This window comes from Thermaerobacter nagasakiensis, from assembly GCF_055396825.1.
The window spans coordinates 57672-115342 of sequence record NZ_AP043740.1 but is presented as its reverse complement, the minus strand read 5'-3'; the positions used below and the strand labels follow the sequence as shown (position 1 = coordinate 115342).

The following is a 57671-nucleotide window of genomic DNA, read 5'->3' as shown; positions in this document are numbered from 1 at the left end:
GCGGCCACCAGGCCCACGAAGCCGATGGGACCCGCTGCGGCCACGGAGGTTCCGGCCAGCACCACCACCGCCGCCCCCGCGGCCAGACGGACGGCACCGGCCGGGACGCCCAGTCCCCGGGCCACGTCGTCGCCCAGGGTCAGGGTGTGGAGGGCGGGGGCCACCGCCAGGGCCACCAGCCAGCCTAAAGCCATCCAGGGCAGCAGGGGGGCGAACAGGGGCAACTCGCGCCCGGCCACCGAGCCCTTGAGCCAGAAGAGCACCTCGTCCAGGGCCCGCTCGTGGGCGGTCAAGAGGCCGCTGGTCAGGGATTCGCCCAGGGCCCAGACGGCGGCGCCGGCCAGGGTCAGCTTCAGCGGCGTCGGGCCGTCACGCCCCAGGGCGGCCAGCGCGTAGACCAGAAGGCCACCGGCGGCGGCACCGGCCAGGGATGTGGCGGTCAGCATGCCCAGGGAAACCGGCCCTCCCAGCACGGCCAGCAGGACGACGGCCGTCGCCGCCCCCGCGTTGATGCCCGCCACCTCCACGTCGGCCAGGGGGTTGCGGGTCAGCATCTGCAGGAGCAAGCCGGCGATGCCCAGGCTGGCGCCCACCGCAACGGCCAGCAGGGTGCGGGGCATGCGGACGGTAGTGACCACCAGGTGGGCGTCTGTGCCGTCGAAACGGGTATACGCGCCGATGACCTCGCTCAGCGGGATCGCCATGGCGCCGTAGGCCATGCTGGCCGCCGCCAGCGCGGCCACCAGCAGGACGCCGGCCAGAAGGCCGGCGCCGGGACGGGCCAGGGGCAGGATGAACCCGCGCCGGGCCGCCGGTGCAGCGGGTTGGGCGTGCGGAACTGAGGCCACGGCTGATGCCACCTTCGAACCGGAATCAAGACGAAATGCTATTGAGAATCTTTTTCCTTACGATCCCGTGTCCCTGCTTTCGATCCTGCCCGCCCCGCCCTTTCGGGTCAAGGGCAGGGGGCAGCAGTGGCAGGGCGCGCCGCCCGGTAGCCGCAGGCGCAGGCAGCAGGTCCGGCGGATCCGCCGGGGCACCGGGCCGGCAGCTTCCCACCAGGGCCGGCCGGCATACTTGATGCGGCCCGCCAGGGGATTGGGGTCGAACCCGCCCAGGGCGGGGGCGGTGAGCAGCCAGGCGGCGTCGCGGGCCGCGGCCCCGCTCGGGTCGGTGGCGGCAAGTTCCTCATACAGGCTGGCGCAAAAGTTGGCCGTGTTCGTCCACAAGGTGGCGGGGGGGGACATCTGCAGCCCGGTGCAGGGCGCTGACCACGGGGGCCAGGAAGCGCGCCAGCAGGGCGGCCAGCAGATCCTCCATCCAGGGTGCGCGTGGACCATCCGTGGCGCCCTGCGTGGGGTCCGGCTCCGGTGGGCAGGCGCGTGGGGCCGGGCCGTCCGCAGCCGGCTGCGCCGCGGCCCGTCTGGCCGGTCCGGCGGGCTCGGCTGGCGTGGGCCGGGTTGGCCGGGCCGGACCAGCTGGCCGGAAGGACACCGGCCGGTCGCGCCCCTGCAGCGCATGGAAGCCACTGGCGAACACCAGGGCGGCGGGCAGCCCGCGGCCCGGCCCCGGTGCGGGGTCGAGCAGCAGCACGGCGTTCTCAAGGGGTGGCACCAGCGGGCACCCGGCCACGGTCATGGTCAGCAGGGGACCGGTGAGGACGGCGGCTCCGTAGTGCTTGTGCCACTGGGAGGCCACCGCCTCCAGGGGGCCGCCCCACTGGTCCTGCAGGCGTTCCACCAGCTGCCGCACCAGGGCCGGATCATGCAGAGCCGCTGCCGGCACCGCGGGCCCCCGGTCCGGGGAAGGCTGGTCCGGTGGCCAGGTTGTACCTTCCAGCCCCGCAAGAAAGAGATCCAGCCGGTGCCGGGTTCCCGGCGTCAGGGGGAGGTGGAACAGGCTTGCAAGGGCGGCCGGTTTGGCCGTCGCCGGCGTACGCATACGCTGATGATACTGCAAGCCGTTCGCAAAAACCAGGCGCCGGGCCCGACCAGTGCGGTGATCCGCCAGGGGCACCGGCTGCGGGTGGCCGTGGGACCCAGCGACTTTCCCCACGCGGCCTCGCCGGTGCCCCAGTTGCTGGGCCAGGCCGGCAGGGTGGTCCAGATCCTGCACGATGCGGATCACCGGTCGGTGCTACTGCTGCCGGTGGTGCCCGAGTGACGGGGAGGAACCCGGCCATCCCAGGGCGGCAGCCGGCCCGGCACGGCTAGCGACGGTATGGGCCGGCCGGCTGGGCACGGTACAGGCCGGCGGCTCGTCTCGGCATGACCGGTCGGGCCGGCCCGGGGTTCCCCTGCCGGGGATGCCCGGGCGGAACCCGGGCCCGGGGACCAGGGGCAGGAGCATGGGCCGTCAGGGGCGGTAGCGGGGCCTGCCGTCCAGCGGCGCGGCCGCCGGGAGACTGAGCAAGGGGGCGACCCGGTGGTGCTCCAGCCGGTCGCCGCGGTAAGCGGCGATGAACACGAAGGGCGGCTCGGGGGCCAGCACCCGCGGCAGGAACAGGGGGATGTTGCCCACCACCCGCGGGTCTTCCAGCACCTGCTCTACGGGCCACCAGGCAAGGCGCCCTTCTTCCGAGGCCAGCAGCTGGCCTGCGGCGGTATGGGCGAGGAAGGTGTAGATCATCTGGGGCGGCCAGGCCCCGTCCAGCTCGTGGAAACAAAGGATCGCCCGCAGGGAGGGATCCTGCAGGACAAGCCCCGTTTCCTCGGCAAACTCGCGGACGATCCCCTGGATGGGATCCTCCCCGGCCTCCAGCTTGCCGCCCGGCGCGTTCCAGCGCCCTGCGTTGGGTGGCTTGCGCCGTTCCAGCAGCAGGACCTGGTCCTCCTGGACCAAGAAGCCCAGGGTGAAGACCTCGAAGACGTGGCGCGGTTTCGGTGTCGTCGTGGTCATGGGTACACTGTTCGGCCCCCTTGCGTCGAATCCTGTTGCTTCGGACGCCCGCCCGGGGCCGCCCGGCCGGCGGGCCGGGTCGGGTCGTGGCGATTTCCCGGGAAATGTGCCGGTCCGGGTCGCGCGGGCGCGAGCGGTGCGGGCAGGGAGGGGCACCCGGTGGTCCGGACAGGCGAAACGGCCGCGGGAGCGGCCGGCGGGAGCGGTCTTCCAGAACGACGGTGCGGCACGGCCGTGCGGAAGGTCCGTGCGAAGGTCCGTGGTGAATGACCGTGCGAAAGGCCGTGGGGACGGCCGCGCCGGGGAAGCCGGAGCTCGTTGACGGCCACCGGGACTTAAGCCTGCGCCCACCCGCCCGGAGCCTGAGGCCATCGGGCCGGAGCCTGGCCCATCAGGCGGGCTGCGCCGTCAGGTGCACCGGGATGCCGTTGGGGTCCCGCACGGTCCAGCCCCGGGGCGACGGCCTGGCTACCAGCCCGGCCCTCCGGATTCGTTCGAGCACGGTGGCCAGGATGGTCTCCCCCGGGAGGGTCAAGGTGAAGCCGGCCAGGCCGGCGGCGCCGGGCGGCGGAGGGGGCGCACCCTCCCCTGCCCACACGTTCAGCCCCAGGTGATGGTGGTATCCCCCAGCCGCCACGAAGAGGGCGCCGGGGAAATCGCGCTGGGTCACCTCGAAGCCGAGCACCCCGCAGTAGAAGTCCTCGGCGGCGGCCAGGCTGGCCACCTGCAGATGGACGTGGCCCACTACCGGGCCGCGGTCCCCGTGGTCGGGCCCCTCGTCCCGGGCCTGGAGCCCGGCCCGGTCCCCCGCCGTGGCTTCGGCGCCCTCCCCGGCGCCAGGAACTGTAGCGTCCCCGTCCGGGGGCACGGCGGTGGGCCCACCGGCGCGCTCCTGGGGCGTGCGCCCGCGCTCGGGCCTGGCAGGGCTGGCGGCGGCCGCCGTGGGTGTGCTTGCGCCCTCCGCTCCGCCCCCGGGAGCCGGGCCGGAAAGGGAACCCGCGCCGGGCCGCGAGCGGCCGGCCGGAGCGGAACGGGCGGTTGCAACAAGATCGTCCAGGTCCAGCGGGGCGGTATACATGGCGACGGTACCGTCCGGCCGGCGCGGCCACCGGTCCCGGGGCCGGTCGCAATAGAGCTCGAGCCCGTTCCCCTCGGGATCCGCCAGGTACAGCGCCTCGCTGACGCCGTGGTCGGCAAATCCCTGGAAGCGCCACCCGCCCTCCAGCAGCCGGAGGAAAACCCGGGCCAGGGCCGCCCGGCTGGGGTAGAGCAGGGCCACGTGGTAAAGGCCGGTGGTCCGGGGTGGGCGCGGGGGTGCTCCGGGGTCCTCTTCCAGGCAGATCAGCGGTGCTTCCCCCGCCCTGGCGGCCAGGCCCGTGACCATGGCCGTTCCCCCGCGCCGTTCGCCATCCCGGCGGGATCTGGCCGGGCTATGGACGGCTGCGCCGGGCGCCGGGACGCCGCCGCCGTGGCGGGGTTCGTCCCGGTCCACCGCCGGCCCCCCTTCTGCCCCCTGGGGAACCCGCACGGGAACCAGGCCCAGCTGGTCGCGATAGAACGCCAGGGCGCGGGCCAGGTGGCGCACCCGCAGGTAGACCGGGCCAAGGCGCAGGCCGGCCGGCAGGGGCGTGGCCGGTGGAGGCGTGGGGTGCATGTCGTCCAAACCTCCTTGACGTGTTCAAACGTGTTCAAGGGTCGCTGGCGCTACCGTTGGAGCTGCCGTTGGAGGTACCGCTGGATTCGCTTGTCATGCCCCTGGTCCTTCCCATGGACCGAAGGATGGGCCGGCCCTTACTAGCATTGTCGCCCATGGACGGCCGGCGTGTCGCGGTCCCTGCGCGTTCGACCGGCGGGCGGGGGGATGGAACCGCTTTCCAGGAGGGACGCGCCCGGCGCCCGCGCAGCCGTGGGGTCCAGCGGGAGGATCGCTCTCCCGGGGGCCGGGAGGGAGAGGGGGCGCCGGGGTCGAAAGCCATGACATCAACCCGGCATGTCAACCCGGCAAGGCGGTGTAAGGCTTGTCGACGGCGGCAGAGCGGTTCACACCGCGCCAGCGGCAGCTGCTGGCCCGGTTCGTCAGTAACCTGGACCAGAACGTGTATGCCATCTACAACCTGCCCGAGGAAGTCGTCGCGGTGATCTTCGCCTACGTGAGCCGCAGCCCCCGCAGCTTTCGGGAGAACCTCTTGCGCCTGATGGAAGACCCCGAGCTCAACCTGCTCGGCGGCCTCCCCTCCCAACCCGAGCCGGCGGCTGCCGGCGTGCCGGTCTCCGCCGCCGCGGCGGCGGACCCGGCGGGTCCTGACCCGGCCGGATCTGCTCCGGGCACCCCCGCTCCGGCCGGCGTCCCCCGGGAGGGCGCAGTGCCGACAGCTCCGGGGGCCACGGGCCCGGCGAACGCAGAGGCGACCGGCGAGGCGCGCGGCGGAGGGCACCCAGGGGAGTCGGGTTGCCCCCAGGACGAGGGCCGCCCTCAGGGCGAGGGGCGCCCCGCGACGACCGCCGGCCGTTCTGCAGCCGCCGGGGCATCCGCGGGGACGGCTGCAGCGGCGGGCGCCAGGGACAACCCGCAAGGGGCAGGCTCCCTGGCCGTGGCGGCGGAAAAGGCGCGCCGCTTCCACGAGAAGTGGGTGGTCGGCTACGGCCACGCCTCGGTGGCCGAGCTGGCCAAGGCTGCCGTCGGTATCGAGGGCATCTCCCGACTGGCCAGCGCGCGCCTGGAGACGGCCAACCCCTGGCTCTCCTTCATCGAATACAGCCAGCGCTATCAAATGCCGCGGCGCGGCGCGTACGTCGTACCGCCGGAGCTGGAGGCGGCCGGCGCGCCCGAGCTGCTGGACGAGTTCCACCGGGTTCAGGAGATCACCTACGACGCCTACCAGGAGCTGTTCCGGGGCCTGGTGGAGCACCTCGACCGGGTCGAACCGGCCCAACCCGGCGAAACCGCGCGGGCGCGGGCCAGCCGGCTGGAGAAGCTGGCCTTCGAGGACGCGCGCTATGCCCTGACCCTGGCCGTCGAGACCAACCTGGGCATGGTGGGCAACGGCCGTGCCCTGCGGGATGCCATCGTCCGGCTGCTGTCGGACCCCTACGAGGAGACCACCCGGCTGGCCCTGGCCATCCGCCGCGAGGTCACGCGCGTTCTACCCACGCTGGTTCGATATGCCGAACCCAACCCGCGCCTGCAGGCGGCGGAGGCGGAGGTGGCCCGGGGTGTGGCCGAGGCCCTCCAGCGGTACCGCGGGGTCCGGGCGGTGGCCAGCGACCCCGTGCTCCTGCTGGACTGGACAGGCCGGGGGGCAGGCGCTGGGGGCGGGCCGGCGGTTGCCACGGCATCCGGCGGCGCCGGACTGCCCGGTGCGGTAGCGGGGGCCGGCGCGGGACCGGAATTCGGCGTGACGCCTGGGGCCAGTGCGGCTCAGGGGGCCGGTGCGGCGCCGGAGGCGGCCGGTGCGCTCGGTGCAGGTAGTTCGCCGGGGGTCTCCGGTTCGCGCGGGACCCTCGCTTCGCCCGGGGCCGCCGCTGAGGCGTCGCCGACCACGCCCGACGAGCAGGCGGCCCTGGACGTGATCCTGGCCGCCTGGCTCAACGAATACGGGTCGGGCGGCTGGCCGGAGACCGGCGACGTGCTAGCGGCCATGACGGCGGCAGAGAAGCTGGCGCTGCTGGAAAAAGCCGTGGCTGGCCTCGGGCCCCACGATCCGCCGCCCGACGCCTTCAAGCTGGTCCGATACCGGGCCGAACTCACCGTTTCCGAGGCCTGCTGGCACCAGCTGCTGCGCCACTCCCGCCGCATGCACTTCGCCGCCCAGGCGCCGGGGGTCGAACACGGCATCACCGTACCGCCGCGCATCCAGGAGGCGGGCCTGGCGCCCGTGCTGATGCGCGCCGTCGATGCGGCGGAGCGCCTGTTCTTCCGGCTGGTGAGGGCGGGCCTGCCGCTGGCCGCCCATTATGTGGTGACCAACGCGCACCGGCGGCGGGTGGTGGCGGAGTTCGATCTCTGGCAGCTGTACCACCTGATCACGCTGCGGGGCAAGCCGGAGGCGCAGTGGGATATCCGGCAGGTGGTCCACCGGCTGGCGCAGCGGGTGATGGAAGTGCACCCCAACCTGGTGCGCAGCGCGCCCCGGCTGATGGCGGTACTGGAGGCCGCCGGCACCCTGGAGCCGGTTGCCAGGGATCAGCCCCGTTGAGGGCATCCCGGCGCTGTGCTACCATGCTGATACGTGAGCCGGGGTGTCGGAACCGGTAGACGAGGCGGACTCAAAATCCGTTGGGCGCGAGCCCGTGCGGGTTCGAATCCCGCCCCCGGCACCGAAGGGCACTACGACGACCGTGATGTGCCGGAGACAACTTCGCCGTTTTTAGACAGCTTCCGTTTTTAGACAGCATCGTTGTGTTTCGATCAAGGCCCGCGCCGCGGAATGCCCGGCGCGGGCCTTTTTCACCACGTGGGCGCTGCCGCCACGTGGTGGCCCAGGCCTCTTGGAATCACGGCCGCTTCGCCTGGTGGCACAAGTACAGCGCGTCGATCGGGTCGCCTGCTGCCTGGTCTATTGGTTTTGACTGACCGGAAGGGAAGTCCGCATTGGTATCGAAGTGATATCATAACGATATAGTCCCTTGGGGGGGACCAGAGGATGCAGGGGATGAAGGAACTGCGGGCCCGCGCCCTTCCGGGCATTGTGGGCGTGCTGCTGGCGCTCGCGCTGGAGGCCCTGGCAGTGTACCTGTTCGTCCGCGGGGCTACGGCTCTTGACGAAGGGGGGCCGCCGCTGCTGGGGCACGGCGGAGTGGATCTGGCGGTGAGCTTCGTCCTCCTGGCGGCCGGGACGGTGGTGGCCACGGGACTGGTCATCGTGCAGCCCAACTACTCCCGCTCGGTGATCTTCCTGGGCCGGTACCTGGGCACCTTACGGGAAGCGGGCTGGTGGTGGACGGTGCCCCTGACCTCCAAGCCGGCCGTGTCGCTGCGGGTGCGAAACTTCGAGAGCGAGAAGCTCAAGGTCAACGACCTGCGCGGGAACCCCATCCAGATCGCCGCCGTGGTGGTCTGGCGGGTGATCGACGCCGCCCGCGCCCTGTTCGAGGTCGACCAGTACGAGGAGTTCGTCAAGATCCAGAGCGAGACGGCCCTGCGCCACATCGCCAGCCAGTACCCCTACGACCACTTCGAAGACGAGAGCACCCCCTCCCTCCGGGAGAACACCGACCGGGTCTCCCAGGCGCTGGCCCAGGAGTTGCAGGAGCGCCTGGCGGTGGCCGGCGTGGAGGTGCTGGATGCCCGCCTGACCCACCTGGCCTACTCGCCCGAGATCGCCCACGCCATGCTGCAGCGCCAGCAAGCCGAGGCCGTGGTGGCGGCGCGGGCCAAGATCGTGGAGGGCGCCGTGGGCATGGTGGAGATGGCGCTGCGGGAACTGCAGCGGAGCGGGCTGGTCGACCTGGACGACGAGCGCCGGGCGGCCATGGTGAACAACCTGATGGTGGCCATCGTCGGCGAGCGGGCCGTCCAACCGGTGATGAACGCCGGAACCATTTACTGATGGGCAGCCCCAGGGTGCGGTCCCAGGCCCGCGATCCGGAGGAACCCGGCCGGCCTCCGGTGCCTTCCCGGGGCGCCGGCCGGGGCGCTCCCGCCGGATCGGCAATGGGAAGTGACGAACTTGCCCGAAAAGAAACGCTTCCTCCTGCGCATCGACCCGGAGATCTACGACGCGATCCAGCGCTGGGCCGCGGACGAGTGGCGCAGTGTGAACGGCCAGATCGAGTATCTTCTGCGCGAGGCGTTGCGGAAGGCGGGCCGGTTGCCCGCACCGGGCCGGCGGGCTGCCCGCCGGGGCGGCGGGCAGCCCGAGGTGCCTCCGGACCCTGCAGGCGATGCACCCACGGGCGGCGCTGGCGGGGTGGACCCGCCGGCGCCAGGGAAAACAGGTGAATGAGGGCAGGGCCGTGAACGCGCGACCCCCGCCGCCCGAGGGCGGAGCGGGGGTCGTGCCTTTCGGTCTTGGCTCCCGGCCACGGCTTCGATTCACGGTCCCGGGCCGCGGTTCCCGGCCACGGCCCCGGGTCGCGGTTCCGGGCCACGGCTCCCGGCCACGGCGCCGGACCATGGTTCCAGGCCCCGTAACCGCGCCTCAGCGCGGCCCCATCCGCAGGGCGCCGTCCAGCCGGATGACCTCGCCGTTCAGCATCGGATTCTCCACGATGTGCCGCACCAGCATGGCGTACTCCCGCGGCCGGCCCAGGCGGGAGGGGAAGGGAACCTGTTGCTCCAGGGACTTGCGGGCGGGTTCGGGCAGCCCCGCCATCATGGGTGTGTCGAAGATGCCCGGGGCGATGGCCACCACCCGGATCCCGTACCGGGCCAGCTCCCGCGCCACGGGCAGGGTCATGGCCGCCACGCCGCCTTTGGAGGCCGAGTAGGCCGGCTGGCCGATCTGGCCGTCGAAGGCCGCCACCGAAGCGGTGTTGACGATCACGCCCCGCTCGCCCTCGGCGTTGGGCTCCTGCTGGGCCATCACCGCCGCGGCCAGGCGGATCACGTTGAAGGTCCCCACCAGGTTGACCTCGATCACGCGCCGGAACCGGTCCAGGTCGTGGGGGCCTTCCCGGCCCAGGACCTTCTCGGCGATGGCGATCCCCGCGCAGTTGACGGCGCCGTGCAGCCCGCCGAAGGCATCCACCGCCGCCTGGACCGCCTGCTGCACGCTCTCCGGGTCGGTCACGTCGGTGGGGACGAACCGGGCCCGCTCGCCCAGCCTTGCGGCCACCGCCTCGCCGGCCTGGCGGTTGACGTCGGCGATGACCACCTGGCCTCCGGCCTCAACCAGGAGCTCGGCCGTGGCGGCGCCCAGGCCCGAGCCGCCGCCGGTCACGAGAAACGTCGCGCCACGTACTTCCACCGGTGGACCTCCTCTCGGTCCGTCGTCTCGCCCCTGCGATGCCTTTCGGCCGAGCCCCCTGCAAGGCGAGCCCCCTGGCTGGCCGGCCGCACGCCTCTGGGGACTGGCCAGGGCCTACCTTGGGTTGCGGCCGGGACGCCCGCCGCTACGCCAGCCGCTCGATGATGGTGCAGGTGGCCATGCCGTGGCCGATGCACATCACCTGCAGGCCGAACTGGCCGCCCGTGGCCTCCAGGCCGGCCAGCATCTTGGCCATCAGGCCGGCACCCGTGGCCCCCAGCGGGTGGCCGTGGGCGATGGCTCCGCCCCACGGGTTGACCTTGTCCATGTCGGGGTCCAGCTCCCGCGCCCAGGCCAGGACCACGGTGGCGAAGGCCTCGTTGATCTCGATCCAGTCGATGTCCCGCAGGCTCAGGCCCGCCCGTTCCAGCGCCAGCCGGGTGGCCGGGATCACCGCGGTCAGCTGCATGGTGGGATCGTCACCCACCACCACCCGGGCGCGGAAGCGGGCCTTCGGCCGCAGCCCGTCGGCCAGGGCCGCCTCCCGGTCGGCCACCAGCACCGCGGAAGCGCCGTCGGAGATCTGGCTGCTGTTGCCGGCGGTCACGATGCCGTTCCCCTGGGGGCGAAACACCGTGGGTAGGGCCGCCATGCGCTCGGGGTCGATCCGGTCGCGGATGCCCTCGTCCCGGGTGACGCTGACGGGCTGCCCGTCAGGGTCCAGTCCCTCGACGGGCACGATCTCCCGGTTCTTGCCCTCGCGGGCGGCCGCGCTGGCCCGCCGGTGGCTCTCGGCCGAGTAGGCGTCGGCCTCCTGGCGGCTGATCCGCCAGCGCTCGGCAATGCGCTCGGCGCTCTCGCCCTGGTGGACCAGTTCGTACCGCTCCCGCAAGGCGGGGTTCAACGTTTCGAAGCCGCCCCGGATGTCGCTGAACATGGGCACCCGGGTCATGCTCTCCACACCGGCGGCGATCACGTAGCGGGCGTCGCCGGCGGCCACGGCCTGGGCCGCGAAGTGGATGGCCTGCTGGCTCGACCCGCACATCCGGTTGAGGCTCACCGCCGGCACCCGGACGGGGAAGCCGGCCAGCAGCACGCCCAGGCGGCCGATGTTGGCTCCCTGCTCGCCGGCCTGGGTGACGCAGCCGGTGACCACGTCGTCGACGGCTGCCGGGTCCAGACCGGTTCGCTCGATCAAACCCTGCAGGGCCAGGGCGAGCAACTGGTCCGGACGGGTGGCGCGGTGGACCCCGTCCCGCCGGCCAAAGGGGGTGCGAACGCCCTCCACAAGTACGGGTTCGCCCATGGCCAACCCTCCTTCCCGGATCCCGGCCGGGATGGGGACGAACCCGCGGCCGGGTGGGGATGATGGACCCTTCAACGCCGCCGGTCGCCGCCCCTGCCGGAACCGCCCCGCCCGGGGATTCCGGCGAGCCCGGCTACGCCGGCTACGCCGGCTACGGCTCCCTGTCACGGGCCACTGCGCGGGCGGGCCCGGCACCCGCTCAGCCGGTCCCCTCGGCAAACCGGGCGCGCAGCTCGCGCTTCAGGATCTTGCCCGAGGCGTTGCGGGGCAGGCCGTCCACGAAGATGACCCGTTTGGGGACCTTGAAGGGCGCCAGGTGCTGGCGGGCGTGGGCGATCAGGTCGTCCGCCGTGACGGTGGCGCCCCGCTTCAACACCACCACCGCCGTCACCGCCTCGATCCACCTGGGGTCGGGCAGGGCGATCACGGCCACCTCCGAGACGGCGGGATGGGTGTAGAGGACCTCCTCCACCTCCCGGCTGGCGACCAGCACGCCGCCCGTGTTGATCACGTCCTTGATCCGGTCGACCACGTACAGGTACCCTTCTTCGTCCATGTAGCCCAGGTCGCCCGAGTGGAACCACCCGCCCTGGAACGCCTCCGCCGTCTCCTCGGGCTTCTCCCAGTAACCCACCAGCAGCTGGGGCGACCGGTGGACGATCTCCCCCAGCTGGCCCGGCGGCACGTCCCGCATGTCCGGGTCGACCACCCGGGTCTCCACGTGGAGCACGGGGCGCCCGGCCGAGGCGGGGCGGGCGTCGTGCTCCTCGGGGCGGAGCACCGTGGCCAGGGGGGCGATCTCGCTCTGGCCATAGCAGTTGTAGACCGCCACCCCCGGCAGCCGCTGCCGCAGCTCCTGCAACACCGGCACCGGCATGATGGACGCGCCGTAGTACACCTTCTTCAGGCTCGAAAGGTCATGCCGGTCGAACTCGGGGTGGCGGAGAAAGTTGATCCACACCGTGGGTGGGGCGAACATCGAGTTGATCCGCTGGCGGGCGATCAGGGGCAGGCACACCTCCGGCACCGGCGCCGGGAGGATCCAGCCCGTGGCCCCCACCAGGAGCTGCGGCATCAGGAAGACGTGCATCTGGGCGGAATGGTAGAGGGGCAGGGCGTGCAGGCAACGGTCGTGGTGCTGGATGTCCAGTTCCACGATGCAGCTCAGGTACTCCGCCAGGAGGGCCCGGTGGGTCATCATGGCCCCCTTGGGGGCGGCGGTGGTGCCCGAGGTGTACAGGAGCTGGACCACCTGGTCCTCGTCCACGGCCGCGAAGGCGGCGTCACCGGCGGCGTCACCACCGGCGTCATCACCGGCGTCATCACCGGCGTCACCACCAGCGTCGGGTGCGCCACCGGCAGCGGCATCCGGAGCCCCGCCGGCCGAAGCGGGGGAGCCGCTGGCGGGAGCGGGCGAGCCTGCACCGGGCGCGGCCCCAGATCCCTCCTCGCCCGGTCCGGCGGCCAGCACGGTCTCCAGCAGCGACTCCATGGTGGCGAAGAGGGTGGCGGCGGCCTGGTCGCGCACCGCGGCCACCGCCGGCTCCAGCTGGGCGTCGTAGAACACCGCCCGGCTGCCCGACTGGTTCAGGATGTAAAGAAGCTCCCGGCCCGTCAGCATGAAGTTGACCGGCACATGGATGAACCCGGCCCGAGCGCAAGCGAGAAAGAGCAGGACGTAGGTGTCGGAGTTGCGGCCCAGGGCGGCCACCCGGTCGCCCGGCTCCAGGCCCATGGCCAGCAGGGCCCGGGCGAGGCGGGTGACGGCGGCATCCAGCCCGGCATAGGTCCACCGGCGGTCGCCGAAGTGGAGGGCGATGCGGTCGCGGTGCTTGCGGGCGGACCGGCGCAGGGCGTCGCCGATGGTGTTGCGGAGGGCCAGGCGCAGGGCCGGATCGTCCGGTGCGGGGGGCATGGGACGGCCTCCTTTCCAGAGGTGGCTCCAGAGGTGGCAGGAGCTGGCCGGCAGTGGAGCGGGCGGCGGGCGGCTCAGCCGCCCGCCGCCAGGTGGTCACGGAAGCGCTCCCGCAGGGCGGCCTTGAGGAACTTGCCGGTGGATGTGCGAGGAATCTCCGGCACGAAGACCACGTCGTCGGGCAGCCACCACTTGGCGAACTTGGGCCGGAGCCAGTCCAGGAGTTCCTCCCGGGTGACCGTGTGGCCCTCTTTGAGGACCACCACCGCCAGGGGCCTCTCCTGCCACCGGGGATGGGGTACGGCGATGACCGCCGCCTCGGCCACGGCGGGGTGGGCCATCAGCTCGTTCTCCAGGGCCACGGAGCTGATCCACTCGCCGCCGGACTTGACCAGGTCCTTCTCCCGGTCCTTGATCTCCACGAAGCCCCGCGGGTCGATGGTGGCGATGTCGCCGGTGCGCAGCCAGCCGTCGGCGGTCCAGCGGTCGGCAGCCTCGGGAGCGTTGTAATAGGAGGCGGCGACCCAGGCGCCCCGGATCTCCAGCTCGCCCATGGTTTCGCCGTCCCACGGCGCCACGCCCTGGTCGTTGCGGATGCGGACCTCCACCAGGGGAACCGGCCGGCCCTGCTTGGCCCGCAGGTCGTACTGGACGCCGGCGGGGGCCTCCGCCAGGTCCGGGGGCAGGTGGGAGAGGGTGCCCACGGGGGAGGTTTCGGTCATGCCCCAGCCGTGGATCACCCGCAGGCCGTGCCGCTCCTGGAACGCCTGGATCATGCCGCGGGGCGCTGCCGAACCGCCCACCAGCATGGCCCGCAGGCTGGAGAGATCCCACCGGCCCGGGTTCTTGTCGAGCTCCTGCAGGATGCCCAGCCAGATGGTGGGGACGCCGGCGGTCAGCGTCACTCGCTCCTGGGAGAAGTCTTCCAGCAGGCTGACGGCGTCCAGGTGGGGCCCGGGGAAGACTTGCTTGGCCCCCACCATGGTGGCCGTGAAGGGCATGCCCCAGGCGTTGGCGTGAAACATGGGAACCACGGGCAGGCAGCAGTCGGCCTCGCCCATGCCCACGCAGTCGGGCAGGGCCGTGCCCAGGGAGTGCAGGACCAGGGCCCGGTGGGAGTAGACCACGCCCTTGGGACGCCCGGTGGTGCCGGAGGTGTAGCACATGGCGGCGGCTTCCCGTTCATCCAGGTCCGGTTCCCGGTACCGGGAGGGGTCGGCGGCGGCCAGCAGCTGCTCGTAATCGAGGAACCCGCCGGCGCCGGCCGCCTCGCCCGCTCCGGAACCCCCCGCGTCCGGACCGGCGCCCGCCGGCGCGGCGCCCACCACGATCACGTGCTCCAGCTGCACCTGGTCGCGGAACTGCTGGTAGAGGGGCAGCAGGGTCCGGTCCACGATCAGCACCTTGTCGCCGGCGTGCTGAACGATATAGGCCAGCTCCGAGGGGTGCAGGCGCAGGTTCAGGGTGTGCAGCACCGCCCCGGCGGCGGGAATGCCGAAATAGGCCTCCAGGTGCTGGTACTGGTTCCACATCAGCGTGGCGACCCGGTCCCCGCGGCCGACGCCCAGCTCCTGAAGCGCCACGGCCAGGCGCCGCGCCCGCTCGGTGAACTCCCGGTAGGTGTAGCGGTGGAAGCTCTTGTCCGGCAGGCGGGTGACGATCTCGCGGGAACCGAACAGGGCCTCGGCCCGCCGAAAGATGGTCAGGAGGGTAAGGGGGAAGTCCATCATCAGTCCCTTCACGGGCCATCCTCCTCTCGCGGGTGGCCGGCCCGGGCCCCCAGTGCCGGGGCCGGCGTGTAGTGGTGCCGGCGGGGCAGGGCCGGCTACCGCACGAATCGCGCCTGATCCGGTAACGCCTTGCACCCGCAGCTGCAACCGCTTTCCGGCATCACCTCCCTGGGGGTGCCTCCTGCCCCACCGCTGCCCGCACGGCGGCGATGGGCAGGTCCCGGGATCGCGCCCAGGCCTCCCACTCCTCCGCCGTGCGGCGGCGGAAGGCGGCGGCCAGGCGAGCCTCCACCTCCATGGGCAGGGCCGCGCCGCCAGGGACGTCCTGGAGCAGCCCACCCCGGGCGCCGGGGGTGGGAAAGGGCGTGTCCCAGGTGCCGTGTGGGTCCCCTGGTGGGGCCGCGCTCTCCTCCGGTGGAGGGGCGCCGCCGGTGCCCTGGCCGGTGTCTTCCAGCAGCTCGCCGTCTTCCAGCAGCTCGGCCAGCAGCCGCCGGGCGAAGTGGGGCTCCAGGGCCGCCACGGCCACCCACCCTTCCCGGGCCGGGTAGCACCGGTAGAAGGGCAGGCCGCCCCCCAGCAGTCCACCGGGGGCAGTCAGCCCGTGCCGCAGGGGCTCGGCCAGGGCGAAAGCCGCCTCGGCCAGGCTGACCTCGACCGGGTGGAGGGGGAGGCCCCGCTCCCGCGCCAGCAGGAGGGCCAGGGCGGCGGCCACCGCCCGTTCGGCCCCGGCCAGGTCGGCCAGCAGGGTGCGGGGTAGAGCCGGCGGGTCGAGCAGTCCCGCTTCCGCCAGGTAGGTCAGGTCGTGGCCGGGTTCTTCCTGCCGGGGCGCGGGGTAGCCCACGATGGCCACGTGGGCCAGCTGCCGAAAGCGCCGGCCCAGCTCGGCGGCCGAAAGCCCGAGCCGGGCCAGGGCCGACGGGCGGTGGGCGGTCAGGAGCAGGTCCGCCCCGGCCAGCAGGCGGTACAGCGCCTCCCGCCCCGCCGCCGACTTCAGGTCCAGGCGGCGCACCTCCTGCCCCGCGGTCAGGGACCGGTACCAGGCGGGAGCCGCCGTGGCCAGCGGATCGCCGCCCGGTGGTTCGATTTTGAAAACCGTGCCGCCCAGGGCTTGAAGCCGGGCTGCGGCCACCGGCCCCGGGACGTTGACAGCCAGGTTGACGACCCGGCAACCCTGCAGGGGAGCCAGGGACGGGGGCGGCGCGGGGGAGGGGCGGGCATGGGCGGGCACGGCCTTCACCCCGATTCGTCGCCAGGAATGGTGGTGGACACGGAATTCGCCGTGCCCGGCCGGCATCCTGCCGGATGCTGCTGAACCCCTGGCCGAATCCGGCCCCGGCGCGGCCCTTCCCTTGCGGCCCCGCACCTTGGAGTCCCCCGGCCCCACCGGCCGGGGCGGTCCCCCTGCGCACCGGCCGTGCGGCCCTATACCGTTCCGCCAGCTCGCCGGCCCGGCCGGCCCTCCCAGCCGCGCGGGCCCACCAGGCTGGTTCCGGGATCAGCTGGAGCGGGCCGGTGGCGCGTCCCCGGCCGGGGCGTCGCCCGCCAGGGCCCGGTAGAGCAAGGGCAGCGAGAGGTCGTAGCGGTGGGCGATGCTGAAGTGGCCGCCGTCGAACTCGTCGTAGGCGTGGGCGATGCCGAGGTCCTCCAGCGCCCGGTGCAGCTGCCGCGCGCCCCAGAGCAGGTTGAACTCGTCCTGGCGCCCGCAGTCGATGTAGACCAGCCGCAGGCGGCGGAGGGTGCCGGCCACCCGGGGCGCCAGGCGGACGGGGTCCAGAGCCAGCCACCGTTCCCAGACGGCGGGGCGCAGGGCGCCGGTTTCCAGGTCGACCGGCATGGCGATGCCGTGGGGTTCCGCGGGGTCGGGCGAGTAGCAGGCCGCCATGGCCAGGATGTTCAGGGACGCCTGCCAGGTTCGGTTGAGGGACCGGCCCTGGGCCCGCAGCTGGCGGTAGGCGTCCAGGTAGGCATCAAGGCCGCCCAGCTGGCGCACATGGTCGAGGAACTTGGGGAAATCGGGGAGATAGCAGTACTCGAACGCCATGTCCCCCGAGTGGCAGGCGAAGGCCTGGAAGATCTCCGGGTGGCGCGTGGCCTGGATGAAGGACCCGTACCCGCCCGACGACTTGCCCGCCAGGCCGTGGGCCGACACGGCATAGTGCTGCTCCACCAGGGGGACCAGCTCCCGGACCAGGTAGTCTTCGTAAGGGCCCACGGCGGGGGAGTTGAGGTACTGGCTGCCGCCCAGGTAGGTGAAGCAGTCGGGCAGGGCAAAGAGGGCGGGGCCGATGCGGCCCTCGGCATAGAGGCGCCCCAGGCGCTCCGGCAGGGTCTCCTCCCAGGGGTTGAAGTTGAGCTGGCTCGCACCCGTTCCCCCGAAGCCGGAGAGGATCCAGATGCAGGGCACCGGCCGGTCCGGCAGGCCATCGGGAGGAACCAGCACCCAAAGGGAGCGCTCGGCCGGGTCGCCCCAGGGGTTGCCCGCCAGCAGCCGGCTGCGGTGGCGGTGTTCCACGGCCCGGAAGGGCGGGTGGTGGGGTCGGTGCACGATGGGATCACCTCGTCGCGGCAATCTGGGCTGAAACCGTCCGGGTGCGGGGGCGCCTGCTGCCCGGCCCCCGGGCCCCCGGTGTGGTACCTTCTAAGGTAGCCCGATACCGGGATGTTCCCGATACCGGGATGTTTCTGGACGGCGGGCTTGCTTCCTGGCCGCGAGCCCGGCGCCGGGCGCCGGGCTGGGCCCAGGGCCTGAGAGAAGCCGCTTGGGCCGCGATTCGGGCCGCAGCGGCCCGCAACTGCAGGTCCTGACACCGAGGGGCCGCCCGCGGCCCGGCCCGCCCCATCCCGGTTGCCTGGAGGGTGGCCGTTGCTGCAAGGATACCTGGCCGGCATCCGCCGGCTGACCCTGCGCCAGGTCCCCGTGCCCGAGCCGGGGCCGGGGGAAGTGGTGGTCAAGATCCGCTGCGCGCTGACCTGCGGCACCGACCTGAAGACCTTCCGCCGGGGCCACGCGCGCCTGCCCGTTCCGGGCCCCTTCGGCCATGAAGCGGCCGGAGTCGTCCATGCCGCCGGCGAAGGGGTGGAACGCTTCCGGCCGGGCGACGCGGTGATGTGGGTGCCCACGGCACCGTGCGGCCAGTGCCCGCCCTGCCGGCGGGGCCAGGAGAACCTGTGCCGGCACCTCTTCGATCCCGAGCGCATGGCCCTGGGGGCGTATGCCGAGTTCATCCGCCTGCCGGCGCCCATCGTGGCCCGGCACCTGTTTGCCAAGCCCGGTCACCTGTCTTTCGAGCAGGCCGCCTTCCTCGAGCCCCTGAGCTGCGTGGTGCGGGGCTGGCGGCGGCTGGGCCGGCCCGAAGAAGTGGTGGTCATCGGCACCGGCACCATCGGGCTCTTGCACGTCATGGTGGCGCGGGCGCTGCAGGTACCCCGCATCGTGGCCGTGGGGCGGCGGCCGGCGGGGCTGGAACTGGCCCGGCAGGCGGGGGCCACCGAGACCCTGGCGGCGGATGCCCAGGAGGCCCTGCCCCGGATTCGCGCCCTCTTCGGCGGTGAGGGGCCGGCGGCGGTCATCGAGGCCACCGGCCGCGCGGAAAGCTGGCAGGCGGCCGCCCAGTGGGTCCGGCCGGGCGGGCGGGTGCTGCTCTTCGGCGGCCTGGCCGGCGGCACCTGGGTACACTTCGAAGCCTTCCGGCTCCATTACGAAGAGGTCGACCTCATCGGTTCCTTCCACTACACCCCGGCCGACGTGCAGGAGGCGTACGATCTTTTGGCCCGCGGCCGGCTGCCGGTGGCGATGCTGATCACCCACCGGCGGCCCCTGGCCGAGCTGCCGGAGGTCTTCCAGGCCCTGGACCGGGGGGAGGCGATCAAGGTCGCCCTCTACCCTGAGGGGGCCGAAACGGGCGGGGCGGGCGAGGCGGGCGGGCCGGCCCGGCCGGGCGGAGGGGACGGGCCGGGTCAGGGTTCGTCATCGCAAACCCTGCCCTGAGTCCCGTCCGGAGCGGAAGCCGAGCCCCGGCGCCCGCCGGGTACCAGGGCAGGAGGGGAGGCTGGGCATGGCGGAAGGGGTGACCGGTCCGGCGACGGGGGCGCCGGTTCTTCCGGAGGCGATGCAGGTGGCCCTTCTCGACGGGCAAGGGCAGGTCCGGGTGGACCGGCGGCCCGTGCCGCAGCCCGGTCCGGGTGAAGCCCTGGTCCGGCTGCGGGCCTGCGGCATCTGCTCCAGCGACCTGCTGGACTGGTACGTGGCGGGGAAAGCCCGGGAGGGACCCTTCGTCTTCGGTCACGAGCCGGCGGGCGAGATCGTGGCCTTCGGGCCGGGCGCGGTGCCGCCGCCCGGGGTGGATGTGGGCAGCCGGGTCTTCGTCCACCACCATGCCCCCTGCATGGCGTGCGCCGCCTGCCGGAGGGGCGATTACGTCCACTGCCCCCTCTGGCGCCAGCCGGGCCTGCGGCCGGGCGGCATGGCGGAGTACGCCGTCATCGCACCCCAGGTGCTCCGGCACGACACCCTGCCCCTGCCGGAGGGCGCGGGATGGGAGGTGGGGGTCCTGGTCGAACCGGTGGCCTGTGCGGTCCATGCCCTGCAGCGGGCCGGCCTGGAACCGGGGCAGCGGGTGATGGTGATCGGCGCCGGGTTCATGGGCCAGGTGCTGGGGCTGGTGGCCCGGGCCTGGGGCGCGGCCGAGCGGGCCGTGGTCGACCGGGTGCCGGGCCGGCTGGCCTGGGCGGCCCGGCGCTGGGCGACCCTGGTCCTCGACACCCGGGCCGGGACCCAGGCCGAGCCGGCGCAGCCGCCGGGCGGTCCGGTGCCGTGGGTCCGGGTGGCCTCCGGCCCCGAGGAGGTGGCGCGCCGCCTGGCCGAGCGCTGGGGGGAGGGCGCCGACCTGGTCCTGGTCTCGCCAGCCGGGGAGCAGCCTCTGCGGCTGGGCATCGCCTGCGCCCGGCCGGGAGGTACCGTGGTGATGTTCGCCCCCACGGCCCCCGGCCACGATCCGGCCATTCCGGGGTATGACATCTTCTTCCGGGAGATCCGGCTGGTCCCCAGCTACTCGGCGGGGCCGCCCGACACCCGGGCGGCGCTGGACCTGCTGGCCTCCGGCCAGGTTCCGGCGCGCGAGCTGGTCACCCACCGCTACCCCCTGGCGGAGGTGGCCGCGGCCTACCGCCAGGTCAAGGACCCCGGCGCCTTGAAGGTCCTGGTCGAGCTGTGACACGGCCCGGGGAGGCGGCCGCGGAGGAGGTTGCCCGATGGAAGCGACGTCCAATCGTCCCCTGACGGCGGAGGAGTTCGGGCGGCTGCGGGTACGCCGGTTCGACCCCGCCACCTTCCGCTGGGAGGGCATTCCCGACCAAGTCTACCAGGGTCCGGAGGAACCGGCCCCCCGGTTCCGCGACGTGATCCGCCGCACCCTGGTGCCCGGCGGGGCCACCCCTGCCGCCTTCGAGGTGCGGTACTTCGAGGTGGGCCCCGGGGGTTACTCGCGCTTCGAGCTTCACCAGCACATCCACGCGGTGCTGGTGCTGCGGGGCGAAGGGGAGGTCCAGGTGGGGGGCGAGGTCTACCGGGTCCGCCCCTTCGACCTGGTCTACATCCCTCCGGAGACGCCCCACCAGTTCCGGCACCGGGGGGCCCCGGGGGACGAGCCCTTCGGGTTCCTCTGCGTGGTCGACGCCCAGCGGGACCGTCCCCGGCCGCTGGATTGAGGGGGCCTGGCCCTGGGCCGGCTCACGGCCGGCGGGGTGGCCGCATTCACCGGAAGGGTTTCAGGGAGCCGGGCTCCCGCCCGGTGGCGAAGGAGGGCACAGCCCGCCGGGTGCCGCCGGCCCGGGGAGGAACGGGGACACCCGCGGCGGGCGCGCCCGGCGCCCCAGGCGGGTAGGAGGTCGCCCCGGCCGCCAGCCCCGGCCTGCCGGCGCCGGGCGGGAGGGTGGCGGCTCCCGGCAGGTCCGGCCCCACCCCCGGTGCTGGGGAGGCCACTGGCGCCTGGGGGACCGCCGGCGGCTGGAAGATCGTACCCGCTCCGGCCAGTGGCCTAGGCGATTGCGCGGTGATCGCGCTGCCCGCGGGACGCCGGGGGTCGAACCGGTACCCCACCCGGGCGCCGGGGGGAAGGACCGCCGGCGGCAGCCCCGCCAGGGCCTGGGGCGCCGGCCGGAGACGGAAGGCCGCCGCCCGGGCCGGCGCGCCGTCCCGGGCCGTCGCCGGCCCGTCCTGCACCGGGTCCGAACCGGTGGCGTCTTGCCGCACGGGCGGTACCGGCTCCGGGCCCGCAGGTCCGGCCCCACCGGGCCCTTCCTCGGCCGGGGGCCCGGGATGCCCTGCGGCGGCCGGCTGACCCGGTTCCACCTCGGGGTCCTGCTCCTGGCCTGGCGCCGTGGCGTTTCCGGGGCGAGGGCCCGCCGGTGCCGGCTCCCTGAGACGGCCTTCCTCCCCGGCAGGGACACCGGGCCAGGCGTCCCAGTCCTGGCGGGTACCGCCGGCTCTGCCGGAATGGCCGGCCTCGGCCCCCCGGCCGGGTGCAGGCGGGCTCCCGGTCTCGCCGCCGGTGACCATGCCGGTTCCTCCGCCACCGGATGCTTCCCCGCTTCCCTCGCCGTGGCCGGTGCAACCTGGCAAAGAGAGGCCCGGCCCGGCATCGCCGCCTTCGGTCGCGGCGCCCTCGCAGGTGCCGCCCTCGGCGGTGGCGCGGCCCGCCGGGCCGCCGGGGTTCCCGGCGCGGGCCGGGCCGGTTTCCGGACGTCCGAGGGCGGGCCGGGCCCACGGCACCACGGGCTGCCGCGGCCCGCCGTAGAAGGCAACCAGCCCGGAGTAGAGGGCGGCGGCGACCACAGGAGCCGGCCAGCCCGCGGGCAGGGTCAGGCTGGCGGCCAGGGGAGCGACTAGGACGACCGCCCCGGCGGGCGGACCGGATCCCGGCGCGCCTGCCATGGCCCGCGGGCCGGCCGGTCCAGCGGGGCCGGGCGGTGCGGCTGCGGTGGCAAGGGGCTCCGGCCCGCCTGCGGAGGGGCGGTCCACCAGAAAGCGCAGCTTGTGCCGCGGCCAGGCCCGCTGGTGTACGGGCAGGCAGCCGGCTTCCCACAGGCTCCGGGCCAGCTGCCGGCCCAGCCACCAGGCCCGCCAGGGCCGGCGACCGGCGGTGGCGACCCGGCCCCGCAGGGAAACGGCGTCAAGGTGGATGTGGAGGGCGACGTCGGCTGCCAGGCGGGTGAAGGCCGGTGCGGCGGGGGACGAACCGGCGCCGCCGCTCCCGGCGGCCGCGCCGGAGCCCGCCGGGGCGCCGGAGGGGCTGCCGGTGCCCGCTGCCGGCCCGGGAGGGGCCGCGCCGGCCGCCCTGGCCGGCGCGGCTTGTGGGACGGGGACCTGCTGTGCCCCGCCCGCAGGCACCTGGACCACCGTCACCCCTGCCCGCTGGAGGATGGTGGCGAGTTCCTCGGCCAGCCTTTCCGCCGGCCCGCCGGGCTGCGGGGCAGCGGGGCCGGGCCCTCCACCTGGTGCCGCCGGCGGAGCGGTGCGGGGGCCCGGTTCGTCCGCCGTCACCTGCAGGATCACCGTCCGCCCGTGCAGGGCCGAGTCGACCGCCGCGTAAGCAGGCCCGTCCCCGCCGCCGCCCATCCAGACCCGGTGCCCCAGGCGTTCCAGCACGGTCACCCAGCCCGGGATGCCTGCGGTGTCGTCCACGTCGACCAGCCAGCGGTGGCGGACCAGCACCTGCATGGCGACCCCTCCTCCGGTCGCTGTCAGCATACGCACGGCCCGGAGGCGGGGTGCGGGGGAAAGGGGGCGGCTTTGCCCAGGTCCCGGGGGGCAGGTTTCAGGCCTCCTGGCGGGCGCCGTTCAGCACGCCGCCCAGGACACCGCCGTAGACCAGGTGGGCCAGGGCGGCCACCAGGGCGCTGCGGGCCCCGGAAAAGCCCGTGCCCAGGAAGCCGGGCGACGGAGCTGCACCGGCGGCGGACAGCAGGGGCAGGATGACCAGGGCCCCTGCGACCCAGACGGCGAGCCCAAAGGCCATACCGGTCACCGCATTGCCGGCGGGCGCCACGGCGCGGTACACGAAGGCCCAGAGGACGGCGGCCACCAGCAGGGCCGCCAGGCCGCCGATGGACATGGCGGCCTGGGCCGTGATCCGGCCGTCGCCCATGCCCAGGCCGTCGGCGACAAAGCGGCTGAAGGCGCCGCGCTGGGTGCCGAGGATGGGCTGCAGCACGTAGACCGTCGCGATCTGCACCAGCCCGGCGACCAGTCCGGCGGTCACGACGCGGGCGGTGGCCACCTTTCGCACCGGTGCCACGGCCATCTCACTCCTTTGTCTTCTGGCGAGGGCGCGCCGGACCGCGGCCCCAGGGCTGCCGGCCCGGCGGCAGGCATCATGGTTAGGGTGACCACGGGCCGGACCGGCCATGCGAGACCGGCCAGGCGATGCAGGATCGAGCCCGCGCCGCATTGCACCCGGCGGGTCCATGGGCTACGGTGGTCCTGGTCCGGCCCGGCGGTGCCGGGGTACGGCGCCCGCGGCGGGACCCGGTGCCGGGGAGGCTGCCGCCCGCCTGGGCCAGGGCCGCAGACCGCGTTTCGAGGCGAGCTGCGCGGGCTTGTCTGGAGGTCTCGGGCTGGATTCGGCCAGCATTCCACGAGCCACGAGCCGGCGGAATTTCACGGGGAGGGATGCGGGTATGCCCGATGGCGCGGCAGTTCCGGGGCACGGGGGCAGGCCGCCGGCCGGCAACGGCGCCTTGCGGACCGGCGGCGGCCTGCGCTGGCTGGCGGTGGTGGCGACGGTGACCATGTTCCTGGTGGTGGTCGCCGGTGCGCTGGTCACGGCCACCGGCTCGGGGGAGGGCTGTGGCCGCTCCTGGCCGCTCTGCGGGTCGCCGGAATGGACCCTCCAGGCCGTCATCGAGTTCAGTCACCGGGTCATCTCCGGCATTGCCGCCCTGGCCGTGGTGGCGCTGGCCGTGCTGGGCCCGCGGCGCCTGGGCGGCCGCCGCGACGCCCGCTGGCTGGCGGCGGTGGCGGTCGCCTTCCTTTTCCTGCAGGCCGGGCTCGGTGCCGGCGTGGTCCTGTGGGGGCAGTCCGACGCCGTCCTGGCCCTGCATTTCGGCATCTCCCTGGTCTCCTTCGCATCGGTGGCGCTGCTCAGCCTGCGGGTGTTGCGAGGTGCGGCCGCTCCGGCGGGACGGGCCGGCCAGGCGGGCCCGGGCGGCGGGCACGGCGTGCCGGCCGTGCTGCGCCGGGGGCTGTGGCTCGTGCTGGGCTCCACGTACCTGGTGGTGTACACGGGGGCTTACGTCCGCCACACCCAATCCAGCCTGGCCTGCCCGGCCTGGCCGGCCTGCGGGACGGCGTGGGAGGGGGCTGCGCTGGTCCAGATGGTCCACCGGCTGGCAGCCGGCGCGCTGCTGGTGGGGCTGGGCATCCTGGTTGGGATGGCCCGCCGCCACCGTCGCGAGCTTCCCTCTCTGGTCCGGGGCACCTGGCTGGCGGCCGGCCTGGCCGTCCTGCAGGCGGCCAGCGGCGCCTACGTGGTCCTGAGCCGGCTGGAACTGGCGGCCACCATGCTGCACAGCAGCATCATGGCCCTGCTCTTCACCGTGCTGTGCCACCTGGCATTGGAGGCGGCGGGGCCGGCGTGGTCCCTGCACGGTGGTGTCGCGACGGCGCCCGGGCGCCCGCCATCTTCACTGCCGGGTCCGGCGGTAACGGCCGGTGCGGAGGAGCCGGCGGCCCTTGCCGGCTCGCCGGGCTCGGCGGCGGCCGCGCCGGCGGCCCGCAGCCGGCCGGCGGGAGCGCCCACGGGGCCGGCGTGACCCGGGTCGCAGCACCGGCGCGGGCCGGAGAGGGCCGGCGTAAAGACCAACGGCGCAGGGGGCCGGCCCCTGCGCCGTTGGTCCTGCATGGGTCTCTCGTCCCTTGCCCCGCTCGTCCCCTTGCCGCTCGGGTCCCTCACATTCGGCCGAGCAGGGCGTTGACCACCTGGTGCAGCGTCACGTCCAGCACCATGGCCCCGAAGACGCCGAAGAGGTACACGATGCTGTAGCCGTAAAGGGCCCGGGCACGCCCTTCGGTGGTCTGCCGCAGCAGCCCGCGGGTGAGCCGCAGGTAGCGGGCGCCCAGGACCACGGCCACCACGGCGTAGGTCCAGCCCAGCTGGCCCAGAGGGAGCATGGCCAGGGTAACCGCCACGGTCACCCAGGTGTAGAAGTACACCTGGCGCAGCGTGGCCTCCACGCCGGCCACCACGGGCAACATGGGGACACGGGCTCTGGCGTACTCGTCCCGCAGAGCCACGGCCAGCGCCCAGAAGTGGGGCGGGGTCCAGAAGAACACGATCAGGAACAGGACCAGCGCCGCGACCTCCAGCCGCCCGGTGGCGGCGGCCCAGCCGATCAGCGGGCCCACGGCGCCGGCCGCGCCGCCGATCACGATGTTCTGCGGCGTCCGGCGCTTGAGCCACGCGGTATAGATCAGCACGTAGAAGGCGATGCCGCCCACGGCCAGGTAAGCGGCCAGCGGGTTGACCTGCGTGTACAGCAGCGCGAAGCTCACGACACCCAGGACCACGGCGAAGACCGTCGCCTGACCGGGACGGATCCGCCCCGCGGCGATGGGGCGCCGGCTGGTGCGGGGCATGGCGGCATCCATGTCCCGGTCCAGCACGTGATTCAGGGTTGCGGCGGAGCCACCGGCCAGCAGGGTTCCCACCAGGGTCAGGAAGAGGGTCCAGGGATGGGGTGCCTCTCCCAGGGCGACCCACATGGAGGCCGCCGTGGTGACCAGCACGAGCAGCATGACGCCCGGCTTCATCAGCGTCAGGTAGTCGCGGAGCGCGTTGCTCCGGCTGGTGGTGATGGCGCGCGCCAGCACCGCGCTGTTGGGCATGCTCATGTTCGTTCCTCCATCCGGCATGGCGAACCCGCCGGTCAAGGCATCGCGAAGCCGCCGGATTCTGCCAGCCGCGCCCTCGCAACGACTCGCAACGATTAGAAAATACCGTAAACCCGGAGGTTCATGCGACCCAAGGGGTGCCTGCTCCGGCTTCAGCCCGAGGCGCATCGGTTTCCAGCCCGATGGCCATGACAACGCCCGTTCGGGGGCTTTTGATAGTGAGCTGCAGGAAAGAGGAGCGCGCAGGAACGATTACGCCACTATTCTACCGGTTTGCGGATCGCTGGCAAGACGGGGCACTGGGTGGATCGCGGCACCAGGGGCCGGCCTGCCGGTCTTGTCATTTGTCGCCTTGCGGCGGTGGGGGGGGATCCCATACAATCCAAGCGGGCTTCGACCTTATTGCATCGCCGGTGCAACAGGGACGGATCGTCGGATTCTGGCCTTGCGGTCCGGAGGGAACGGTTGAATGCCCGCCGGGCCGCAGCGGGGATTGGAGGCAGAGGGCGACATGCAGCAGGCGACCGAGCGCGACAACCGGCGCGCCGGTGCTGTCATGACCCTGCTCATCGGGCTCGTCCTGGTGGCGGGTGTGGCGAGCACCGTATACGCGACGAAGCGCTGGTGGCTGCCGCCCCTGGTGTCGGCGGCCGCGGCGCCCATCGATCGCTTGTTCAACATCATCATGGTCAGCATCGGCATTGTCTTCGTGCTGACCCAGGGTTTGCTGGCCTGGTTCGTATGGAAGGCGGCGCGCAATCCGCGGGCGCTGTACTGGCATGAGAACAGGCGCCTGGAGTCCGGCTGGACCGTGGCCACCGCCGTCATCCTGACGGTCTTCATCGTGATGGGCTACCAGATCTGGCTGACGCTGCATACGCCGGCGGCTGCGGCGGCGGAGAAGTCGGCCGTGGTGGAGGTCTGGGGGCAGCAGTTCTTCTGGACGGCGCGGTATCCGGGTCCCGACGGCCAGTTCGGCAGGACCGACCCGCAGTTCGTCGACTTCCAGAAGAACCCCTTCGGCATCGACCCCAACGACCCTGCGGGCAAGGATGACATCGTGATTGACGGCTCCAAGGGGCCCATCGTGATGCCGGCGGATTATCACGTCACGGTCAAGCTGAGCTCGCGGGACGTGATCCACAGCTTCTTCGTGCCCAATCTGCGCGTGAAGATGGACGCCGTCCCCGGTCGGGTGACGGAGGTCTACGTGCAGCCCACGGAGCCGGGTCGCTACGAAATCGCCTGCGCGGAACTGTGCGGTGTTGGTCACTTCGCGATGCGCGGCGAGATCGAGGTCCTGCCGGAAACGGACTGGCAGGCCTGGCTTCAGCAGCATGCGGGCCGGCACGGCGGCACGGCTCAGTGATCGGCAGCCTGTAGACCGTCGCCGGCTCGGAGAGAGGAGGAGCGGTCATGGCGCACGGCGGAACCCAGGCCGCGGTGGCAGGGCACGCGACGGGTGCAGCCCACCACCACGAGCCGCAGAGCTTCTGGCGCCGTTACATCTTCAGCACGGACCACAAGATCATCGCCATCCAGTACCTCCTGACGTCGCTGGTCATGGCGGCGGTGGGTGGCTTCCTGGCCATGCTGATGCGCGTGCAGCTGGGCTGGCCGGGGAAGGAGTGGCCGTTGCTGGAGGCCATCATGCCCAACGCCTTCAAGGGCGGGCAGATGAACCCGGACTTCTACTACGGGGCCGTCACCATGCACGGCACCATCATGGTGTTCTTCTTCCTGACCACGGCCCTGAGCGGTGGGTTCGCGAACTTCCTGATCCCGCTGCAGATCGGTGCCCGGGACATGGCCTTCCCGGTTCTCAACATGCTGTCCTTCTGGGCGTTCCCGGTGTCCATCGCCTTCGCCCTGGCGTCCTTCTTCGTCCAGGGCGGCGCGCCGGGTACCGGTTGGACGGCCTACGTGCCCCTCAGCGACCGCGAGACGGCCGGCCAGACCCTCTGGCTGATCTCGGTATTCATCCTGATGCTGGCGTTCCTGGCGGGTGGCATCAACTACATCACGACCACCCTCAACATGCGCACCAAGGGCCTGTCCTTCAGCCGGCTGCCCCTGACGGTGTGGGCGCTGTTCGCCACGGCGCTGGTCGGCCTGTTCGCCTTCCCGGCCCTGATGGCGGCGTCGTTGATGCTGATCTTCGACCGGGTCGGCGGGACCCACTTCTTCGATCCGGCGGGCGGCGGCGACCCGATCCTGTGGCAGCACCTCTTCTGGTTCTTCGGGCATCCTGAGGTGTACATCGTCGTCCTGCCGGCCATGGGCATCGTGTCCGAGGTCCTGGCGACCCACGGCCGCAAGCCGGTCTTCGGCTACAAGTACATGGTCGGGTCGATCCTGACCATCGCGGGCTTGAGCTTCCTCGTCTGGGGGCACCACATGTTCTCCAGCGGCATGAGCCCGACGCTGGGCAGCATCTTCATGGCGACGACCCTGGCCATCGCGATCCCGTCGGCCATCAAGACGTTCAACTGGCTGGCGACCATCTACCGGTCGAAGATGCGGTTCACGGCGGCGTCGCTGTACGCCATCGGCTTCGTGTCGCTGTTCATCACCGGCGGCCTGACGGGCATCATCCTGGGCAACCCGTCCGTCGACTTGTACTTCCATGACACGTACTTTGTCGTCGGCCACTTCCACTTCATCATGGGAGCCGCGGCGCTGTTCGGCGTCTTCGCGGGGATCTACCACTGGTTCCCCAAGATGTTCGGCCGGATGATGAACGAGCGCCTGGGGAAGATCCACTTCTGGCTGACGTTCCTGGGGATCTACGGCACCTTCTTCCCCATGCACTTCCTGGGGACGGCCGGGATGCCGCGGAGGATCTACAACTGGGACGCCTATCAATTCCTGGGCGACGTGGCGACCCTGAACCATGTGATCTCCATCTCGGCCTTCGTGCTGGGCGCCGCGCAGTTGATCTTCGCGTACAACCTGTTCTACAGCATGTTCCGGGGTCCGAAGGCCGAGCGGAACCCGTGGCAGGCCAACACGCTGGAGTGGTGGGCGCCGTCGCCGCCGCCCCACGGCAACTGGGATGAGGCGGAACCGGTGGTCTACCGCTGGCCGTACGAGTACAGCCCGAAGGATGCCCCGGAGGGCGTGGACCATATCCCGCAGTGGGTGCCCGAACCCGCGCTGGCCGCTGCCGGCGGGGACCGGGCCGGGTCGCGGTGAGCGCATCGCCCGATTCGCGGGCCAAATGCCGGTAGGTGCCGGTAGGACCCGCGGGACCGGCTGGACGGCCAGGTGCAAGGGCATCTACGCGCCATGGCGAATCGGGAGGTACCGGTGCCGGCGGCCTGCCGCCGAGGTCAGGGGGTGAACCCGATGGCGACAACGACACGGAAGCCGTCCCGAACCCGCCCGCGCACCCGCCCGGGCAGCCCGGCGGGGCGGCCGCCGGTGCCGGTGATCCCGGGGGGCCGGGCCGGTGAGCCGGTCCGGATCCCGCCCGGAGGCCCGGGTGGCGGCGGTGGCAACGGCCGCGCGCCCGGTGGCGGCGACGAGGAGGCGGCCCGCGCCCGGGCGGCGACCATGGCCACCTGGATCGTCGTGGCGGCGGTCACCCTGATGTTCATGGGGTTCACCAGCACGTACGTGGTGCGCAGCGCGGAGCCCGGCTGGGCGCGCCAGGACCTGCCCTCCCTGCTGTGGTGGAACACGGCGGTCCTGCTGGCCAGCAGCGTCGCCATGGAGGTGGCCCGTCGCCGGGCCGCCCGTGGCGCCGTGCAGGGTGCCCGGCGGGCGCTGGGCCTCACCCTGGTGCTGGGCGCCGCCTTCGTCGCGGGCCAGGTGACGGCGTGGATGCAGTGGCTGGCTGCGGGCATCGCGGCGGCGGGTAGCACCCATGCGGCGTTCTTCTACCTGCTGACCGGTACCCATGCAGCCCACGTGGCCGGCGGCATGGGCGCGCTGATCTACGGCCTGTGGCGGTTGGGTCGGCCTGGCACGACGGCCCAGCGGGCGGCGTCGCTGGCCAACATCGCCACGTACTGGCACTTCGTCGACGTGCTGTGGATCTACCTTTTCGCCTTGCTTCTCTGGTAACGACGGGGGTGTCGGCATGAGCACGATTGAGGCGACGCAGCATCCGCTGGCGGCCGACCAGGAGGCGGTGCTGCGCTCGGAGTGGGGCGGCGGGCGCTCGCCTTTCGGTGCTGCCCATTCCAAGCTGGGCATGTGGGTCTTCCTGGCGTCGGACGTGCTGGTATTCGCCACGTTGCTGACGGCCTACGGGGTGGCCCGGCTGAAGGCGGGCACCTGGCCCGACCGGACCCACATCTTCGAGGGGCTGTGGCTGGTCACGGTGATGACCTTCATCCTGATCAGCAGCAGCTCCACCATGGCGGCGGCCGTCGGCGCGGCGCGCCGGGGAGACCAGAAGGCGGCGGTGCGCTTCTTGCTGCTGACCCTCCTGGGCGGCCTGTTCTTCCTGGGGTCGCAGGCCTATGAGTGGACCAGCCTGATCCAACATGGGGCTCGCTTGACGTCGAATCCCTGGGGCGTGCCGCAGTTCAGCGCCAGCTTCTTCGTGATCACGGGCTTTCACGGCTTCCACGTGCTGACGGGCCTGATTTACCTGGCGGTGGTCACGCTCAACGCCATGCGCGGGCGCTACTCGGGCCTGGGCGTCGAGGTGGCCGGGCTGTACTGGCACTTCGTCGACCTGGTGTGGGTGTTCATCTTCACCCTGTTCTATCTGATCTAGGTTTGCTGGCGAGGAAGGAGGGGCGCCCGGTGAGTGGTTCCACGGAGCATGCGCTGGAGCATGGCCACGGCCACGAGCACGATCACGGCAACCGGCTGTACTTCACCACCTGGCTGTGGCTGCTGGTGATCACCGTGCTGGAGGTGGGCGTGGTCCTGTTCCACCTGCCCCGGGCCCTGCTGGTGGGCATCCTGCTGCTGATGACGGTGCTGAAGTCGGTGCTGATCGTCGCCAACTTCATGCACCTGCGTTTCGAGAAGCTCAACATGATCTACGTCATCATCACGCCGATGATCTTCGCGCTGATCATGTGGTACGGCGTGGCGCTGGACTACTGAGCGGGCGGGAAGGGTTCTCCGGAGGCACGGCTGCGGAAGGAGCAGGGCCGCGACACCCGTCGCGGCCCTGTGCTCCCGGAGGGGGAAGGCGATATGACGCCCCTGGAACTGGCCAGCCACTGGACAAGCGGCGCGCAGCTGCCCAAGGCGTTCCTGCTGATCATGCTGGGCGTGACGTACGGGCTCATCGTGCTGCTGGGAATCGGCGCCTACCGGCTGCTGAAAGGTGGCCAGCGCCCGCCGGACGATCCCGGCAGGCCGCCGGAGCCGTCGGGGCGGGACCGGCAGATCGGCAGGCCGTAGCGCCGTGACGGCGCGGGCAGGTCGGGATGGGCGCAGGCAGGGCCGGGCAGGGCATGGATGGATCGGGGAGACGGACCGGAGTGCAGGCGGGCGGTGCCCCAGGGCACCGCCCGCCCGTTTGGCACCGGCCATCTCACAGGTGGCCGCCCCGGCACCTACCTGGCCCGGGGACCTACCTACTGGTAGCGGTCGCCCAGGAACAGCTGAACCACCAGGACGCCGTACGGAATGGGCACCACCGCCACGCCGATGGCGTCGTGGCTGGGGTTGAGCAGGTTGGCCCGGTGCCCTTCGCTCGCCATGAGCTGCAGATGGGCCCGGTCCACGTCCCGCGACATGGCCAGGTTCTCCGCGCCCATGACCCGGGCCGAGATGCCCGCGCGCCGTTCCATCTCATAGGGCGATCCGTAGGTTGGGGATACGTGGTCGAAGTAGCCGCGGGCGCGGAGGTCCTCGGCCTTCAGCCGGGCCAGCCGCACCAGATCCGGGTCGACGGCCAGGGCCGGGAGCCCGCGGTCACGGCGCGCGTCGTTCACCAGGTCCACCAGGTGTTTCTCCGCGGCCGTCAGGGCCGGCCGTACGGCGGGACTGGACGGAGACGGCGCCGCCGGGGCAGGGGTGGACGGCGCGGAACCCGGCCCACTGCCGCGGGGCGTCGGCGCCGCCGGGGCCGCCGGGGTGCTGCCGCCTGCCGGTGCCGGCTGGGTGGCGGGACCTGCCGTCCCGTCGGCCGAACGCTGGCGGAGGATGGCCAGTTTCCAGGCGTAGTACCAGGACGGGGAGCCGGCAGCGACCGGGCGGGCCGTGTCCACGGCCTGGTTACCCGTGCCAGGGAGGGGCGCGGTTTGCTGGGGCTGCTGGACCGGGGCGGGAGCCGGTGGGCTGGCGGTCCGGACCGCGGCAGGTGCGGACGGAGACCGGACCAGATACCACGATGCCTGGGCGGGGCTTGCGGTAACGGCCATCAGGAGCAGGGCCGCCGCCGTTGCGGCGGCGCGCCGCCAAAGAGAGGCCTTTTCCATAAAATCCCTCCCCTTTTGAGTGGAACCCAGCATCCATTGTTCAGATCTGCAGCCTGAGGGGCAAGCGCTTGAGTTGGCATCGTACCGGCCGAGGAGAGAAAGGACGCCGCCGGGGAGGGCTGTCCGTACGGCCAGGCATCTTTCGAAGCCCATGGAAGAATTCGGCTAGGGGCGGGAGCCATGGGGGAACGGGCTTCTGCCCGGCCTGGCGACGTGCCCCACCGCCGGCACTGTCCCTGGAGGCCTCAGATCGCCCTGGACGGGTTCCGGCGCAGGTTCCCCGGAAGGTCTTGCGGGCGGAGGCGGCTGCATCCGGGGCGCCTCCACCTCGGCGGGCGGTGTCCCCTGGGAGGTCTCCCCGAGGGGTGCAGTCACCCCCAGGTCCGCCAGCCAGCCGATGTCCACGGTGGTTCCGGCCTGGACCGGCGGCGGCGGTTCCGGAGCCTGGCCGGCCTCCGCCTTAGCGGGGGCCGGTTCGTCCGGCTGCCGGCCGCAGGCTTTCCGGCGCAGCTCCCCCTCCGGGGTGATCCGGGCGAGGAGCCGCACCCCGCCCGACCCGGTTCCACCGGGACCGGCCAGAACCAGGGCGGCGCCCCCGGCGGGAGCCACAAGCAACCGCACCATGGCCCAGGCGGCAGGGGGGCGACGGGCGGGGAGCCTGGTGGCGGGTCCTGCACCGGGCGAGGCCGGCCGGCCGGTGGTGGGGCAAAGCGAGGAAAGGTCGAGATCGACCCACTCGGCGAGCCAGTAACCGTCCCCTTGACGCCGCCAGATGCCCAGCCAGAGCCCGGGACCGCCAGGGCGGGCCGGAGGCGCGCCTTCAGGTTGCCCGCCCTTCCGAGCCGCCGTGCCAGGCTGCGGGGCGGTTTCGCCGGCGTCGAGCCGTTCCCCGGAAGGGACGGCGGTCGGCCCTGCGGGCGCCGGCCACGTTCCCCGCGGCAGTACCAGGAGCACCACGGGCGACGTGCCCCGGCACCACCCGGCCGAAGCCGGCCGGGGGAGCGGGCCGCTCCGGGCTCCGGCGGAGGCACGGGCGGCGGCGGTGGAGGCATGGGCGGCGGGGATGGCCGGTCCCGGAAGAAGGTCCCGGACCCCCCGGGGGCCGCCCGGCCCTGCACCGGCGGCCGTGAAGCCAACCCCCCCGCTTCCCGCGCCCGGGAGAGAATGGCGCGAGGCCGGACCCGGATCGCCCCGCCCGGTGGGATGGGGCACCACCGGCTCGTCGCGCCACCGCTGCCGAAACCAGAGAACGCGCCACTCCCCCGCGATCCCGGCCATACCCTGGGCCGGTCCCGCCCGGAACCAGGGGACGAACACGGCCCGTCCCCGCGGGTCGCTGCAGGGAACGGCCATCAACACCCGCTCGCCCCAGAGGGGCCTTACCCGGGCCCCGCCGGCCGGGCCGCCCCCAGGATCGATCCACACATCCACGTCACCCGGATCGGATCCCCGTGCCCACCGGGTGAGAACCACCCAGGGCACGGCCGGGGCGTTGCCCGTTCCCTCCGCTCCTGGATGCGGGAACCGGGTCTCCCGGGCAGCAGGGCCCCATCCGGCCCAGACCAGCGGCCCGCCCGCCGCCCGGCCCGCCACGGGGCCGGCTCGGCCCAGCCAGGGGGTTCCGACGGCACCGGCACCCGCCACCAGAAGCGGCTGTCCGGGCAGGGGCTGCCAGCTCCACGGTTCCCCTTTCGGCCCAAGACCGAGGAAGACCAGGCCGGCGCCCGGGTCCGGGCCTCCTGGGACCTGGCCGGTCCGCACAGGGGGCTCGGCTTCGGGGCGACCCGCGACCGGTGGTCCGGCCATCTGCGGCTCAGGCTTTGGGGCGGCGGGAGCCACCCGCTCGTCCAACGGAAGGGACGGCCCGTTGCCTTCGCCAGCGGGATCCTGCCCTGGACCACAGCCCCAGGGGCGCTTGACGTCCATGGGCCGCACCCTCCCCCCAGGTTCTGCAAGCTTCTACGGCGATCCCGGCCGGGCTATGCCACCCTGCGCCACGGGATGGCGGCCCAGCGGAGCGGGCCGCGCGACCCCGCCCCAGCCCGCCCAAGCCCTGGCGGGGTGCGGCGACCGCCCAAGGGGAGTGGTGCAACCGGCCTCGCCCCGGGGACACGAACCCAATCTTGGCACCAGGCCGTGGCCACCCTGGAGGGCGGCTCATATAGCGGTAGCAGGCGAGGCGGGACGACCGGCCGGGCCTTGTGGGTCCGCCGGGTTGACCCATGGGTGGGCGCCGGGGGGCAAGCAGGGGCGCGAGCCCCCGCCGCACGCAACACGCCGGGTGCCCGGTGGTCCAAGGGGACTGCCGGGACCGGCTGAACACACCGGCCCACGGGGCAGGAGGGATCGTCGTGAGCGACGGAGTGCGGGTGCAGCAGGTCGATCAGGTGGTGCCCGGGCCATGCGACCCGGTGTACGGGTGCCCCGATCCCACCGAGATCGTCTGCATCGAGACGGTCAAGGTGTACGACTTCTGTTTCCAGACGGACCGGCGGGAGAACGTGTGCTTCCCCATCCCCGCCGCGTTCCAGGGGATCCTGCCCTCCGACCTGGTGACCTGTGAGATCGTGCAGGTCACCTGCCAGGAGGTCTCGCGGGAGGAGGATCCCAACAATCCCGGCTTTGCCGACGTGACCCTGCTGGTCACCGTGACCATGCAGTTCACCATCCGGCGCAATGACAGCGTGGTCGCCCAGTTCGAGGATTCCTTTGGATTCCTCAAGACGGTGTTGCTCTGCGCGCCGGAGGGGACGGTGATCCAGTGCGAGTCGGCCGGCTCGCGCTGCGGCCCGTGCGTGATCATCAACGGCCAGGTCTGCTGCGAGGTCGACCTGTGCCTGCTGATCCAGTCCAAGGCGCTGGTCAAGCTGCTGGTGCCGGCCTACGGCTTCTGCGTGCCGGCGCCCTGCGTCACCCTTCCCAAGCCGCCCCTGGTCTGTCCGCCGGAGAACCTGTTCCCCCCGCAGTGCGTGCCGCCCACGACCTGACGAACCGGCGGCACCGGCGCAAGGGGCCGCACCGCCAGGCGGTGCGGCCCCTGCAGCTTCTGCGCCGGCTGCCAGGGGAGGCGAGCGGGTGGCAAGGCGAAAGGAGGGTGGCCGCATGGCACGGTCCGCCGGTCCGTGCTCCGGCTCCGGCCCCGCCGGGGCCGGAGCCGGAGCGAGTGGCACCGGGGGCCCGGGTGCCGGAGGAGCCGCCACAGGCCCTGACCCCAGCGCCGGGCCCCATGACCCGGCGAGCGGCGCGGCCCCCGGTCCGGCCCGCCCCCTCACCCAGGGGGGCCGCGGCGGGACGCCCCGTTCAACCCCGGGCGGGGCAAGCGGCACGTCCAGGGTTCCCGCTCCGGCCGGGCAGGGCGAGCGAGACCGGGTGGGCCGGATTCCCCTGTCCCCAGCCGCCGGTCAGGCCCTGCGCCGCTGGGAGGCCACGGTGCGGCCGCGCTACCCTGATCTCGACCCCCGGTTGCTGCGCCCCGGCTTTTGTTTTCCGCTGCCCCGGGGCAGGTACCGGTTCGACCGGGACACCTTTGGTGATCCGCGGCACTGGACCCCTTCGGGCCCGCGACCCAGGCGGCACCAGGGCAACGACCTGCTGGCGGCCAGGGGGACGCCCGTCCGATCGGTGGGGCCGGGCCGGGTCCTGGCCCGCGGCTGGAGCCCCTACGGGGGCTGGTTCATCGTGGTGGAACTGGCCGGGACGGGCTACGCCGCCTACTACTCGCACCTGGACCGCTACGCTCCCGAGGTCCGGGTGGGGCAGCGGGTGCGGGCGGGACAGGTCCTGGGGTACGTGGGCAACACGGGCTACGGCCCACCGGGGACCCGGGGCAAGTTCTGGCCCCACCTGCACTTCGAGTTGCGCCGGCAGGGCGGGCACCCGGGGCCGGTGAACCCGTACCCTTATCTCCGGTACTGGGAGGCCCTGGAGGCCGCGGAAGGGGACGGCTGATCCCGAACCGGCCGGCCAAAAGCCGGCCAGAAGGAAAAGGGGCCGGGCGGGGTGACCCGGCCCCTTTCGCGATTTCCCCCGCCGGTTTCCATCGTTGCCCTCCTTCGCTCCTGCTGTGCCTGCTCCGGTGCTTCATCCCGCGCCGGCGGCCGGCCATGCCCCGTTGCCTGGCGGCCCGCCTCACTCGCCGCCCGGAGCCTCCGGTCCAGCCCCGGAAGGACCCGGGCCTGGCCCCGCTCCCGGCGCCCCCGCGCCCGCCGCCCTGTAGACCTCCACCGTCGCCTCGACCATCGCGTCGAGCCCCAGGCGGGCCTCCGCGTAGCGCCGGCCGAAGGCCATCAGCTCCGCCAGCCACCTCCGGTCCCGGTAGAGCCGCAGCAGGTCCCGGAGGATGGCCGCCGGATCCGGCGGCCCCAGGCCGCGGCCGGTGCCGCTGAAGTCGGGGAAGTCCATTCGTTCCACCAGTTCCGGGGTCACCGGGCCGTGGTACTCCCGCCCCAGGACCAGGCAGGCCGCTCCTGAGGCCAGCCCCTCGCGGATGACCCGGCCCGTGCCGGCGACCACGTGCACCCGTCCCATCACCCGCTCCAGTTCGGAAACCCAGCCCAGGTTCTGGATTCGCCCCCCTCCCAGGCGGCGGGTGCTGGCCGCCCACACCTGGGCGTCCCGGGGAAGTCCCTGCACCGCTTGCCGGAACGCAGCCAGGGCGGGCCGCTTCCAGCGATCCACCCGACCGGCGTACAGGAGGGTCCAGTGCGGCTCGCGAATACCGGGGCGAAACCGTTCCAGATCCACGCCGTTGCCCACCACGGCGATCTTCGACCGGTAGGCTCCCAGGTCGCGGGCCACGCGGGGGCCCACGCAGATGAGCCGGCTGGCCGCTGCCAGGGCGCGCCGGTAGGCCGGCTGGTCGAGCCCGAGACCGTGGCAGGTCAGCACCAGGGGAACGCCGAGCATCTCGGCCAGGCGGCGGCCCAGTTCGAAGGACCAGGACGACTGGGCATGCACCACGTCGTAGCGCTCGCCCGGCAGGCCGGCCCGCTCGCCCACTACGGGGGCGGGGAGGAAACGCACCGCCACCCCCGCCCCTTCCAGGGCGGCCACCGTGCTGGCGTGGGCCTGGCGACCGCCGCGGGAGTGGGTGACCCACAGGTCCACCCGGTGCCCCCGCCGCACCAGCCCCCGGGCTAGGTCCAGGACGTGGGCCGTCTGTCCGGAAGGGAAGAAGGCCGCCGTGAGCATCAGGACGTGCAAGGTGCCATCCCTCCCGTTGCCTGGAACCTATGCGCCGGCGATGGTGGCCGTCCCCGGGAACCGGCGCCGGGATCCTGGCGTCCAAGGCGGTGCAGAGAGGAGGACGGCGATGCACCTCGGCGAGGGCGGGCGGCTGGCTGCCGGGCCCGCGGCCGCAGGGACCCCGCCCGGCGGTGAGGCCGTCAACCCCCCGGTTCCGGCCGGCGACCAGGCCTCCGACGAGGAACTGGTCCGGCGTGCCTGCCAGGGGGACCACGAAGCCTTTGCGGACCTGGTCCGGCGGCACCACGGGCTGGTCTACGCCCTGTGCCTCAGGCTGGTGGGGCAGCCGGCGGACGCGGCCGACGCCACCCAGGAGGTCTTTCTCCGGGTGTTCACCCGGCTGGCCCACTTTCGTGGCCAGGCCCGGTTCCGCACGTGGCTTTACCGGATCGCCGTCAATACTTGCCAGGACGAGCTGCGCCGGCGCCGCCGGCGACCCTGGCCGTGGGGCGACCTTCACGGCGACCTTCACCCGGGTTCCACCCGCAGGAGGGGTGCGGGCCTGGGGCCCGGTCCGGACCCCGCCGGAGGGCCCGGTACCGGGGCCTCCGCAGGCGGGGTGGGGGACGAACCCGGCCCAGCCGGCGAACCCGCCCGGCCGCCCGCCGGCCGGGGGGCAACCGCCGCACCTGCTGAAGCCGGCGGCACCGGCGCCGGCGCCGGGGCCGCAGTGGCGGGGGCCGCGGTGGCCGGGGCCACGCCGGACCCTGGCAGCGGGGGCACCCGGACCGGTAGCAGCGCCCTCCCCGGCGGGAGCGGGGGCCGCGGGGAAGGCGCGGGGCGGTACCCTGCCCGGTTCCCGGATCCCTTCGCTCCGGGCTCCAGTCCGGAAGCGGCGGTGCTGGCGGGGGAGATCCGCCAGGCCGTTGCCGCCGCCCTGGCCGGCTTGCCCGAGCCGTTCCGGGTGGCGGTCGTCCTCCGTGACCTGCACGACCTGTCCTATGAGGAGATCGGCGCCGTCCTGGGTTTGCGCCCGGGAACGGTGCGGTCCCGGATTCACCGTGGCCGCCTGCTGCTGCGGGACGCCCTGATCCGCGCCGGCTGGGCGCCGGGAACCGGAGGCGAGACGCCATGAGATGGTCCTGGATCGACTTCCTGGCCGGTTTCCCGGGCCTGGGACTCCACCCGGTCCGCTGGCTTGACGGTGACGCCCGCGCCCAGCTGCCGCCGCAGCGGCGGCAGGCCGTCGAGTGCCACCTGGCCCGTTGCCCCCGGTGCCGGGCCCTGGCGGAAGCCGAAGCCCAGGCTCGCATGGCCCTGGCGTCCCTGGAGCCGGTGGAACCGCCGCCCGGCCTGCTGGAGGCCATCCTGACCCGGACCGGGATCCCGGCCGGCGTCCCCTCCCCCGCGGCCGCGTCCGCACCAGCAGACCGGCCGGAAGCGGGACGGCCGGCGGTGGGGCCCGCACCCGGGGAAAGGGCCGAACCGGCGGCAAGGCCCGGCCCGGAGCAAGGGGACCGCCACGGGGGCCGCCACGGCCCAGGGCGCCGCCGGGTTCCGGGGCGCGGGCCGGGGAGCGGGCCCCTGCCGGCGGTGCTGGCGGCCGCGGCGATGGTGGCCCTGGTCCTCCTGGCCGGCCGGTTCGGCGGCACCGGTGACGGCCCGGCCGGCTCGCAAAGCACCCCTCCGGGCCGGCAGGGCCTGCCCGCCTTGGAAACGGCGGGCACTCCCGCCGGCGGTCCTCCGGTGGCCACCGATCGCGACGGGGTCCGGGAAGGCGGGACCATGGCGGCGAACCGGGAGGGCGCGGGGGAGGCCGCAGAGGCCGGAGCGGAGGGATTCGGGGACGGGCCGGGAGCGGCTGAAGGAGCCGGGCCCGCGGACCCCGCCGGCGTGCCGGCTCCCGGATCCCGGGCCGGTGACGCCGCCGCAGCCGGCCTCCTGGCTACGAGTCCGGGTCGGGACCGGCAGGGCCCGTGGCTGATCCGCTCCGGCCGCCTGGAGCTGGCCGTGCCGGACGTGGAGCCGGCCTTCCGGGAGGCGCAGGCCGTGGCCCGGCGCCTGGGAGGCTTCACCGAGCAGGCGCAGCTGGAGGGCGGAGGGCCGGCCCGCTTTGCCTACCTGGTGCTGCGCGTGCCCGACCAGCGCCTGGAGGAGGCCATGGACCGGCTGGCGGCCCTGGCCGGTGACGGCCGGGTCGACCTGAGGGCCCTGAGCGCCGAAGACATCTCCCAGCAGTGGGTGGATACCCAGGCCCGCCTGGCCAACCTCCGGGCGCAGGAGGAACGGTTGCGGCAGCTGGCCGGGCGCACGGGCAGTGTGGAGGAACTGCTCAAGGTGGAACAGGAGCTCTGGCGGGTGCGCGGGGAGATCGAGCAGCTGGAGGGCCAGGTCCGCTACTGGGAACAGGCCATGCGCCTGGCCCGGATCGAGCTGGCCATCGAGGCCCTGGCGCCCCAGCCTGCCCCTCCCGCCGGCGACCCGTTCACCCGCGTCCGCCTGGCCTGGCAGGCCTCGCTGCGGTCTCTCGCCTCCCTGGCCACCCTGGCGCTGGTGGGGGTGGCGGTGGTGCTGCCGTACGCCGTCCTGGCCGGTGCCGCCTTGCTGGCCTGGCGCAGCTGGCGGCGGTGGCGGGGACGCTGACGGGCGGGGCCCTTGGGCGGCCGGAGCCCCTAAGGGGCCGCGCCGGGCCGGAAGCGGCCCCCGCGCCCGGAACCGGGGCGAACCTGCCTTCAGCCGGCTCGAAGCACCTTGACAGGGCACCTTTTGGGACCGTCTCCCGCCGGCGGCGGGACCCCAAACCTAACAATTTGGGCCCGCGGCATCAAGGAGACCGGGGGCAGACCTCGTAATTGGCATCCCCAGATCCTGCAAGGAGGGGATGCGCCATGGGTTCACGGCGTCATTCCGTACCCACGGGGGTTGGCCTGCGGTGCCGGTCCTGGCGGCGCCGGCTGGGGGCCTGGGCGGCCGCCGGGAGCCTGATCCTGCTCTCCCTGGGCCAGGCCCTGGCTGCCGTGGCGGCGTCGCCGGGGCCGGGCCGGGGGGCCGGCAGCCCGCTGTTTTCGGCGGTGACGGTCGCAGCGGCCGGTGCTCCCTCGGCGCCATCCGGACCCGGGGCGGCAGCCGGTGGGGACGGCGACGGCGCGGCGGCAAGCGGAAAGGAGCCCGCCGGAGCGGCGCGGCCCGCCGGCATTCTACCCGTCCTGACGGACACCGACGGGGACCGGGTGAGCCAGGATCTCGAGGACTGGCTGGCCCAGGCGTCACCTGGCGACCGCCAGGCGGTGATCGTCCGGCTGCGGCCCGGGACCCTGGGGCGGGAAGGCGGCGTGCACCGGCTGGTCGGCCGGTGGCAGGCGGCGGTGGGGAGCTTCGCGGCCGGTCCCTCCTGGCAGCACGCCCTGGAAGGATTCGCGGCGCGCCTGACCCCCGGACAGATCCGCGCCCTGGCCCAGCAGCCTGAGGTGGCCGTCATCGAGCCGGACCGGCCTGTCCGCGCCCATCTCGGCACCGCCACCACCTGGACCGGGGTTCGCCAGGCCTGGAGCGACTTCGGCGTCACGGGCGACCGGGACGGGCGGCCCACCGCCTACTCCCGTACCGACGTGGTGATCGCCGTCATCGACACGGGCATCGACGCGACCCACGTCGACCTGGACGGCGGGAAGGTGATCGGCTGGTACGACGCCGTGCGGGGCCGCACTACCCCCTACGACGACAACGGCCACGGCACCCACGTGGCCAGCATCGCCGCCGGTACCGGCGAGGGGAACGCCGCCTACACCGGCGTGGCGCCGGGAGCGGCGCTGGTGGGCATCAAGGTCCTGAACCAGCAGGGCAGCGGCACCACCTCCCAGATCCTCAGCGGCATCGACTGGATGGTCCGGAACAAGGACACCTACGGCATCCGCATCGGCAACATGTCCCTGGGAGCCGCCGGCTGCTCCGACGGCACCGACTCGCTGTCCACGGCGGTGAACAACGCCGTGGCGGCGGGGATCGTGATGATGGTGGCGGCGGGCAACGAGGGGCCCAACCGCTGCACCATCGGGACCCCGGGTGCGGCGGCCGGCGCCGTCACCGTGGGGGCCGTGTACGATCCCGGCGAGCGGGGCTGGGTCCTGGCCGAGTTCTCCAGCCGGGGGCCCACGGCCGACGGGCGCGTCAAGCCCGACGTCACCGCCCCGGGCCGCAACATCACCGCGGCCAAGGCCGGTTCGACCACCGGGTACGTGACCTACAGCGGGACGTCCATGGCGACGCCCTTCATCGCCGGCACGGCGGCCCTGATGCTGGACGCCAACTACGGGCTCACGCCCTCCCAGGTGAAGAACCTGCTCACCGCCTCGGGCAACGTGAAGGATTTCGGCCCGGGCGGCAAGGACATCGACTGGGGCGCCGGCATCAGCATCGCCTACAACGCGGTCAAGGCCGCCGGCGGGTACAGCGGCAGCTTCAGCGACGGCCTGCAGCACGCCTACTGGGCGGGGTCCCTTTCGGGCAGCGGCGACGGTGACCTCTACAGCGTGACCGTCACCGACGCCACCCGCCCCCTGGGCCTGACCATGAACATGGCCTCGAACCCCAGTTGCGGCCTCTGGAGCTGCAGCCCGGACTTCGACCTCTACCTGTACGATCCGGCCGGACGCCTGGTGGCGCGCTCCGAGGGAACGGCGCGGCAGGAGCAGATCCTCTACCAGCCCTCGACGACGGGGACCTACCGGGTGGAGGTCTACAGCTACGCGGGCGCGGGGAGCTACCACCTGGACACCAGCTACCGTTAGCACCCGTTGCCGGTCCGGTGGCGGGTCCCGCCGGCCGTGCCGGTTCCGGTAGGACGGCGGGTGGCAGGGTCCCGGTCACCGGTCTCCGTTGGATCGGTGCAGGATGGGGTGACGGGTCTCGGACCTCCGCGGGGTAGGGGCGGCGGGGCTGCGGCTCGCCGGGGAGTTCATGGCGGCCCGCAGGATGACCGGTCACCGCGGGGAAGGGGCCGCCGGCAGGCTCGGCCCAGCTCCTGAGGCCGGTCCATGGCCGGCCCGCCAATCGAGGGTGCCCCGGGCCCTCCGGCCAGGCGGCCGGAGGGCCCGGCGGTTTTGAGGGGCATCCTGGGCGTCCCGGTCCGCCGGCCCGCCGGTCCGCCGGTAGAACGATCAGGAAAGGCCGGCACGGCCGTCCGAGACCGGCGACGCCCCCAGGCCCCGCAACGCGGCCGGAGCGGTGGTGGCCGGTGCTACAATGGACGGGACGAACCCCGTCACCCCATGGGGACACGACGGGCACGGAGGCACGGCAGCCGCCGGGCGCGGTTGTCGCGGGGAGGGGGCAGCACGCCGATGGACGCCGATCGCCAGCCACAGGTGGGCGGGTCGCCGGGTGCGACCCGGGCAGGAGGAAGCCGGCCCCGGCCGGCGGCCGGGGGGGCGAAGACCCCGCCGGCGGGGCAGGAGGGCAGCACCGGCGGGGGGCGCCGGGGAGGGACGGAGCGCTCCCAGGGCCGGGGCACCGGTGCCCCATCCCGCCCCGAGGACCTGCTGGCGCCCGACCCGGCGCAACTCGAAGACAAGCTGGTCCTGATCGACGGGCACAGCCTGATGTACCGGGCCTTCTTCGCCCTGCCTCCCCTGACCACGGCCGACGGCCTGCCCACCAACGCCGTCTACGGCTTTCTCACCATGCTGCTCCGCCTCCTTGAGGAGGAGCGGCCGCGGTACGCGGTGGTGGCCTTCGACCGGGGGCTGCCCGCCTTCCGGGTCGAGCGGTATGCCGCGTACAAGGGCCACCGGCCCGAAACCCCCGACGACCTGCGCAGCCAGTTCCCGGTGGTCAAGGAGATCCTGCCCGCCCTGGGGATCCCCATGGTGGAACACGACGGCTACGAGGCCGACGACCTCCTGGGCACCCTGGCCCGCCGCGCCCGGGAGGCGGGTGTGGGCAGGGTGCTGCTGGTGACCGGCGACCGGGATGTGCTACAGCTGGTGGGCGACGGCATCGAGGTGCTCCTCACCCGGCGAGGCATCAGCGACGTGCATCGCTATGACGCCGCCCGGATCCGGGAGGAGATGGGGATCGACCCGGCCCAGTACCTGGACGTCAAGGCGCTGATGGGCGACCCGTCGGACAACATCCCCGGCGTGCCGGGCATCGGCGAGAAGACCGCCCTCAAGCTGATCCAGCAGCTGGGCGATCTGGAGTCCGTGCTGGCCAACCCCGAGGCGGCCGGGGGCAAGAAGCTGCCCCAGGCGCTGCAAGAGTACGCCGATCAGGCCCGCCTGAGCCGGGATCTGGCCCGGATCCGCACCGACGCGCCCGTGGACTTCGACCCCCAGCGCTGGTGCCGCCGGCCTGCCGATGCCGGGCTCTTGCGGCCCCTGCTCTTGCGCTTGGAGTTCCGCAGCCTGCTCGACCGCCTGGGCCTGGGCCAGCGCACGCCCCAGGCCGGACAGGTGGCCGCGGAACCGCCCGGTGAAGGTGCAGGCGGTGCCGCCGGCGCGCCGGGGACGGCCGCCGTGGCCCAGGGGGGCGTGGGAGCCGGGGAGGACGAGGTCGGGGCAGCAGGAGCCCGGAGAGAGGGGGGCAGGCAAGAAGGATCCAGGGAAGAAGGAGCGGGTCTGCCTGTTCAGGTCGAGCCGCTGTCTGCCGGGGACGTGGCCGCCTGGCTCGATGAGGCCCTGGGCCGCCTTGCCGCCGGTACTGCCCAGGGTTCTCCGGACCCGGGCGAAACCGATGCGACCGCGGCCGGCGGTGACGTGGCGGTGGTCGCCGCCTGGCTGGGGGAGGCGGAAGGTCCCCAGGGGGGTGCCGGTGCCGTGCTGGCAGGGCTCGGCCTGGCCGCGGCGGGCAGGGTGGGCGCCTGGCTGGCGGGAGAGCCGGAGGACGCCGCCGGGGACGCGGTCGGTCGCGTCCGGGAGGCGCTGTCCGGCCGGCCGCTGGCCGGCTTCGACCTCAAGCCCCTGTACCGGTGGCTGCTCCGCCGGGCGGGCGCGGCAGGGGAGGACCCGGATCCTGCCGCCCAGACCGCCCAGAGCCCGGAGGGTGAAGGGCCGCCCGCCCGGGCGGGCCGGCACGTCCGGCACGTCCGGCCCGTTCTTCCGGCACCGGTGACGGATCTCAAGCTGGCCGCCTACCTGCTCGACCCGGTGCGCAACCGTTACCACCTGGTGGACACCGCCCGCCAGTTCTTCGGCTGGGACCTGGAGGAGGGGCCCGCCGACCGCCCCGGCGACCCCGCCGTATGCACCTCCTCCCTGCTGGGTCGGGATGCGGCCCTGTGCGCCCGGCTCCGCCCTGCCGTGGAAGCCGAGCTGGCGGCTCGGGGGCTGGAGCGGGTCTACCGGGAGATCGAGCTGCCCCTGGTGCCGGTGCTGGCCGCCATGGAAGAGGCGGGCATCGCCGTCGACCGGCGCCAGCTGGAGGAGCTGGGCCGGCTCTTCACCCGGCGCAGCCAGGAACTGGCCGAGCAGATCTACGAGCTGGCGGGGCAGACCTTCAACATCAACTCGACCCAGCAGCTGGGCCAGATCCTGTTCGAACGGCTGGGCCTGCCCGTGGTGAAGAAGACGAAGACGGGTTATTCCACCGACGCCGAGGTCCTGGAGACCCTGGCGGCCCGCCACCCCATCGCCGAGCTGGTGCTGGAATACCGGTCGCTGGTCAAGCTGCAGGGCACCTACGTGGACGGGCTAGCCGAGCACATCGGCCCCGACGGCCGCATCCACACCACCTTCCAGCAGACGGTGGCGGCCACGGGCCGGCTCTCCAGCACCCAGCCCAACCTGCAGAACATCCCCATCCGGGACGAACCCGGCCGCTCCCTGCGCCGCGCCTTCGTGGCGCCGCCGGGACACCGGCTGGTGGCCGCCGACTACTCCCAGATCGAGCTGCGGGTCCTGGCCCACTACAGCGGCGACCCCGGCCTGGTGGAGGCCTTCGCCCAGGGGCAGGACGTCCACGCCCGGACGGCCAGCGAGATCTTCGGGGTGCCCCTGGAGCAGGTGACCCCCGAGCAGCGGCGGGTGGCCAAGGCGGTGAACTTCGGCCTGGCCTACGGCCAGACGGACTTCGGGCTGGCCCGCGCCCTGCGCATCGACCGCGCCGACGCCCGCCGCTTCATGGAACGCTATTTCGAGCGGTATCCCGGCGTGAAGCGGTACATGGAGGAGACGGTGCGGCGGGCGCGCCAGCAGGGCGAGGTGACCACGCTGCTCGGGCGGCGGCGGCCGGTGCCCGAGATCCGGCACCGGGTCTTCCACATCCGGCAGAACGCCGAGCGGGTGGCGATCAACACGCCCATCCAGGGCACCGCCGCCGACATCATGAAGCTGGCCATGATCCGCGTCCACCGGGCCCTGGTGGAAGAGGGGCTGCGGGCCCGCATCGTGCTGCAGGTCCACGACGAGCTGCTGGTGGAAGCCCCCGACGCGGAGGTGGCGGCCGTGGCCGCCCTGCTGCGCCGGGAGATGGAAGGCGCCTTCCGCCTCGACGTCCCCTTGGTGGTCGAGGTCAAATCCGGTGCCAACTGGTACGAGATGGAGGCCGTGGACGCCGGTGCCTGAACTGCCCGAGGTGGAGACCATCCGGCGCGACCTGGAACGCCATCTGGCCGGCGCCCGGATCACCCGGGTCCACGTCCTGCGGCCCGAGGTGGTGTGCGGTACCGGGGGGGAGGCCATCGGGCCGGAGGCCTTTCGGGTCGTTCTGGAGGGAACCCGTTTTGGCCGCTTTGCCCGCCGGGGCAAGTACCTGCTCATTGAGCTGCACCAGGCGGCGGGGGATCCTGCGGCCGGGTCCGGGCTCAACACCACGCCCGTGCTCCCGGACGAACCGGCCGGGAGGCGGGTTCGTCCGGCCGGGCCGGGTGGCGGGCGGCTGTGGCTGGCGATCCACCTGCGCATGACCGGCCGGCTTACCCTGGCGCGGCGGGGTGAGCCGCGGCCGCCTCACACCCACGTGGTGTTCGAGCTTGAGCCCGGTCCGGGTCGGTCGTGGGAGGAACTGCGTTTCTCCGACGTGCGCCGCTTCGGCCGGCTGTACCTGCTGCCGGACAACCCCCTGGCCCGCGCCCGCGGCCGGCCGGCAAAGCGCCGGGCGGGGGGCACGGTCCCGGAGGGACCCCACGGAGGAACCGGCCTGCAAGGCCTCTACACCCTGGGGCCTGAACCCCTCAGCCGCCGCTTCGGCGCCGCCGAACTGGGCCGGCGCCTGGCCGGGCGCCGGGCGCCCATCAAGGCCGTGCTCCTGGATCAGCGGGTGGTGGCGGGGCTCGGCAACATCTACGCCGACGAGGCCCTCTTCCGCGCCCGCATCCACCCGGCCCGGCCGGCAGGATCCCTGACGGGCCAGGAGGTGGCGCGCCTGGCCCGGGCCATCCGCAGCGTGCTGCGGGAGGCCGTGGCGGCCGGTGGCACCACCTTCTCCGATTACCGCGACGGGCTGGGGCGGGAAGGCCGGTTTGGCCGCCGGCTGGCGGTCTACGACCGGGAGGGCCTCCCCTGCCCCCGCTGCGGCACCCCCGTGGCAGCCTTGCGCCTGGCCGGCCGCACCAGCCACTACTGCCCTCGCTGCCAGCCGAGCGGACCCGGGTGGTGCCCGGTCCCGCGCGGCTCGGCAAGCTGAGCCCGCCGGCTTGGCAACCGGCTCCCTGCCGCCTGCTCCATCGGAACCGCGGGACGGGCCCCGGGATCTATCTCCGGGGTCCTGGCGCACCGCCGTGGCGGGTGCCGGGGCGGCGGGCGGCACCGGGCGGCGTGGCGGGCCCGCCCTCGCCAGGTGCCGGCCGGGTCGCTTCCGGCGCGCCGTACGCGGTGCGGCCGGGTTCCTCCCCGCCGATGTCCGCGGTCACCCGCAAGCCCGGCACCTCGAATTCCACCTGGGGCCGGATGCCCATGGCACGGGCTTGGCTGTCCGCCAGGTCCTCCAGCTCGTCGATCCAGCGGTCGTCGTCGGTGAAGGAGGCCGGTGCGCCGGCAGCGGTCAGGTCGTCGGGCTCAGGGGCCCCCGCTTCCGGTTGAACCGGGCGGCCGCGGCGGCCGTCCGGCCTCACCCGGGCCGGCCCGCTGGCCGCGCCCTCCGGGTCGCCCGGGGGCAGGGCCCCGCCCTGGCTCCCTCCCTGGTTTGCCGGAGCACCGCGACCTTCACCGGGGCGCGGCCTGCCATCTGGTCCTGTCATCGCTTCCCGCTCCTTTGCCGGTCCACCCCGTCTCGGGTTCCCGCCCCCATCGCCGGCACCGCAGGGGGCGGCACTCCATGGCGCAGGTCGAATCTGTGCCGGGAACCGGCCCGGGTCAGGGCCCGTACGGACCGCCGCCTGGCAACCCGCCGGCCCGCGCGTGGACCGTCCGCACCGGGGACGGCGGCCGGCGTGACCCTGCGGCGGCCCGGTCCCGGGCAGTTCCCGCTGCGGCCGGTGGCCGGGGTTGGACTATACTAGCGTGGCCGACTGGAGGCCGGTCCAATCGTGGAAGGCAATGGGGCGGGACACGGGGGCGCCCGCAGGGGCGCGCAGACCGGCGGGGGAGCGGAAGGCCTTCGCCACCGGCCGCGCAGCCAACGGCCTGGAACCTGCCGGAGCAAGGCCAGGGGCGGGGACCCTGAGTCCCCGCCCCTGCCTTCGGTCCCCGGCCGGCGGCCGGGGACCGTGCCCGATGGAGTCCTGCATCGTCAATCCCGGCGTCCACCCCGCCCGTCGCCCCGGGCCCGTGCGGGATGGTGTCGCCGCCAGGGCCGGCGCCGGCCGGCACCGCCGGAAGGGAACCTCAGTAGGCGAACCGGTGGTTGCCGATCCAGCCCGCGCTGGGCCGGCTCTCCAGGAAGGGCTGGTAGCCCGACTTGACGGGATTCCAGAAGTAGAGGGCGCCGCCCGTGGGATCCCAGCCGTTGACCGCGTCGATGGCCGCCTGCCAGGACTCGGCGCTGGGTTCCTGCCAGAAGGTCCCGTTCAGCACCGGCTCGAACTGGTACGGCTCGAACAGCACGCCCGCCACGGTATCGGGGAACAGCGGGCTCTTCACCCGGTTGAGGATCACGGCCGCCACGGCCACCTTGCCCACGTAGGGCTCGCCGGCCGCCTCGGCCTCGACCATCTGGGCCAGCAGGCGCAGTTCATAGTCGGTCGCGCGCACCCCCTGCCCGCCTGCCTGCGACCGGGAGGGAGCCGGCGCGGGTGCCGCCGCGGCAGTCCCGCCCGAGGGCGCGCCCGTCGCACCACCCAGGGGCACGATCAGCCGCTGTCCGGGCAGGATCAGGTCACCGGCCAGGGCGTTGGCTCGCTGCAGCTCGGCGGCCGCCAGCCCGTAGGCGGCGGCGATCTTGAACAGGGTATCGCCCCGCCGCACGGTGTAGATGTCGTAGCGGTCGATCCTGGGGATCGCCAGGTAGGTGCCGGCCCAGACCACGCTGGCCGACGGCAGGCGGTTCAGCTGCACGATGTCGTCCATCGGAACCCCGTACTTGCGGCTGATCTTCCAGATGGTCTCGCCGCGCTGGACGTAATGGGTGACGAAGGCAGGACCGCCCCCGGAGGCCGCCGCCGGGACCGTGCTGCCCACCACGGCCAGGACGGACAGGCTCACCCCGGCCAGCAGGCCGGCCAGCGCGCGCCGCCACCGACAATTCGCCATGCGTCTCCCTCCCCGGACGAAATCTGGATGTAACATGGACGAAACGAATTATAGAAAACTGCAATATTCGCAGGCATTAGCAAAATGTTTCCTGTAGAGCCGGGAGGGATAAATGGCAAGGGATTGGTAAAAACCGGGGGGCGGGCGCCGGTCACGGCGCCCGCCCCCCGGGTGGAGCCATCGCGTGGGATCGAGAAGGAGCCACCGCTCGCAATAGCCAGGTCCGGACCTCGCGTTGCAACAGCCAGTCCGGACCTCGCGAGGGCTGGCTCGCGAGGTCCGGAACGAACTCCAACCTCAGTAGGCGAAGCGGTGATTGCCGATCCAGCCGGCGCTGGGGCGGGACTCCAGGTGGGGCTGGTACCCGGACTTGGCCGGGTTCCAGAAGTAAAGGGCTCCGCCGGTGGGGTCCAGACCCCGGGCGGCATCGCGAGCGGCGCGCCAGGAAGCGGCGCTGGGCTCCCGCCAGAACCAGCCGTTGAGGACGGGCTCGAACTGCCAGGGCTGGAAGATGACCTCCTCGACCGTGTCCGGGAACAGGGGGCTGCGCACCCGGTTCAGGATCACGGCGCCCACCGCCACCTTGCCCTCGTAGGGCTCCGCGCCGGCCTCCGCCTCGATCATCTGGGCCAGAAGCCGCAGTTCCCGGGGAGTCAGGTGCATGGCGCGCTCCCGCGCCTGGGCCCGCAGACCGGCCTGCCCGGTACCAGGCGTACGCGCCGGGCCGGCAGCGCGCCCGCGCTCCCGGGCCGAGCCGGCTGCCGCCGCCTCCTGGCGCTCGTCACCGCCTGCCGCGCCGGCCCGGTCCGGCGAGCCGGCCGGGTTCTTCCGCCCACCGGCCTTCTCGGCCCGGTCCGCGGCCCGCTGCTCGGCCTGCTGGACCGCTGCCACCAGGCCACCCGTGGTGGCGCTCTTCTCGTCCTCGGCCCCGGCCAGGCTTGCCTTCGCCGTCACGGCCACCGGACCGGACCCTGCCGCCCCGGCGACACCGCCCTGTTCCGAGGGCTTCGCGGCGATGGCCAGGGCCGCCGCCGGCCCGGACAGCACGAAGGCCAGCGCCAGGGCCGCACCCACCAGGGGCAGCCCCGGGCGCCGGCTCCGGCCGCCCCGGCCGGTCAAGCTTCGGGCCGGCGGGGTAGCCTGCTCCATCGCTGTAGCCCGCATTTCATTCCCTCCTTGCTTCCGAAAGGGACTTATATCTACGGTTGTCGTTGAAATTATAAAAAGTCGCTATTTACGTGGCATTATTGAATCCATGGTCATCGGGTATGGGTTCAACAGAATAGGAAAAATATCGGCATCCGGCAGGAAGGCGTCTCCGGCCAGGCAGGAAGCGGGTGCTCGCGTCCGTTCAGTGCAGGCGCCCGGCGGCGGCAGCTGCCGGCATGGGGCCTGGCATCCGGCTTTCGCCGCCGGCCCCGGCAGGCGGTATAATCCGGGCGGGATCATCGTGGCGGCCGCCGGGCATCGCCCGGGCGGGGATGGGAGGGAGGCCCCATGATGGTGGTGGCCCTGGAATTCGAAGACGAGAAGAAGCTGGAGGCGGCGGTCCAGCGCCTGCGCCAGAACCTGGGCGTGACGGGGGAACTGGCCATCAAGCCCCTGGAGGGCGGCCGCTGGCGGCTGACCATCAGCTCCGAAAAGCCGTTGCGGGAGAGCTCTCTGGAGAAACTGGGCGGCCGGCGGGTCGACCTGTGATGCCGGGCGGCGGCGCCCGCGCCGCCCGCCGGCCCCTGCTGATCGGTCTGACGGGCGGCATCGGGAGCGGCAAGAGTTCCGTGGCAGCCATGCTGGCGTCCCTGGGTGCCGCCGTGGTGGACGCCGACGCCATCGCCCGCGAGGTGGTCGAACCCGGCGAGCCGGCCCTGGCCAGGCTGGTGGAAGCCTTCGGCCCCGGTATCCTGCGTCCTGACGGCACCCTGGACCGGCGGGCCCTGGGACGCCGGGTCTTCGGCGATGATGCGGCACGCAAGGCGCTGGAGGGCATCGTTCATCCCGCCGTTCGCAAGCGCACGTGGGATCGCATCGGCGCCCTGATGGCGGCAGGACGCCATCCGGCGGTGGTGTGGGACGTGCCCCTGCTCTTCGAGGTCGGGGCCGAGAAGCTGGTCGACCAGATCTGGGTCGTCACCGCCCCGCGCGGCGTGCGCCTCCAGCGCCTGCGGCAGCGGGACCCCGACCTCTCCCCGGAAGAGCTGGAACGGCGCATGGCGGCGCAGATGCCCTTGGAGGAGAAGGCGGCCCGGGCTCATGTGGTGATCGACAACGGCGGCGACCTGGAGGCGACCCGCCGCCAGGTGGAGGCAGCGTGGCGCCGGCACGTGTTGCGTGAAGAGGGCTCCGCGACCTGGCAGGGCTCCAGGCCCGGCGACCGTCCGGGGGACCGGGCGGGTTCCGGTCGCCGTACCGGTGCGGAGGGAGGCAGCGGGTGCTGAACATGGTGCGCTGGCTGGGGTGGGGTACGACCCTGGCCGTGGCCGCGCTGGTGGCAATGGCCGTCCTGTACGCGGCCTATCCCGTGCCGATGGCGGCGCTGATTCAGCGGGAAGCCCGGACGTGCGGGCTGGACCCCTTGCTGGTGGCGGCGGTGATCCGGCGGGAGAGCGGTTTCGAGCCCCGCGCCGTGTCCAGCCGGGGTGCCCGCGGCCTGATGCAGCTCATGCCCGAGACGGGCGCGTGGGCGGCCTCCCGCCTGGGGATCGAGGGCTTCCACCCGGACCGGCTCTTCGAGCCGGAGGTCAACCTCCGCCTCGGGTGCTGGTACCTGGCCTACCTGCTGGACAGGTTCGGCGGGGATCCCGTGGCCGCCCTGGCCGCCTACAACGGTGGGGAGGGAACGGTGGCGGACTGGATGGCGCGGGGTCACTGGCACCCCGCCCAGGGGCCGGGCGACATCCCCTTTCCGGAGACCCGCCACTTCGTCGCCGGCGTGCTGCGGGATTACCGGGTCTACCGCTGGCTCTACCGTCACCTGCCGGCCGTGTGGGGCAGGGTGGAGCAGCTGGCGGCGGCCGGCACGGCGGCAGTGGAAGAGCGCCTGGGCCGGTAGGCCCGGCCTTCCTCACCGCCACCGGCCCTGCTCCGTCGCCGGCCAGGAGGGGCTTGCGCCGGGCGCATGCAGGTGCTATATTACGAACTGCGCAGCCGGTCGAGCCGGCAGCGAGCATGCCGAAGTGGTGGAACTGGCAGACACGCGGTGTTCAGGGCGCCGTGGGCTTACGCCCGTGTGGGTTCGAATCCCACCTTCGGCACCGGCGGACAGGAAATCCTGTCCGCCTTTCCCGTCCAGAAAGAAAGCCGTTGGCCCGGAAGGGCCGGGCGGCCGTGCGAGGGTGCTGGAACTGGCAGACAGGCACGTTTGAGGGGCGTGTGGGTTTATCCCGTGCGGGTTCGAGTCCCGCCCCTCGCACAGGACAGAGGCGCCGGGCGGCGTGGTAACCAGGCCACGCCGCCCGGCGCCTTCTCGCTTTCTGCACCCGGCCTGCGCGGATGCGGCCGGGCGGCCTCGCCCGAGGGTCTGAGGCCTCCGGCTCCCCGCCTGCTGCGCCTCCCTGGCGCGGGCGCGGAGCCGCTTTCGCGGGCCTGCGGCAAAGGATAAGATCAAGCCGGAGCCCGTCCCTGGAAGGGGCATCCAGGCCGTGCCGGCGCCCGGCCGGCGGCGACGTGCACCGGGCGTCGCCACCTCGTCACATGCGGCGCGATCCCGCGCCGTGAGGTGGTGCTGCCGGCGCCGCCCAGGCGGCACGCCGGTGCCGTCCGCCCGTGGTCCGGCGCCGGGAGGGGAGCCGCGGGGTCGTGCGGGCGGCCCCCGGCGGCGGGCGGCCCAGGGCTGGGTGCGGCGGGCGCCCAGGGCCGGACGCGGCGGGCGGCAGGCCAGGGCCGGACGCGGCGGGCGGCAGGCCGGGGCCGGCGGCCCTGGCGGCGGGTCGTTGCGGGCTGGCGCCGGCCCGCCCAGGACCCGAGCCGGACTACGGCAAGGCAAAGGCAGGTGACACCCGTGCAGCAGCTCTTCCCGGAGGCGCGACCGTGGCCCGATCCTCTTACCATCTACGACGACCTGGATCTTCCCGCCGGGCCACCCCACCGTCCCTACGTGCTGGTGAACATGGTCTCCACCGTGGACGGCAAGGTCACCATGGGCCGCGGCGCCATCCAGGAGCCCATCGGCAGCAAGGTGGACCACGGCCTCATGGCCCGGCTGCGGGCGCCGGTGGACGCCGTGTTGCGCGGCGCCGGTACCGTCCGGGCCTACGACGTGCCGCCCCGCGTGCCCGCCGAGTACGCCGAGCGGCGGCAGGCCCGGGGCCTGCCGCCCCAGCCCCTGCCGGTGGTGATCACCGGTTCCTGCGACCTGCCCCTGGACGCCCGGTTCTTCCGGGAAGCGCCGCGGCGGCCGCTGGTGCTGACGCGCCGGGCGGCCCCCGCCGACAAGGTGGAGGCCGTGCGCCAGGTGGCCGACGTGGCCTTCGCGGGGGAGGAGCAGGTGGAGATGCGGGCGGCCCTGGCCCTCTTGCGGGAGCGCTACGGCATCCGGCGCCTGCTCAGCGAGGGCGGCCCCACGGTGAACTTCGCCATGCTGGAGGCCGGCGTGGTGGATGAGCTCTTCTGGACGGTGGCGCCCAAGATCGCCGGCTACGCCGAGGACAAGACCATGGTGATGGGGCCCCGTGCCCTGGATCCCCTGGTCCGCCTCAGCCTGGCCAGCGCCTTCTTCCACGAGGGAGAGCTCTACCTGCGCTATCACGTCCTGGACTGATCTCCCGGACGAACCGGCAGCCGCCCGAGTTCCCGCAGGGGCCGGCGCTGCCGGCCGGTGACGGCGTCGAAGGGCCAGCCGCCGGCCGGTTCGTCCCAGCCGCGGACCAGGGCGTCGGCCATGCGGGCCACCCGGGCGTTGGCCCGCACGTCGTGGACGCGCACCATGTCGGCGCCGTGGACCACGGCCAGGGCCGTGGTGGCCAGCGTGCCCTCCAGCCGGTCGCCGATGGGCGTCTCCAGGATGTTCCCGATCACCGAGGTGCGCGAGGCGCCCAGCAGGACGGGGTATCCCAGGCTGCGGAAGGCGCCCAGGTTCTCCAGGATCTCCAGGTTGTGCCGGGTGCGCTTGCCCACGCCGATGCCGGGGTCGACCACAATGGCTTCGGGGCGCACGCCGGCGGCCAGGGCCCGCTGCACGCCCTCGGCCAGGTAGCGGGCGACGTCCAGCACCACGTCGTCGTAGCGGGGTTCCCGGGCCAGGCGCCGCGGGTGGCCTTGCAGGTGCATGATCACCACCCCGGCACCGTAGCGGGCGCAGACGGCCGCTAGGTCGGGGTCGGCGTGCAGGCCGCTGATGTCGTTGATGATGTGGGCACCGGCCTCGAGGGCCGCTTCGGCCACGGGCGCCTTGTAGGTGTCGATGGAGATGGGCACGTCCACCTCCCGCACCAGCCGCTCGACCACCGGGACCAGCCGGGCCAGTTCCTCCTCCAGTTCCGGTTTGGAGGCGGCGATGTTGGCGCTCTCGGCCCCTACGTCAATGAGGTCGGCGCCTTCGGCCACCATCTCCAGGGCGCGGCGCAGCGCCCGGTCGGGGGCGTTGTAGCGGCCTCCGTCGGAGAAGGAGTCGGGGGTGACGTTGAGCACGCCCATGATCAGGGTGCGCCGGCCAAAGAGCAGGGAGCGGCCCCGGAAGTCGACCTTGCGGGGACCCAGGGCCAGGGGCACGGGTCCCGCCGGGAACCCCCCGGCGGGCCAGGGGCCGCCGGCCGCCGGCGCCGCGGAAACCGGCCCCGCCCTCCCGCGCCCGGCGGGGGCCGTTCCCCCGGCCGGGGAGCCTGCAGGAACCCCGGCGGGCGACAAGGGGGCGGCGCCGCCCTCTGCCCCCAGCCGCCCGGGCGGGAGATGGGGCAGCGAGAGGAGAGCCCGCGCCAGGGCGTGGCCGGCAGAGCGGGTCAGGTCCTCGCCGGAGGCGGGTTGGTCACGGCCGGTGAACGGGGCGCCGAGGCCCGCCGTGGTTCCTCCGGGCTCCGGGCCTCTGCCCGGGTCCGGGACCGCAGCGTGACCGCCCCACCGGCAGGCCAGGGACCACAGCTGGGGCAGCGAGCCGCCCAAAAGCAGGCTGGCGGCGCCGGCGTAGGGGCGCCAGGTGGCGAAGCCCGTCTGGCCGGCGGCCTCGTGGGCCAGGCGGCGGGCCAGCTCGGGCGGCAGGGGCGCGATCTCCAGGACGTGCTGCCAGCGGTCGTACAGGGCGCCGGCACCGGGCCATCCCGCCCGGACCAGCCGGGCCGCGGCGTCGCCGGCGGGCCAGGGGCCGCGCAGCACGGCCACCACCGCCCGGGGGCCGGGCCCGCCTCCGGCCGGGGCGGGACCGGGCGCCTGGCTGTCGATGCCGGCAGGCCGTTCGGGGTTGCGGTGGTCCAAGACCGTTCCTCCTTGAGATGGAGATGACCCTTGATGGGGAAAGGGGCTTCCGCCTGGAGGCGGTGCGCCGGGCCCGGCCCCTTCAGCGTTCTCACCCGGGCCGGCATCCGGTCCGGTGCCCAGGGTCGCGGGGGCCAGTTCTGCCCAGGCCCGGTCGGCCAGCGGGCCCCAGAGGTCGTAATGGGGGATGCTCCCGTGGCGGCAGATGCCCCGGGCGGGAAGCCCGTAGCGGGTGCCCCAGGCCGCCAGGCGCCCTTCGTCGGCGCAGAGCACTTTGACCAGGTACGGGGCCACCGTCCCGCCGGGCACGGGCCGGTGCCAGGGCTGGCGCAACACCGCCAGCTCGCCCCGGCGGGCTCGCGTGAGGGCGCGGCGCCACTGATCCACCAGGCGCAAGGGCATCCTCCTTCCGGGCGGCCGGGGCCCGTTCTTCCCCAATATACCAGGAGGTGCCGGGCGATGCGGCAGAAGGAGCCGTGGACGGCCGGTCGGCTGGCCGGGGCGGTGGCGGTGGTGACGGGGGCGGCCCGCGGCATCGGGCGGGCCATCGCCCTGAGGCTGGCGGCGGAAGGCGCGGCGGTGGGCGTGCTGGACATCGACGGCCCGGGGGCGCGGCGAACGGCCGGAGAGGCTTGTGGCGCGGGCGGGCGGGCCGTGGCCGTCGAGGCCGACGTGGCGGACAGCGGGGCGGTGGTCCGGGCCATGGCCCAGGTGGCCAGGGAGCTGGGACCGCCCACCATCCTGGTCAACAACGCCGGCATCGGCGGGTTCGTCCCCCTGGAGCACGAGGCGGCCGAAGCCACCTGGCAGCGGGTGCTGGCGGTGAACCTGACGGGCGCCTACCTTTGTGCCCGCCACGTGGTGCCGTACATGCGGCAGGCCGGGCGGGGCGCCATCGTGCAGATCGCCTCGACCCGCGCCCTCATGTCCGAACCCGACGGGGAGCCCTACGCGGCGGCCAAAGGGGGGCTTTTGGCCCTGACCCACGCCCTGGCCGTCAGCCTGGGCCGCTACGGCATCCGGGTCAACGCCATCAGCCCGGGCTGGATCGACACGGGCCACGAGCCCGTGGGGGAGCAGGACCACGCCCAGCATCCGGTGGGCCGGGTGGGCCGGCCCGAAGACGTGGCCGCCGCCTGCGCCTTTCTGGTGTCGCCGGAGGCCGGGTTCATCACCGGCCAGAACCTGGTGGTCGACGGCGGGATGACGGTGAAGATGATCTACCTCTGACCGGCCTCGGATTCACCGGAGCCTGCGGGCGATCTCCCGCCAGGCCGCCGGGTCTTCCATCCCCAGCCGCCAGATGGCGACGCCCCGCACCCGGTGCCGCCGAACCAGGTTGATCTTCTCCGCCCAGCTGCGAGCGTTTTCGAAGTACACCGCGTGGCTGGAGCCGTCCTCGGCCGTGTAGGTGAAGTAGGGTACCCGGGCCCGGTCGTCCCAGCGCACGTCCACGCCCTGCTGGCGGGCCAGCTGCACCGCCTGGGCGTGATCCAGGTAGCGCGGGAAGGTGCCGCCGCCCCAGTCGAAGCCGAAGGCGCCGAGGCCCACGATCACCTTGTCCCGCGGTACGTAGCGCAGGGCGTAGCGCACCATGCGGTCGACGTAGTCCAGGGACGCCAGGGGACCCGGCGGCGTGTCCGCCCGGTGCTCGGAGTAGGTCATCAGGATGAAGAAGTCGACGGCCTCACCGAGGGCGGCGTAGTCGTACACGCCCGTGTTGGGGTCCGTGCGGTCGTCCCGGTCCCGGGGGAAGACGGCGATGCTGAGGAGCTTGCCGTCCGGTAGCGCGTCCCGCACCTTGCGGACGAAGGCCGTCAGCCGCGGGCGCTCTTCCGGCGGCACCGTCTCCAGGTCGATGTGGATGCCGTCGTAGCCCTCCTGCCGCATGATGTCCAGCATGCCGCGGACGGCCCGCTCCTGGGCCTGGGGGTCCCGGAGGAACCGGCGGGCGGTGGCCGCGCTGCGCTCGCCCGAGCCGTAGAGCAGATTGTGGACGATGAGTTCCACCTTGAGGCCGCGCCGGTGGGCTTCCCGGATCACCTGCTTGCGGCGCTCGGGCGGCGGCGCGGCGTAGGCTTCGATGGTGCCGTCCCCGCTTTCCGCCAGCCGGAACCAGAAGGGCACGATCACATCCAGGTCCCGGGCGTGGCGGACCATGGTCTCGAAGGAGCCGGCCAGGGGCGGTTCGGGTTCGGTGTAGAACCCGTAGACCACGGGGTCCTTGCCGACGATGTCCGCGGCGCCGCCCGTGCCGGGCCCTGCGCCGGGCCCCGGCTTGGCGGGGGCACGGGAGGCCGGGCCGCCGGCCCGGCAGGCGCCGAGGAACAGGGCGATCAGCAGCAGGGCGGTGACGGCAGGGACTCCCCGCCGCCGTCCCGGGCGGGCGGGGGGCACGCCGGCTGGGCTGCGTCGCGGCGGCAGCAG

47 protein-coding genes and 3 tRNA genes (2 of these 50 cut by a window edge) are annotated in these 57671 nt (G+C 73.5%); 29 read left to right on the top strand and 21 right to left on the bottom strand.

Annotated elements, in window-relative coordinates; translation table 11 throughout:
• The 3 genes in view from ACZ5T9_RS00485 to ACZ5T9_RS00475 are tightly spaced (at most 57 nt apart) and all read right to left on the bottom strand, a layout consistent with a single transcriptional unit that may run on beyond the window.
• Nucleotides 1-848: the 5' portion of a FecCD family ABC transporter permease gene (locus ACZ5T9_RS00485; protein WP_464833391.1), read on the bottom strand. Its footprint begins 199 nt before the window's first position; 848 of the gene's 1047 nt are visible here — the first part of the coding sequence; its start codon is at nt 846-848; its stop codon lies off the left edge, out of view.
• 57 nt (nt 849-905) lie between these two features.
• Complete coding sequence (locus ACZ5T9_RS00480) at nt 906-1229, bottom strand: hypothetical protein (protein WP_464833390.1); 324 nt, start codon at nt 1227-1229, stop codon at nt 906-908.
• Nucleotides 1189-1785, bottom strand: coding sequence for a hypothetical protein (locus ACZ5T9_RS00475; RefSeq protein ID WP_464833389.1), 597 nt, complete (start codon nt 1783-1785; stop codon nt 1189-1191). Before ACZ5T9_RS00475 ends, ACZ5T9_RS00480 begins: the two co-directional genes overlap by 41 nt.
• Before the next feature lie 240 nt (nt 1786-2025).
• Between ACZ5T9_RS00475 and ACZ5T9_RS00470 the strand changes: the two genes are divergently transcribed.
• Nucleotides 2026-2163: a hypothetical protein gene (locus tag ACZ5T9_RS00470; RefSeq protein WP_464833388.1), complete on the top strand. Its 138-nt coding sequence runs from the start codon at nt 2026-2028 to the stop codon at nt 2161-2163.
• A gap of 192 nt (nt 2164-2355) precedes the next feature.
• Here the strand turns inward: ACZ5T9_RS00470 and ACZ5T9_RS00465 are convergent, their stop codons facing one another.
• On the bottom strand, nt 2356-2898 hold the full coding sequence (locus ACZ5T9_RS00465; RefSeq protein ID WP_464833387.1) for an NUDIX hydrolase: 543 nt from the start codon (nt 2896-2898) through the stop codon (nt 2356-2358).
• A 391-nt stretch (nt 2899-3289) separates the two neighbouring features.
• Nucleotides 3290-4552, bottom strand: a complete 1263-nt coding sequence (locus ACZ5T9_RS00460; protein WP_464833386.1) for a VOC family protein — start codon at nt 4550-4552, stop codon at nt 3290-3292.
• 364 nt (nt 4553-4916) lie between these two features.
• Between ACZ5T9_RS00460 and ACZ5T9_RS00455 the strand changes: the two genes are divergently transcribed.
• The 4 genes from ACZ5T9_RS00455 (at nt 4917) to ACZ5T9_RS00440 (ending at nt 8843) form a co-directional block, all read left to right on the top strand.
• Entirely contained in the window at nt 4917-7094 is a 2178-nt protein-coding gene (locus ACZ5T9_RS00455) for an FAD-dependent thymidylate synthase (protein ID WP_464833385.1), read from the top strand.
• 37 nt (nt 7095-7131) lie between these two features.
• Nucleotides 7132-7215: transfer RNA gene (locus ACZ5T9_RS00450), tRNA-Leu, on the top strand.
• Nucleotides 7216-7550: 335 nt separating this feature from the next.
• On the top strand, nt 7551-8447 hold the full coding sequence (locus tag ACZ5T9_RS00445; RefSeq protein WP_464834457.1) for an SPFH domain-containing protein: 897 nt from the start codon (nt 7551-7553) through the stop codon (nt 8445-8447).
• A 120-nt stretch (nt 8448-8567) separates the two neighbouring features.
• Nucleotides 8568-8843, top strand: a complete 276-nt coding sequence (locus ACZ5T9_RS00440; RefSeq protein WP_006904446.1) for a type II toxin-antitoxin system antitoxin — start codon at nt 8568-8570, stop codon at nt 8841-8843.
• Nucleotides 8844-9038: 195 nt separating this feature from the next.
• Here ACZ5T9_RS00440 and ACZ5T9_RS00435 read toward each other — a convergent pair whose 3' ends face one another.
• The 6 genes from ACZ5T9_RS00435 to ACZ5T9_RS00410 all read right to left on the bottom strand — a co-directional run bounded on the left by ACZ5T9_RS00435 (nt 9039) and on the right by ACZ5T9_RS00410 (nt 17302).
• On the bottom strand, nt 9039-9806 hold the full coding sequence (locus tag ACZ5T9_RS00435) for a 3-hydroxyacyl-CoA dehydrogenase (protein WP_464833383.1): 768 nt from the start codon (nt 9804-9806) through the stop codon (nt 9039-9041).
• A 145-nt stretch (nt 9807-9951) separates the two neighbouring features.
• Nucleotides 9952-11112, bottom strand: coding sequence for a thiolase family protein (locus tag ACZ5T9_RS00430; RefSeq protein ID WP_464833382.1), 1161 nt, complete (start codon nt 11110-11112; stop codon nt 9952-9954).
• Nucleotides 11113-11311: 199 nt separating this feature from the next.
• A complete protein-coding gene (locus ACZ5T9_RS00425; protein WP_464833381.1) occupies nt 11312-13027 on the bottom strand; it encodes an acyl-CoA synthetase in 1716 nt (571 codons plus the stop codon).
• 74 nt (nt 13028-13101) lie between these two features.
• Nucleotides 13102-14757, bottom strand: coding sequence for a long-chain fatty acid--CoA ligase (locus ACZ5T9_RS00420; protein WP_464834456.1), 1656 nt, complete (start codon nt 14755-14757; stop codon nt 13102-13104).
• Nucleotides 14758-14917: 160 nt separating this feature from the next.
• Nucleotides 14918-15994: a CoA transferase gene (locus ACZ5T9_RS00415; protein WP_464833380.1), complete on the bottom strand. Its 1077-nt coding sequence runs from the start codon at nt 15992-15994 to the stop codon at nt 14918-14920.
• Nucleotides 15995-16252: 258 nt separating this feature from the next.
• On the bottom strand, nt 16253-17302 hold the full coding sequence (locus ACZ5T9_RS00410) for an alpha/beta hydrolase (protein ID WP_464833378.1): 1050 nt from the start codon (nt 17300-17302) through the stop codon (nt 16253-16255).
• Between the two features lie 318 nt (nt 17303-17620).
• Between ACZ5T9_RS00410 and ACZ5T9_RS00405 the strand changes: the two genes are divergently transcribed.
• The 3 genes from ACZ5T9_RS00405 (at nt 17621) to ACZ5T9_RS00395 (ending at nt 20463) form a co-directional block, all read left to right on the top strand.
• On the top strand, nt 17621-18745 hold the full coding sequence (locus tag ACZ5T9_RS00405; protein ID WP_464833377.1) for a zinc-dependent alcohol dehydrogenase: 1125 nt from the start codon (nt 17621-17623) through the stop codon (nt 18743-18745).
• 67 nt (nt 18746-18812) lie between these two features.
• Nucleotides 18813-19970, top strand: a complete 1158-nt coding sequence (locus tag ACZ5T9_RS00400) for an alcohol dehydrogenase catalytic domain-containing protein (protein ID WP_464833375.1) — start codon at nt 18813-18815, stop codon at nt 19968-19970.
• A gap of 37 nt (nt 19971-20007) precedes the next feature.
• Nucleotides 20008-20463 (top strand): cupin domain-containing protein, encoded by a 456-nt coding sequence (locus tag ACZ5T9_RS00395; protein ID WP_006904437.1) that lies wholly within the window; start codon nt 20008-20010, stop codon nt 20461-20463.
• Between the two features lie 46 nt (nt 20464-20509).
• On the opposite strand, the gene ACZ5T9_RS00390 is transcribed toward ACZ5T9_RS00395, so the two are convergent.
• A complete protein-coding gene (locus ACZ5T9_RS00390; RefSeq protein WP_464833374.1) occupies nt 20510-22474 on the bottom strand; it encodes a DNA polymerase III subunit gamma/tau domain-containing protein in 1965 nt (654 codons plus the stop codon).
• A 97-nt stretch (nt 22475-22571) separates the two neighbouring features.
• Nucleotides 22572-23051 carry a hypothetical protein gene (locus ACZ5T9_RS00385; protein WP_006904435.1) on the bottom strand — a complete coding sequence of 160 codons (480 nt, stop codon included), beginning with the start codon at nt 23049-23051 and terminating at the stop codon, nt 22572-22574.
• A gap of 382 nt (nt 23052-23433) precedes the next feature.
• On the opposite strand from ACZ5T9_RS00385, the gene ACZ5T9_RS00380 reads away from it, so the two are divergent.
• Nucleotides 23434-24567 (top strand): COX15/CtaA family protein, encoded by a 1134-nt coding sequence (locus ACZ5T9_RS00380; protein WP_464833371.1) that lies wholly within the window; start codon nt 23434-23436, stop codon nt 24565-24567.
• A 136-nt stretch (nt 24568-24703) separates the two neighbouring features.
• On the opposite strand, the gene ACZ5T9_RS00375 is transcribed toward ACZ5T9_RS00380, so the two are convergent.
• Nucleotides 24704-25645, bottom strand: coding sequence for a heme o synthase (locus ACZ5T9_RS00375; RefSeq protein ID WP_006904433.1), 942 nt, complete (start codon nt 25643-25645; stop codon nt 24704-24706).
• 511 nt (nt 25646-26156) lie between these two features.
• On the opposite strand from ACZ5T9_RS00375, the gene coxB reads away from it, so the two are divergent.
• The 6 genes from coxB to ACZ5T9_RS00345 all read left to right on the top strand — a co-directional run bounded on the left by coxB (nt 26157) and on the right by ACZ5T9_RS00345 (nt 31015).
• Entirely contained in the window at nt 26157-27014 is an 858-nt protein-coding gene (gene coxB, locus ACZ5T9_RS00370) for a cytochrome c oxidase subunit II (protein WP_464833369.1), read from the top strand.
• Nucleotides 27015-27061: 47 nt separating this feature from the next.
• Complete coding sequence (locus ACZ5T9_RS00365; protein WP_464833367.1) at nt 27062-28840, top strand: cytochrome c oxidase subunit I; 1779 nt, start codon at nt 27062-27064, stop codon at nt 28838-28840.
• 153 nt (nt 28841-28993) lie between these two features.
• Nucleotides 28994-29713 (top strand): cytochrome c oxidase subunit 3, encoded by a 720-nt coding sequence (locus tag ACZ5T9_RS00360; RefSeq protein ID WP_464833365.1) that lies wholly within the window; start codon nt 28994-28996, stop codon nt 29711-29713.
• A 16-nt stretch (nt 29714-29729) separates the two neighbouring features.
• Nucleotides 29730-30374 (top strand): cytochrome c oxidase subunit 3, encoded by a 645-nt coding sequence (locus tag ACZ5T9_RS00355; protein ID WP_464833363.1) that lies wholly within the window; start codon nt 29730-29732, stop codon nt 30372-30374.
• 29 nt (nt 30375-30403) lie between these two features.
• The gene (locus tag ACZ5T9_RS00350; protein ID WP_464833361.1) at nt 30404-30712 is read left to right on the top strand and encodes a cytochrome C oxidase subunit IV family protein; all 309 of its coding nucleotides are present in this window, start codon (nt 30404-30406) and stop codon (nt 30710-30712) included.
• Nucleotides 30713-30805: 93 nt separating this feature from the next.
• On the top strand, nt 30806-31015 hold the full coding sequence (locus ACZ5T9_RS00345; RefSeq protein ID WP_006904427.1) for a hypothetical protein: 210 nt from the start codon (nt 30806-30808) through the stop codon (nt 31013-31015).
• 176 nt (nt 31016-31191) lie between these two features.
• On the opposite strand, the gene ACZ5T9_RS00340 is transcribed toward ACZ5T9_RS00345, so the two are convergent.
• Complete coding sequence (locus ACZ5T9_RS00340) at nt 31192-31827, bottom strand: CAP domain-containing protein (RefSeq protein ID WP_464833359.1); 636 nt, start codon at nt 31825-31827, stop codon at nt 31192-31194.
• A gap of 2561 nt (nt 31828-34388) precedes the next feature.
• Here ACZ5T9_RS00340 and ACZ5T9_RS00335 point away from each other — a divergent pair.
• Both ACZ5T9_RS00335 and ACZ5T9_RS00330 read left to right on the top strand, forming a co-directional pair.
• Nucleotides 34389-35024, top strand: coding sequence for a hypothetical protein (locus ACZ5T9_RS00335; protein WP_464833357.1), 636 nt, complete (start codon nt 34389-34391; stop codon nt 35022-35024).
• A 382-nt stretch (nt 35025-35406) separates the two neighbouring features.
• On the top strand, nt 35407-35985 hold the full coding sequence (locus ACZ5T9_RS00330; protein WP_464833355.1) for a M23 family metallopeptidase: 579 nt from the start codon (nt 35407-35409) through the stop codon (nt 35983-35985).
• Between the two features lie 180 nt (nt 35986-36165).
• Here ACZ5T9_RS00330 and ACZ5T9_RS00325 read toward each other — a convergent pair whose 3' ends face one another.
• Nucleotides 36166-37239 (bottom strand): glycosyltransferase family 4 protein, encoded by a 1074-nt coding sequence (locus ACZ5T9_RS00325; protein ID WP_464833353.1) that lies wholly within the window; start codon nt 37237-37239, stop codon nt 36166-36168.
• Nucleotides 37240-37348: 109 nt separating this feature from the next.
• Between ACZ5T9_RS00325 and ACZ5T9_RS00320 the strand changes: the two genes are divergently transcribed.
• From ACZ5T9_RS00320 to mutM, 5 genes are all read left to right on the top strand, one after another.
• Nucleotides 37349-38356, top strand: coding sequence for an RNA polymerase sigma factor (locus ACZ5T9_RS00320; RefSeq protein WP_464833351.1), 1008 nt, complete (start codon nt 37349-37351; stop codon nt 38354-38356).
• Entirely contained in the window at nt 38353-39864 is a 1512-nt protein-coding gene (locus ACZ5T9_RS00315) for a DUF4349 domain-containing protein (RefSeq protein ID WP_464833349.1), read from the top strand. The genes ACZ5T9_RS00320 and ACZ5T9_RS00315 overlap by 4 nt, the downstream gene beginning before the upstream one ends.
• Nucleotides 39865-40109: 245 nt before the next feature.
• Nucleotides 40110-42008 (top strand): S8 family serine peptidase, encoded by a 1899-nt coding sequence (locus ACZ5T9_RS00310; protein WP_464833347.1) that lies wholly within the window; start codon nt 40110-40112, stop codon nt 42006-42008.
• A 552-nt stretch (nt 42009-42560) separates the two neighbouring features.
• Nucleotides 42561-45779, top strand: a complete 3219-nt coding sequence (gene polA, locus ACZ5T9_RS00305) for a DNA polymerase I (protein ID WP_464833345.1) — start codon at nt 42561-42563, stop codon at nt 45777-45779.
• A complete protein-coding gene (gene mutM, locus ACZ5T9_RS00300; RefSeq protein ID WP_464833343.1) occupies nt 45772-46839 on the top strand; it encodes a bifunctional DNA-formamidopyrimidine glycosylase/DNA-(apurinic or apyrimidinic site) lyase in 1068 nt (355 codons plus the stop codon). The genes polA and mutM overlap by 8 nt, the downstream gene beginning before the upstream one ends.
• Before the next feature lie 67 nt (nt 46840-46906).
• On the opposite strand, the gene ACZ5T9_RS00295 is transcribed toward mutM, so the two are convergent.
• The 3 genes from ACZ5T9_RS00295 to ACZ5T9_RS00285 all read right to left on the bottom strand — a co-directional run bounded on the left by ACZ5T9_RS00295 (nt 46907) and on the right by ACZ5T9_RS00285 (nt 50006).
• A complete protein-coding gene (locus ACZ5T9_RS00295; RefSeq protein ID WP_464833341.1) occupies nt 46907-47266 on the bottom strand; it encodes a translation initiation factor 2 in 360 nt (119 codons plus the stop codon).
• Nucleotides 47267-47978: 712 nt separating this feature from the next.
• Nucleotides 47979-48842 (bottom strand): cell wall hydrolase, encoded by an 864-nt coding sequence (locus ACZ5T9_RS00290; protein ID WP_464833340.1) that lies wholly within the window; start codon nt 48840-48842, stop codon nt 47979-47981.
• A gap of 297 nt (nt 48843-49139) precedes the next feature.
• Complete coding sequence (locus tag ACZ5T9_RS00285) at nt 49140-50006, bottom strand: cell wall hydrolase (RefSeq protein WP_006904414.1); 867 nt, start codon at nt 50004-50006, stop codon at nt 49140-49142.
• A gap of 333 nt (nt 50007-50339) precedes the next feature.
• Here ACZ5T9_RS00285 and ACZ5T9_RS00280 point away from each other — a divergent pair, with 333 nt between their 5' ends.
• From ACZ5T9_RS00280 to ACZ5T9_RS00255, 6 genes are all read left to right on the top strand, one after another.
• Complete coding sequence (locus ACZ5T9_RS00280) at nt 50340-50540, top strand: hypothetical protein (RefSeq protein WP_006904413.1); 201 nt, start codon at nt 50340-50342, stop codon at nt 50538-50540.
• Nucleotides 50540-51277, top strand: a complete 738-nt coding sequence (coaE, locus tag ACZ5T9_RS00275) for a dephospho-CoA kinase (RefSeq protein WP_464834455.1) — start codon at nt 50540-50542, stop codon at nt 51275-51277. The genes ACZ5T9_RS00280 and coaE overlap by 1 nt, the downstream gene beginning before the upstream one ends.
• Nucleotides 51278-51279: 2 nt before the next feature.
• Nucleotides 51280-51891, top strand: coding sequence for a lytic transglycosylase domain-containing protein (locus ACZ5T9_RS00270; RefSeq protein ID WP_464834454.1), 612 nt, complete (start codon nt 51280-51282; stop codon nt 51889-51891).
• 118 nt (nt 51892-52009) lie between these two features.
• Nucleotides 52010-52093: transfer RNA gene (locus ACZ5T9_RS00265), tRNA-Leu, on the top strand.
• 75 nt (nt 52094-52168) lie between these two features.
• Nucleotides 52169-52251, top strand: a tRNA-Leu gene (locus tag ACZ5T9_RS00260).
• A gap of 588 nt (nt 52252-52839) precedes the next feature.
• The gene (locus ACZ5T9_RS00255; RefSeq protein ID WP_243149796.1) at nt 52840-53598 is read left to right on the top strand and encodes a RibD family protein; all 759 of its coding nucleotides are present in this window, start codon (nt 52840-52842) and stop codon (nt 53596-53598) included.
• Here the strand turns inward: ACZ5T9_RS00255 and folP are convergent.
• Nucleotides 53583-55631 (bottom strand): dihydropteroate synthase, encoded by a 2049-nt coding sequence (folP, locus tag ACZ5T9_RS00250; RefSeq protein ID WP_464834453.1) that lies wholly within the window; start codon nt 55629-55631, stop codon nt 53583-53585. The genes ACZ5T9_RS00255 and folP overlap by 16 nt on opposite strands.
• A 72-nt stretch (nt 55632-55703) precedes the next feature.
• Between folP and ACZ5T9_RS00245 the strand changes: the two genes are divergently transcribed.
• Entirely contained in the window at nt 55704-56474 is a 771-nt protein-coding gene (locus ACZ5T9_RS00245; RefSeq protein WP_464833338.1) for a glucose 1-dehydrogenase, read from the top strand.
• Between the two features lie 12 nt (nt 56475-56486).
• Here ACZ5T9_RS00245 and ACZ5T9_RS00240 read toward each other — a convergent pair whose 3' ends face one another.
• On the bottom strand, nt 56487-57671 hold the 3' portion of the coding sequence (locus ACZ5T9_RS00240; RefSeq protein ID WP_464833337.1) for a glycosyl hydrolase family 18 protein. The gene runs 36 nt beyond the window's last position; 1185 of the gene's 1221 nt are visible here — the last part of the coding sequence; its start codon lies off the right edge, out of view; the stop codon is at nt 56487-56489.

Bases quoted from the DNA above. Each gene is read 5' to 3' on its own strand.
- coxB (WP_464833369.1), top strand. From the start codon at position 26,157: ATGCAGCAGGCGACCGAGCGCGACAACCGGCGCGCCGGTGCTGTCATG.
- ACZ5T9_RS00360 (WP_464833365.1), top strand. From the start codon at position 28,994: ATGGCGACAACGACACGGAAGCCGTCCCGAACCCGCCCGCGCACCCGC.
- ACZ5T9_RS00365 (WP_464833367.1), top strand. From the start codon at position 27,062: ATGGCGCACGGCGGAACCCAGGCCGCGGTGGCAGGGCACGCGACGGGT.
- ACZ5T9_RS00460 (WP_464833386.1), bottom strand. From the start codon at position 4,552: ATGCACCCCACGCCTCCACCGGCCACGCCCCTGCCGGCCGGCCTGCGC.
- ACZ5T9_RS00285 (WP_006904414.1), bottom strand. From the start codon at position 50,006: ATGCGGGCTACAGCGATGGAGCAGGCTACCCCGCCGGCCCGAAGCTTG.
- ACZ5T9_RS00420 (WP_464834456.1), bottom strand. From the start codon at position 14,757: ATGATGGACTTCCCCCTTACCCTCCTGACCATCTTTCGGCGGGCCGAG.
- ACZ5T9_RS00445 (WP_464834457.1), top strand. From the start codon at position 7,551: ATGAAGGAACTGCGGGCCCGCGCCCTTCCGGGCATTGTGGGCGTGCTG.
- ACZ5T9_RS00430 (WP_464833382.1), bottom strand. From the start codon at position 11,112: ATGGGCGAACCCGTACTTGTGGAGGGCGTTCGCACCCCCTTTGGCCGG.
- ACZ5T9_RS00280 (WP_006904413.1), top strand. From the start codon at position 50,340: ATGATGGTGGTGGCCCTGGAATTCGAAGACGAGAAGAAGCTGGAGGCG.
- coaE (WP_464834455.1), top strand. From the start codon at position 50,540: ATGCCGGGCGGCGGCGCCCGCGCCGCCCGCCGGCCCCTGCTGATCGGT.
- ACZ5T9_RS00345 (WP_006904427.1), top strand. From the start codon at position 30,806: ATGACGCCCCTGGAACTGGCCAGCCACTGGACAAGCGGCGCGCAGCTG.
- ACZ5T9_RS00270 (WP_464834454.1), top strand. From the start codon at position 51,280: ATGGTGCGCTGGCTGGGGTGGGGTACGACCCTGGCCGTGGCCGCGCTG.
- ACZ5T9_RS00315 (WP_464833349.1), top strand. From the start codon at position 38,353: ATGAGATGGTCCTGGATCGACTTCCTGGCCGGTTTCCCGGGCCTGGGA.
- ACZ5T9_RS00465 (WP_464833387.1), bottom strand. From the start codon at position 2,898: ATGACCACGACGACACCGAAACCGCGCCACGTCTTCGAGGTCTTCACC.
- ACZ5T9_RS00400 (WP_464833375.1), top strand. From the start codon at position 18,813: ATGGCGGAAGGGGTGACCGGTCCGGCGACGGGGGCGCCGGTTCTTCCG.
- ACZ5T9_RS00290 (WP_464833340.1), bottom strand. From the start codon at position 48,842: ATGGCGAATTGTCGGTGGCGGCGCGCGCTGGCCGGCCTGCTGGCCGGG.
- ACZ5T9_RS00320 (WP_464833351.1), top strand. From the start codon at position 37,349: ATGCACCTCGGCGAGGGCGGGCGGCTGGCTGCCGGGCCCGCGGCCGCA.
- ACZ5T9_RS00380 (WP_464833371.1), top strand. From the start codon at position 23,434: ATGCCCGATGGCGCGGCAGTTCCGGGGCACGGGGGCAGGCCGCCGGCC.
- ACZ5T9_RS00425 (WP_464833381.1), bottom strand. From the start codon at position 13,027: ATGCCCCCCGCACCGGACGATCCGGCCCTGCGCCTGGCCCTCCGCAAC.
- ACZ5T9_RS00375 (WP_006904433.1), bottom strand. From the start codon at position 25,645: ATGAGCATGCCCAACAGCGCGGTGCTGGCGCGCGCCATCACCACCAGC.
- ACZ5T9_RS00390 (WP_464833374.1), bottom strand. From the start codon at position 22,474: ATGCAGGTGCTGGTCCGCCACCGCTGGCTGGTCGACGTGGACGACACC.
- ACZ5T9_RS00245 (WP_464833338.1), top strand. From the start codon at position 55,704: ATGCGGCAGAAGGAGCCGTGGACGGCCGGTCGGCTGGCCGGGGCGGTG.
- ACZ5T9_RS00395 (WP_006904437.1), top strand. From the start codon at position 20,008: ATGGAAGCGACGTCCAATCGTCCCCTGACGGCGGAGGAGTTCGGGCGG.
- ACZ5T9_RS00355 (WP_464833363.1), top strand. From the start codon at position 29,730: ATGAGCACGATTGAGGCGACGCAGCATCCGCTGGCGGCCGACCAGGAG.
- polA (WP_464833345.1), top strand. From the start codon at position 42,561: ATGGACGCCGATCGCCAGCCACAGGTGGGCGGGTCGCCGGGTGCGACC.
- ACZ5T9_RS00310 (WP_464833347.1), top strand. From the start codon at position 40,110: ATGGGTTCACGGCGTCATTCCGTACCCACGGGGGTTGGCCTGCGGTGC.